General features: G+C 34.3%; 54 protein-coding genes and 1 riboswitch (2 of these 55 only partly in view). Of the genes, 43 read left to right on the top strand and 11 right to left on the bottom strand.

Features of this window, described 5'->3' with window-relative positions:
- The 16 genes from AA088_RS18705 to metF all read left to right on the top strand — a co-directional run.
- Positions 1-501, top strand: partial view of an alpha/beta fold hydrolase gene (locus AA088_RS18705; protein ID WP_046743783.1) — the 3' portion only. The gene continues 489 nt to the left of window position 1, outside the view; only the last 501 of its 990 coding nucleotides appear in the window; its start codon lies off the left edge, out of view; the stop codon is at positions 499-501.
- Positions 502-525: 24 nt separating this feature from the next.
- Positions 526-2,925 (top strand): bifunctional aspartate kinase/homoserine dehydrogenase I, encoded by a 2,400-nt coding sequence (gene thrA, locus AA088_RS04620; protein ID WP_046743782.1) that lies wholly within the window; start codon positions 526-528, stop codon positions 2,923-2,925.
- Between the two features lie 75 nt (positions 2,926-3,000).
- Positions 3,001-4,188, top strand: a complete 1,188-nt coding sequence (locus AA088_RS04615) for a trans-sulfuration enzyme family protein (protein ID WP_046743781.1) — start codon at positions 3,001-3,003, stop codon at positions 4,186-4,188.
- Positions 4,189-4,276: 88 nt separating this feature from the next.
- A complete protein-coding gene (locus tag AA088_RS04610) occupies positions 4,277-4,528 on the top strand; it encodes a DUF2061 domain-containing protein (RefSeq protein WP_046743780.1) in 252 nt (83 codons plus the stop codon).
- A gap of 1 nt (position 4,529) precedes the next feature.
- The gene (locus tag AA088_RS04605; RefSeq protein WP_046743779.1) at positions 4,530-5,144 is read left to right on the top strand and encodes a phosphoadenosine phosphosulfate reductase domain-containing protein; all 615 of its coding nucleotides are present in this window, start codon (positions 4,530-4,532) and stop codon (positions 5,142-5,144) included.
- 9 nt (positions 5,145-5,153) lie between these two features.
- The gene (gene cysD, locus AA088_RS04600; RefSeq protein WP_046743778.1) at positions 5,154-6,059 is read left to right on the top strand and encodes a sulfate adenylyltransferase subunit CysD; all 906 of its coding nucleotides are present in this window, start codon (positions 5,154-5,156) and stop codon (positions 6,057-6,059) included.
- A gap of 9 nt (positions 6,060-6,068) precedes the next feature.
- Entirely contained in the window at positions 6,069-7,316 is a 1,248-nt protein-coding gene (locus AA088_RS04595; RefSeq protein WP_046743777.1) for a sulfate adenylyltransferase subunit 1, read from the top strand.
- A 179-nt stretch (positions 7,317-7,495) separates the two neighbouring features.
- The gene (locus AA088_RS04590; RefSeq protein WP_046743776.1) at positions 7,496-9,589 is read left to right on the top strand and encodes a HEPN domain-containing protein; all 2,094 of its coding nucleotides are present in this window, start codon (positions 7,496-7,498) and stop codon (positions 9,587-9,589) included.
- Positions 9,582-10,358, top strand: coding sequence for a uroporphyrinogen-III C-methyltransferase (gene cobA / locus AA088_RS04585; RefSeq protein ID WP_046743775.1), 777 nt, complete (start codon positions 9,582-9,584; stop codon positions 10,356-10,358). The genes AA088_RS04590 and cobA overlap by 8 nt, the downstream gene beginning before the upstream one ends.
- Positions 10,359-10,363: 5 nt before the next feature.
- A complete protein-coding gene (locus AA088_RS04580; RefSeq protein ID WP_046743774.1) occupies positions 10,364-10,957 on the top strand; it encodes a precorrin-2 dehydrogenase/sirohydrochlorin ferrochelatase family protein in 594 nt (197 codons plus the stop codon).
- A 6-nt stretch (positions 10,958-10,963) separates the two neighbouring features.
- A complete protein-coding gene (locus AA088_RS04575; RefSeq protein ID WP_046743773.1) occupies positions 10,964-12,019 on the top strand; it encodes an NAD(P)/FAD-dependent oxidoreductase in 1,056 nt (351 codons plus the stop codon).
- Between the two features lie 353 nt (positions 12,020-12,372).
- On the top strand, positions 12,373-16,656 hold the full coding sequence (locus AA088_RS04570) for a GEVED domain-containing protein (RefSeq protein WP_156168406.1): 4,284 nt from the start codon (positions 12,373-12,375) through the stop codon (positions 16,654-16,656).
- Between the two features lie 171 nt (positions 16,657-16,827).
- Complete coding sequence (locus AA088_RS04565; protein ID WP_046743771.1) at positions 16,828-17,805, top strand: SAM-dependent methyltransferase; 978 nt, start codon at positions 16,828-16,830, stop codon at positions 17,803-17,805.
- 152 nt (positions 17,806-17,957) lie between these two features.
- Positions 17,958-18,060, top strand: a riboswitch (SAM riboswitch).
- Positions 18,061-18,329: 269 nt separating this feature from the next.
- Positions 18,330-19,331: a homocysteine S-methyltransferase family protein gene (locus AA088_RS04560; protein WP_046743770.1), complete on the top strand. Its 1,002-nt coding sequence runs from the start codon at positions 18,330-18,332 to the stop codon at positions 19,329-19,331.
- A gap of 148 nt (positions 19,332-19,479) precedes the next feature.
- Entirely contained in the window at positions 19,480-22,155 is a 2,676-nt protein-coding gene (gene metH / locus AA088_RS04555) for a methionine synthase (protein WP_082106562.1), read from the top strand.
- Between the two features lie 183 nt (positions 22,156-22,338).
- Entirely contained in the window at positions 22,339-23,295 is a 957-nt protein-coding gene (gene metF, locus AA088_RS04550; protein WP_046743768.1) for a methylenetetrahydrofolate reductase [NAD(P)H], read from the top strand.
- Between the two features lie 54 nt (positions 23,296-23,349).
- Here metF and AA088_RS04545 read toward each other — a convergent pair whose 3' ends face one another.
- From AA088_RS04545 to AA088_RS04535, 4 genes are all read right to left on the bottom strand, one after another.
- Positions 23,350-23,541, bottom strand: coding sequence for a hypothetical protein (locus tag AA088_RS04545; RefSeq protein ID WP_046743767.1), 192 nt, complete (start codon positions 23,539-23,541; stop codon positions 23,350-23,352).
- A gap of 19 nt (positions 23,542-23,560) precedes the next feature.
- Positions 23,561-23,758 (bottom strand): hypothetical protein, encoded by a 198-nt coding sequence (locus AA088_RS04540; RefSeq protein ID WP_046743766.1) that lies wholly within the window; start codon positions 23,756-23,758, stop codon positions 23,561-23,563.
- Positions 23,759-23,795: 37 nt separating this feature from the next.
- Positions 23,796-23,996: a hypothetical protein gene (locus tag AA088_RS17930; RefSeq protein WP_082106560.1), complete on the bottom strand. Its 201-nt coding sequence runs from the start codon at positions 23,994-23,996 to the stop codon at positions 23,796-23,798.
- Positions 23,997-24,713: 717 nt separating this feature from the next.
- Positions 24,714-24,914, bottom strand: a complete 201-nt coding sequence (locus AA088_RS04535) for a hypothetical protein (RefSeq protein ID WP_046743765.1) — start codon at positions 24,912-24,914, stop codon at positions 24,714-24,716.
- 310 nt (positions 24,915-25,224) lie between these two features.
- On the opposite strand from AA088_RS04535, the gene AA088_RS04530 reads away from it, so the two are divergent.
- The 3 genes from AA088_RS04530 to AA088_RS04520 all read left to right on the top strand — a co-directional run bounded on the left by AA088_RS04530 (position 25,225) and on the right by AA088_RS04520 (position 27,371).
- A complete protein-coding gene (locus AA088_RS04530; RefSeq protein ID WP_046743764.1) occupies positions 25,225-26,337 on the top strand; it encodes an acyloxyacyl hydrolase in 1,113 nt (370 codons plus the stop codon).
- 5 nt (positions 26,338-26,342) lie between these two features.
- Positions 26,343-27,086: a head GIN domain-containing protein gene (locus tag AA088_RS04525; RefSeq protein WP_046743763.1), complete on the top strand. Its 744-nt coding sequence runs from the start codon at positions 26,343-26,345 to the stop codon at positions 27,084-27,086.
- 105 nt (positions 27,087-27,191) lie between these two features.
- A complete protein-coding gene (locus tag AA088_RS04520) occupies positions 27,192-27,371 on the top strand; it encodes a hypothetical protein (RefSeq protein ID WP_046743762.1) in 180 nt (59 codons plus the stop codon).
- Between the two features lie 19 nt (positions 27,372-27,390).
- On the opposite strand, the gene gldA is transcribed toward AA088_RS04520, so the two are convergent.
- Entirely contained in the window at positions 27,391-28,284 is an 894-nt protein-coding gene (gene gldA / locus AA088_RS04515; protein ID WP_046743761.1) for a gliding motility-associated ABC transporter ATP-binding subunit GldA, read from the bottom strand.
- 293 nt (positions 28,285-28,577) lie between these two features.
- On the opposite strand from gldA, the gene AA088_RS04510 reads away from it, so the two are divergent.
- From AA088_RS04510 to AA088_RS04495, 4 genes are all read left to right on the top strand, one after another.
- Entirely contained in the window at positions 28,578-29,408 is an 831-nt protein-coding gene (locus AA088_RS04510) for a prephenate dehydratase (RefSeq protein WP_046743760.1), read from the top strand.
- Positions 29,405-30,556, top strand: coding sequence for a pyridoxal phosphate-dependent aminotransferase (locus tag AA088_RS04505; RefSeq protein WP_046743759.1), 1,152 nt, complete (start codon positions 29,405-29,407; stop codon positions 30,554-30,556). Before AA088_RS04510 ends, AA088_RS04505 begins: the two co-directional genes overlap by 4 nt.
- 2 nt (positions 30,557-30,558) lie before the next feature.
- The gene (locus tag AA088_RS04500; protein ID WP_046743758.1) at positions 30,559-31,407 is read left to right on the top strand and encodes a prephenate dehydrogenase; all 849 of its coding nucleotides are present in this window, start codon (positions 30,559-30,561) and stop codon (positions 31,405-31,407) included.
- 133 nt (positions 31,408-31,540) lie between these two features.
- On the top strand, positions 31,541-32,623 hold the full coding sequence (locus AA088_RS04495) for a bifunctional 3-deoxy-7-phosphoheptulonate synthase/chorismate mutase type II (protein WP_046744144.1): 1,083 nt from the start codon (positions 31,541-31,543) through the stop codon (positions 32,621-32,623).
- A 36-nt stretch (positions 32,624-32,659) separates the two neighbouring features.
- Here AA088_RS04495 and AA088_RS18180 read toward each other — a convergent pair whose 3' ends face one another.
- Positions 32,660-32,830, bottom strand: coding sequence for a hypothetical protein (locus AA088_RS18180; RefSeq protein WP_156168404.1), 171 nt, complete (start codon positions 32,828-32,830; stop codon positions 32,660-32,662).
- Between the two features lie 185 nt (positions 32,831-33,015).
- Between AA088_RS18180 and rsgA the strand changes: the two genes are divergently transcribed.
- The 13 genes from rsgA to dnaG all read left to right on the top strand — a co-directional run bounded on the left by rsgA (position 33,016) and on the right by dnaG (position 48,183).
- Entirely contained in the window at positions 33,016-33,969 is a 954-nt protein-coding gene (gene rsgA / locus AA088_RS04490) for a ribosome small subunit-dependent GTPase A (protein WP_046743757.1), read from the top strand.
- 5 nt (positions 33,970-33,974) lie between these two features.
- A complete protein-coding gene (dtd, locus tag AA088_RS04485) occupies positions 33,975-34,427 on the top strand; it encodes a D-aminoacyl-tRNA deacylase (RefSeq protein ID WP_046743756.1) in 453 nt (150 codons plus the stop codon).
- Between the two features lie 111 nt (positions 34,428-34,538).
- Positions 34,539-36,446 carry a DUF3857 domain-containing protein gene (locus AA088_RS04480; protein WP_046743755.1) on the top strand — a complete coding sequence of 636 codons (1,908 nt, stop codon included), beginning with the start codon at positions 34,539-34,541 and terminating at the stop codon, positions 36,444-36,446.
- A gap of 34 nt (positions 36,447-36,480) precedes the next feature.
- Positions 36,481-38,484 (top strand): DUF3857 domain-containing protein, encoded by a 2,004-nt coding sequence (locus AA088_RS04475; RefSeq protein ID WP_046743754.1) that lies wholly within the window; start codon positions 36,481-36,483, stop codon positions 38,482-38,484.
- A 121-nt stretch (positions 38,485-38,605) separates the two neighbouring features.
- Positions 38,606-38,935, top strand: a complete 330-nt coding sequence (locus AA088_RS04470; RefSeq protein WP_046743753.1) for a nucleotide pyrophosphohydrolase — start codon at positions 38,606-38,608, stop codon at positions 38,933-38,935.
- Positions 38,936-39,034: 99 nt separating this feature from the next.
- On the top strand, positions 39,035-40,264 hold the full coding sequence (locus AA088_RS04465) for a 3-phosphoshikimate 1-carboxyvinyltransferase (protein ID WP_046743752.1): 1,230 nt from the start codon (positions 39,035-39,037) through the stop codon (positions 40,262-40,264).
- Positions 40,265-40,340: 76 nt separating this feature from the next.
- Positions 40,341-41,396, top strand: a complete 1,056-nt coding sequence (gene queA / locus AA088_RS04460) for a tRNA preQ1(34) S-adenosylmethionine ribosyltransferase-isomerase QueA (RefSeq protein WP_046743751.1) — start codon at positions 40,341-40,343, stop codon at positions 41,394-41,396.
- 114 nt (positions 41,397-41,510) lie between these two features.
- The gene (gene rlmN / locus AA088_RS04455) at positions 41,511-42,554 is read left to right on the top strand and encodes a 23S rRNA (adenine(2503)-C(2))-methyltransferase RlmN (protein WP_046743750.1); all 1,044 of its coding nucleotides are present in this window, start codon (positions 41,511-41,513) and stop codon (positions 42,552-42,554) included.
- 101 nt (positions 42,555-42,655) lie between these two features.
- A complete protein-coding gene (locus AA088_RS04450; protein WP_046743749.1) occupies positions 42,656-43,633 on the top strand; it encodes a polyprenyl synthetase family protein in 978 nt (325 codons plus the stop codon).
- Between the two features lie 68 nt (positions 43,634-43,701).
- The gene (locus AA088_RS04445; RefSeq protein WP_046743748.1) at positions 43,702-44,265 is read left to right on the top strand and encodes an RNA polymerase sigma factor; all 564 of its coding nucleotides are present in this window, start codon (positions 43,702-43,704) and stop codon (positions 44,263-44,265) included.
- Positions 44,252-45,013, top strand: a complete 762-nt coding sequence (locus AA088_RS04440) for a hypothetical protein (protein ID WP_046743747.1) — start codon at positions 44,252-44,254, stop codon at positions 45,011-45,013. Before AA088_RS04445 ends, AA088_RS04440 begins: the two co-directional genes overlap by 14 nt.
- A 54-nt stretch (positions 45,014-45,067) precedes the next feature.
- On the top strand, positions 45,068-46,102 hold the full coding sequence (locus tag AA088_RS04435) for a porin family protein (RefSeq protein WP_046743746.1): 1,035 nt from the start codon (positions 45,068-45,070) through the stop codon (positions 46,100-46,102).
- A gap of 119 nt (positions 46,103-46,221) precedes the next feature.
- Positions 46,222-48,183, top strand: coding sequence for a DNA primase (gene dnaG / locus AA088_RS04430; RefSeq protein WP_046743745.1), 1,962 nt, complete (start codon positions 46,222-46,224; stop codon positions 48,181-48,183).
- 90 nt (positions 48,184-48,273) lie between these two features.
- On the opposite strand, the gene AA088_RS04425 is transcribed toward dnaG, so the two are convergent.
- Positions 48,274-48,903, bottom strand: a complete 630-nt coding sequence (locus tag AA088_RS04425) for a response regulator (protein WP_046743744.1) — start codon at positions 48,901-48,903, stop codon at positions 48,274-48,276.
- Positions 48,904-49,066: 163 nt separating this feature from the next.
- Positions 49,067-49,855 carry an NAD(+) synthase gene (nadE, locus tag AA088_RS04420; protein WP_046743743.1) on the bottom strand — a complete coding sequence of 263 codons (789 nt, stop codon included), beginning with the start codon at positions 49,853-49,855 and terminating at the stop codon, positions 49,067-49,069.
- Positions 49,856-50,049: 194 nt separating this feature from the next.
- Here nadE and gldB point away from each other — a divergent pair, with 194 nt between their 5' ends.
- On the top strand, positions 50,050-51,000 hold the full coding sequence (gene gldB / locus AA088_RS04415) for a gliding motility lipoprotein GldB (protein ID WP_046743742.1): 951 nt from the start codon (positions 50,050-50,052) through the stop codon (positions 50,998-51,000).
- The gene (gene gldC / locus AA088_RS04410; protein ID WP_046743741.1) at positions 51,000-51,338 is read left to right on the top strand and encodes a gliding motility protein GldC; all 339 of its coding nucleotides are present in this window, start codon (positions 51,000-51,002) and stop codon (positions 51,336-51,338) included. The genes gldB and gldC overlap by 1 nt, the downstream gene beginning before the upstream one ends.
- A gap of 22 nt (positions 51,339-51,360) precedes the next feature.
- Here the strand turns inward: gldC and AA088_RS04405 are convergent, their stop codons facing one another.
- Positions 51,361-52,113 carry a DUF5995 family protein gene (locus AA088_RS04405; RefSeq protein ID WP_046743740.1) on the bottom strand — a complete coding sequence of 251 codons (753 nt, stop codon included), beginning with the start codon at positions 52,111-52,113 and terminating at the stop codon, positions 51,361-51,363.
- Positions 52,114-52,241: 128 nt separating this feature from the next.
- Here AA088_RS04405 and AA088_RS04400 point away from each other — a divergent pair, with 128 nt between their 5' ends.
- Entirely contained in the window at positions 52,242-52,616 is a 375-nt protein-coding gene (locus tag AA088_RS04400) for a hypothetical protein (protein WP_046744143.1), read from the top strand.
- On the opposite strand, the gene yihA is transcribed toward AA088_RS04400, so the two are convergent.
- Both yihA and AA088_RS04390 read right to left on the bottom strand, forming a co-directional pair.
- Positions 52,613-53,221: a ribosome biogenesis GTP-binding protein YihA/YsxC gene (yihA, locus tag AA088_RS04395; protein WP_046743739.1), complete on the bottom strand. Its 609-nt coding sequence runs from the start codon at positions 53,219-53,221 to the stop codon at positions 52,613-52,615. The genes AA088_RS04400 and yihA overlap by 4 nt on opposite strands.
- 5 nt (positions 53,222-53,226) lie before the next feature.
- Complete coding sequence (locus AA088_RS04390) at positions 53,227-53,991, bottom strand: alpha/beta fold hydrolase (protein WP_046743738.1); 765 nt, start codon at positions 53,989-53,991, stop codon at positions 53,227-53,229.
- 286 nt (positions 53,992-54,277) lie between these two features.
- On the opposite strand from AA088_RS04390, the gene mraZ reads away from it, so the two are divergent.
- The 4 genes in view from mraZ to AA088_RS04370 are tightly spaced (at most 8 nt apart) and all read left to right on the top strand, a layout consistent with a single transcriptional unit that may run on beyond the window.
- Positions 54,278-54,745 (top strand): division/cell wall cluster transcriptional repressor MraZ, encoded by a 468-nt coding sequence (gene mraZ, locus AA088_RS04385; protein WP_046743737.1) that lies wholly within the window; start codon positions 54,278-54,280, stop codon positions 54,743-54,745.
- Positions 54,732-55,628, top strand: coding sequence for a 16S rRNA (cytosine(1402)-N(4))-methyltransferase RsmH (gene rsmH, locus AA088_RS04380; RefSeq protein ID WP_174442400.1), 897 nt, complete (start codon positions 54,732-54,734; stop codon positions 55,626-55,628). The genes mraZ and rsmH overlap by 14 nt, the downstream gene beginning before the upstream one ends.
- A gap of 2 nt (positions 55,629-55,630) precedes the next feature.
- Positions 55,631-55,948, top strand: coding sequence for an FtsL-like putative cell division protein (locus AA088_RS04375; RefSeq protein WP_046743735.1), 318 nt, complete (start codon positions 55,631-55,633; stop codon positions 55,946-55,948).
- An 8-nt stretch (positions 55,949-55,956) separates the two neighbouring features.
- A protein-coding gene (locus AA088_RS04370) for a penicillin-binding protein (RefSeq protein ID WP_046743734.1) crosses the window boundary here: on the top strand, positions 55,957-57,671 show its 5' portion. The gene runs 280 nt beyond the window's last position; only the first 1,715 of its 1,995 coding nucleotides appear in the window; it begins with the start codon at positions 55,957-55,959; its stop codon lies beyond the right edge, outside the window.

The raw sequence follows: 57,671 nt of genomic DNA, 5'->3' as shown, positions 1-57,671 counted from the left end.
AATTGCTTTTTGCAAGAGCGAATTTTGGCAAATTCAAACAATCCAATTGAAGACGCTCGTATTCACGCAATGTTATGCTATCGAACGCCATTTTCACTGAAAGTAAAATTTCAACGAACCAAGCATAGAGAAAAAAAGATATTTAACACAGAGAGCTGGTTAATTCATCACGGGAAAAAATTACAACAGCGTTATCAATTAGGAGCGTATAAACTCATGAATCAATTGTTAAAAACAATTGATATTACAAGAGGGCGGGAATCGTTTGAAAGTGTAGCTTCCAAAATTACAGGAGCAATTCATATGATAAGTATCAATAGTGATTTGTTTTTTTCTCCTGAAGAGGATAAAGAGTCTTATGAAAGACTTAAAAAAATCAAGCACAATGTTTATCACGATGAAATTCAGTCAATTCATGGACACGACGCTTTTCTGATTGAGTATGAGCAATTAAATCTCATTCTTAGGAATATATTTCAAGTACAAAAATCATCCATCTAAACAAAGACAATAGACCAAATTATCATGAAAATATTAAAATTTGGAGGCAAATCACTTGCCAATGGAAAAGGAATTAAAAATACGATTCAAATCATAACTGAAAAAGCAAAAAAGCAAGAGCATATTGCGGTAGTTTTGTCTGCAAGGGGAAATGCTACTGATGAATTGCTGGAAATGCTAGAGAAAGCAGCACAGAAAGAATCGTATCATGAACAATTTACAGCGTTCAAAGCGTATCAAAGCCAAATAGATCGTTCTCAAGATTTTTCAGAAGAGTTTTCTACTCTTGAGAATATATTTCAAGGAGTTTCCCTTTTAGGAGATTATAGTGAAAAAATTAGAGATCAAGTTGCTTCGTATGGAGAAATTATTTCAGCAAAACTTGTTACACACTTACTTAAAAAAGAAGGTGTAAATGCACACTTTACGGATACTCGAAATCTAATTAAGACAGATAATACCTTTGGGAATGCGCGTCCATTAGAATTGATTTCTAAAAAAAATATCATAAACCACTTTAAGTCACATAACGGCACAACAGTTAACATCGTTACGGGGTTTATTGGTTCCAATGAAAATAATGAAACGACTACTTTGGGTAGAAACGGAAGTAATTATACAGCTGCTTTATTGGCTAATTTTTTAGATGCGGAAGAAATGCAGAATTATACACACGTAGATGGAATTTTTACTGCGAATCCAGAATGGGTGCCAGATGCTAAAAAAATTACAGAACTGTCATTTACAGAAGCAAATGAATTGGCAACTTTTGGAGCTAACATTTTACACGCAAAAACAATTGTTCCTTTACTTGAAAAAAATATTCCGTTACGCATTTTAAATACTTTTAATAGTGCTGATAAAGGAACTGTCGTGACACACAAAACTAAAAAAGGAATCAAATCAATCTCAGTATCCGATCATGTTGCGTTAATCAATATAGAAGGAAGAGGTTTGCTTGGGCAAGTAGGGATTGATGCACGAATATTCAAAACACTTGGCGAAAACAATATCAACGTAAGTATCATTTCTCAAGGATCTTCAGAGCGAGGAATTGGATTGGTAATTGCTGCCGAAAAAGCATCAAAAGCAGTAAGCGCTTTAGAAAAAGAGTTTGAGAATGAATTTTATACCAAAGATGTTAATAAGATTTCTGTTACTAGTGATGTGGCGGTCATTTCTATTATTGGACAAGATTTGAGTAAGTTTCATAAACCGTACAATGCATTGATTAAAAATCAAATCATACCAATACTATTCAACAATACTATTTCAGGAAAAAATGTAAGCTTAGTTGTAAAAAAATCTCAGTTATACAAAGCGATTAATGTAATTCATGGACAAATTTTTGGAATCTCTAAAAAAATAAATATTGCTGTTTTTGGAAAAGGACTCGTTGGAGGAACTTTATTAAATCAAATTATACAAAGTAAAAATGACATTTTAGAAAAAAACAATATCAAGCTTACAGTGTTTGCAGTAGCAGATTCACAATATGTATATTTAGATAAAAACGGTATTGATAATCAATGGGAAGAAGCATTTCTAAAAGAAAAAACAGCGTATACCTTACAACAAATCATTGATTATGCAAATACACATCACTTAGAAAACTTAATTGCGGTAGATGCAACTGCTAGTAAAGATTTTATTCATAATTATATTAGTTTAGTTACCAACGGCTTCGATTTGGTTTCGGCAAATAAAATTGCGAACACTGTTGAGTACTCATTTTATAAAATGTTGCGAAAAGAACTCAAGAAGCATCAAAAAAATTATTTGTACGAAACCAATGTAGGAGCTGGATTGCCTCTCATTGATACAATCAAACTATTGCACAAGTCAGGAGAAAAAATTAAAAAAATTAGAGGTGTTTTTTCAGGTTCTTTAAGCTATATTTTCAACACATTTTCTGTAGAAGATGTATCGTTTAGCTCGGTAATACAACAAGCTGAAAACAAAGGGTATACAGAGCCTGATCCGCGAGAAGATTTATCGGGGAATGATGTTGCAAGAAAACTGTTAATCCTCGCCAGAGAATTAGACTTACAACACGAATTTTCAGATATTATCATTCAAAATCTATTGCCTGCACATTTACAAAGCATTTCAGTAGAGCAATTCAAAACCAATATCAAGGATTTAGATCAAACATATCAACTCATCAAGCAAAATCAACAAGAAAATCATGTGTTACGTTATGTGGGCGACTTGTCAACAGAAACAGGTGTTTTAGAAGTAAAACTCATTTCAACACCAAGTAATAGTGCGCTGGGACAAATAAAAGGCTCTGACTCTATTTTTGAAATTTATACAGAAGCGTATACAGATCAACCATTAGTCATACAAGGAGCTGGAGCTGGAGCAGCAGTAACTGCCAGAGGAGTTTTTGGTGATATTTTACGATTAACAGAAAAACTATAAATACATTTTTAAACAAGTAAAAAAGTATGTCACAATACTGTACATGCTACTCAAACAAGCAACAAACAATCAAAAATGAATTCAAAACATATAGAAACAGAAGCTATTCGAACACAAATTGAACGCACAGAATTCTTAGAGCATTCCAATCCATTATATCTAACCTCAAGTTTTATATTTGAAGATGCTGAAGATATGCGCGCTTCCTTTGCAGAAGAAAAAAAGCGAAATATATATAGTAGGTTTACCAATCCCAATACTTCAGAATTTGTATCAAAGATTTGTAAAATGGAAGGAGCCGAAGACGGACATGCTTTTGCTACTGGAATGTCGGCTGTATTCTCAACTTTTGCGGCACTACTGAATAGTGGCGATCACATAGTATCATCTCGTTCGATTTTTGGATCCACACATAGCTTATTTACCAAATACTTGCCAAAATGGAATATTGAAACAAGCTATTTTAAAGTAGATGAAATAGATCAAATAGAATCACTAATTCAACCCAATACAAAAGTGATTTATGCAGAATCGCCAACCAATCCTGCAGTAGATATCTTAGACTTGGAAATTTTGGGAAACATTGCTAAAAAGCATGGCTTAATTTTCATTGTAGACAATTGCTTTGCAACACCTTATTTGCAACAACCAATTCGATTTGGCGCTGATTTAGTAATACATTCAGCAACCAAGCTAATTGATGGGCAAGGTCGTGTTCTAGGAGGAGTTACGGTAGGTCGCTCAGATCTTATTCGGGAAATTTATTTATTTTCTCGAAATACAGGCCCTGCTTTGTCTCCTTTCAATGCTTGGATTTTATCAAAAAGTCTAGAAACTTTGATTGTTAGAGTAGAGCGTCACTGTGAAAATGCATTAAAAGTAGCTCAATTCTTAGAAGAGCAACCAGAAGTAAATTGGGTCAAATATCCCTTTTTACCATCACATCCTCAATATGAAACAGCAAAAAAGCAAATGAAACTAGGAGGCAACATTGTGTCATTTGAAATCAAAGGAGGTGTAGAGGCAGGTAGGGAATTTTTAAACAATATTCGACTGTGTTCATTGTCAGCAAATCTAGGAGACACACGTAGTATTGTAACACATCCAGCTTCTACTACTCATAGTAAACTTTCAATTGAAGACCGGTTGGAAACAAGCATAACAGACGGATTGATTCGTGTATCTGTTGGGCTAGAAAATGTTAATGATATTATACAAGACATTAAACAAGCGCTATACGCTAAAATCGAAATAAAAATTTAATATAAAATTCATGTTTATCCTTAAAAAAACAAATATATTTGAATACTCTATTAAATCGATAGGGTAATAGTATTAATAAAAATCTGCTATGATTTTACAACAAATAACAAAACATAAAAGTGATTACAAATCAGATATTAATTCTGAAAGACCGTTGAGAAGCCTGTGTAAATCCATTAGCTGGCGAATAATAGGTACGTTAGATACAATCGTGATTTCTTGGCTAGTAACAGGAACATTACAAATGGCTTTTGCAATTGGTTCTATTGAAATGGTTACTAAAATGATACTGTATTTTTTTCACGAACGATTATGGAACATTATAAAATGGGGAAAATAATATGAGCATAGATTTACAACATATCAATAAAAAATTACGAGACAAATCTCCTAAGGAAATTATTTTGTGGGCTATTCAACAAAAAGGAAAAGCGGTCGTTACAACAAACTTCAGGCCGTATGAAGGAGCTATTTTACATGCGTGTACACACGTTTTTCCTAATATAGATGTGATTTGGTGCGACACAGGATATAATACACCAAACACATACAGGCATGCAGAGACATTGATACAGCAACTCAATTTGAACATTGATCTTTATGTGCCTAAACAAACCACTGCCCATCGCGATGTCGTATTAGGAATTCCTAATGTCGATGATGGAAAACATCAACTCTTTACGGAACAAGTAAAGCTGGAACCTTTTGCACGTGCCATGCAAGCACATAAACCATCAATTTGGTTTACCAATTTACGGAAAGGGCAAACGGCTTTTCGAGATTCGATTGATATCGTTTCTCAAGGGAAAGATGGAATCTTAAAGGTAAGCCCTTTCTATCATTGGTCTGATGCAGAATTAGATGCATACCTTGAAGAGTATAAGATACCAAATGAGTTCAATTATTTTGATCCAACAAAAGTTTTAGAAAACCGAGAATGTGGACTACATTCCTAATGAATAAACATGAGTACAAACGTATTACAAGCAAATATATTAGAAAGTGAGGCAATATACATTCTTAGAGAAGTAGTTGCACAATTTGAAAAACCTGTTTTATTATTCTCAGGCGGAAAAGATTCTATTACATTGGTAAGATTAGCTCAAAAAGCTTTTTTTCCAGCAAAAATTCCATTCCCTCTATTACATATTGATACAGGACACAATTTCCCCGAAACCATCGAATTTAGAGATCAATTGGTCAAAAAACTAGGATTGCAGCTTATCGTAAGAAAAGTGCAAGACACAATTGATGCAGGTAAAGTAACTGAAGAAACAGGGAAATATGCAAGTCGTAATATACTGCAAACAGAAACTTTGCTAGATGCAATAGAGGAATTTGGTTTTGATGCATGTATAGGTGGTGCGCGTCGCGATGAAGAAAAAGCAAGAGCAAAAGAACGTATATTTTCCGTTCGTGATGATTTTGGACAGTGGGATGAAAAAAATCAACGTCCAGAAGTTTTTGATATGCTTAATGGAAAAATTGATCATGGACAAAATGTACGAGTATTTCCAATCTCCAACTGGACAGAGCTCGATGTTTGGAGTTACATTGAAAAGGAACAAATAGACATACCTTCTATCTACTTTGCGCATACCCGAGAAACATTCTTACGTGATGGACTTATTTGGTCTGCCAATGATGAGGTAGTATACCGAGAAGATGATGAAAAAACAGAAGAACGTGTCATACGATTTCGCACGGTTGGGGATATGAGTTGTACAGCAGCAGTACTTTCTAATGCATACGATATTGCTTCAGTTGTGCAAGAAATACGACGATCTACCATTTCTGAGCGAGGTGCACGAATTGATGATAAACGTTCGGAAGCAGCAATGGAAAAAAGAAAACAACAAGGATATTTTTAATAGAAAAAAATGGAAGTACTTAAAATAGCTACGGCAGGAAGTGTAGACGACGGGAAAAGTACGTTGATCGGCAGAATATTATACGATACGCATTCGCTTACAGATGATAAGTTGGAAGCAATTGAACGTAACAGCAGGCAAAAAGGATTTGATTATTTAGATTTTTCTCTTGCAACTGATGGACTTGTGGCTGAACGTGAACAAGGAATCACAATTGATGTTGCTCATATTTATTTTTCAACACAAAACAGAAGCTACATTATAGCCGATACACCTGGACATGTAGAATATACACGAAACATGGTAACTGGTGCATCAACTTCGCAGGTAGCAATCATACTTATAGATGCAAGAAAAGGTGTTATAGAGCAAACCAAAAGGCACTTTTACATCAACAATTTGCTACAAGTAAAAGATATAATAGTAGCAGTTAATAAAATGGACCTTGTTGCATTTGATGAAGAAAAATTCAATAAAGTAAAAGAGGAAATCCAAACGCTAATTGACGGATCTAGTTACAAAGGACAAAATAGCACTTGTATTCCTGTGAGTGCTTTACATGGCGATAATGTTGTAAAAAAGTCAAACAAAATGCCTTGGTATACAGGAAAAACGTTAGTAGAACATCTAGAGCATATTCAGGCGCAAGATGTGTATGAAGAAGCTGCAACACGTTTTCCTGTTCAAACAGTAATAAGACCTAAAACAGACAACTTTCATGATTTTAGAGGATATGCGGGGAAACTGTATGGTGGAAGATTAACAATAGGAGATAAAGTAACCGTTTTGCCTTCAGGAACTCAATCTACAGTAAAAGAAATTTTCTTTTACGAAGAAACTTTTGAAAGCGCTGAAAAAGGAAGCTCATTTGTGCTTACCCTTACGGATGATGTCAATGTAAGTAGAGGAGACATGATTGTAAAAACCAATGAACAACCTACGGTTGGTAAAGAATTGGAAGCAACAATTTGCTGGATGGATAAAAAACCACTTACAACCGCTACAAAATACGGTTTGCAGCATGGAGTACACAATGTATTAGCAAAAGTGATAACAGTAGAAACTCATGAAGAAGCAAACTTCTCAGAAACAATAACTAACCAACATGCATTACAACTTAATGAAATAGGAAACATTCGACTAAAACTAAATAAACCTATTTTTTATGACAGCTACCATCAAAACAAGCACAACGGAGGTTTTATTTTAATAGACTTACAAACCAATACAACCGCAGGTGTTGGATTCATTAAATAAACAAGAAAATACGTGAACCAGAACAAAAAACATACAAATTCATGTTGCATCATGTGTTGCTCATGTACAATTCATACCATCAAAAGGCATATGAAGTAAAATGGTCATATCTATATTTTACAAAAGTCCTTTTGATACTCCATTTCAAAAGGACTTTTTTAATACTTGAAAATCAAATCATGCAAAGCTTTAGAACAGAAATAGAAAATCCAATCGTAGAAAAAGACATTATCGAATTGGAACAAAAAATCCGCTTATTTAAAGAAGGAAAAGTAGACGAAGAAAAATTTAGGAGTCTTCGATTAGCAAGAGGCGTATATGGTCAACGACAACCTGGCGTTCAAATGATTCGTATCAAACTGCCTTTTGGAAAAGTAACCAGTGCGCAATTACATCGAATAGCCGATGTAGCCGACGAATATTCTACAGGGAGGTTGCATATTACCACACGACAAGATATTCAAATTCACTATGTGGGTTTAGACAGAACACCAGAATTGTGGGCGCAACTAGAAAAAGATGATATCACACTTAGAGAAGCATGTGGAAACACTGTACGCAATGTAACAGCGAGTGCTACGGCTGGGATTGATATTGACGAACCGTTTGACGTTTCTCCGTATGCAGATGCGGTTTTCAAATACTTTTTGCGTAATCCAATCTCTCAAGAAATGGGTAGAAAATTTAAAATCTCTTTTTCGGCTACAGATGCTGATTCTGCTTTGAGCTATATCCATGACCTTGGATTTATAGCAAAACTAGAAAAAGAAATTCGGGGGTTTAAAGTAATGCTTGGAGGAGGATTAGGTTCACAACCTCGACACGCAGATGTACTCTATGAGTTTTTACCTACGGATGAAATAATTCCGTTGATAGAAGGCGTATTGCGAATTTTTGATAGGCACGGGGAAAGAAGTAAAAGAGGAAAAGCGCGAATGAAGTTTTTAATAAAAGAATTGGGTTTGGAAGCTTTTACCAAATTAATTGATGATGAACGAAAAGCATTATCAACTCATAAAATAGCGATTGAAACAACTACTTTTGATAAAGCACCTACATTTCAGCAGGATATACCTACAGAAGTTGTTATAAAAGACGTTGAAGCTTATGAAGAATGGAAAAAAAGCAATGTCATTCCACAAAAACAACCCGGGTTATTTGCAATTGGGATTCGTATATCATTAGGAGATTTTTATACAGATAAAGCACGATTATTGGCAGATTTAATTCAAAAATATGCTGCTGATGAACTACGATTCACATTACGACAAAATATTTTAATACGCCATGTGCGAGAAGCTTGGCTGCCTTACTTTTATCAAGAGTTACAAAAACTAGGATATACTAAAATAGGCTACAATAAATTGGTAGATATTACGGCTTGTCCTGGTACAGACACATGTAATCTTGGAATAGCTAGCAGTACTGGAATAGCCAAAAAACTTGAAAGTGTCATTTCTGAAGAATATCAAGAATTGGTCACCGCTAAGAATATAACTATAAAAATAAGTGGTTGCATGAATGGATGTGGTCAACATAACATGGCCGAAATAGGATTTCAGGGAATGACTATCAAGTCTGGGAAATTAGTAGCGCCAGCATTGCAAATATTATTAGGAGGAGGTGTTTTAGGTAATGGAAAAGGACTCTTTGCAGATAAGGTACTAAAAATTCCTAGCAAACGCGGACCAGAAGCATTACGAGTCATACTAAATGACTATCAGGCAAATGCAACTCAAACAGAAACATATACGGCTTATTATCAGCGAAAAGAAAAACTATACTTTTATGATTTGCTAAAATCTCTTTCAGACAGTACGAATTTAGCAGAAAATGATTTTATAGATTGGGGACATGAAACTCCATATGTTAAAGCAGTTGGCATAGGAGAGTGTGCTGGAGTTGTCATTGATCTTGTAGAAACTTTACTTCTAGAAAGTGAAGAAAAAATTGTAAATTCAAAAGAAGCATTTACAGTTCAATGTTATAGTGACAGTATTTACCATGCATATGCGTCTATGGTTAATGCCGCAAAAGCATTATTACTTTCCATACATGAAAAAACAAACTCACACGCTAGCATCATTGAACAATTTGACAAAGTATTTGTTGAAACTCAAAAAATAGCATTGTCTGAGTCTTTTGCAAAATTCATTTATCAAATTCGAGAAAATGAACCATCCGAAGCATTCGCTAAACAATACATTTTAGATGCGACATGGTTTGTAACTCAGTTAAAAGCATACAGAAGGGAGGAGTTGACTCATGTATAAACCCAAACTTACAGTATTAGGTGCTGGTCCTGGAGACCCAGAACTTATGACCTTAAAAGGAATCAACACATTGCAAAATGCTAATGTAGTATTATACGATGCACTAATCAATCGTGAGCTTCTTGAATATGCACCGAATGCAGTTCATATTTTTGTGGGAAAACGCAAAGGATTTCATCGATATACACAAAATGAAATCAATGAGCTAATTGTTGAAAAAGCACAAAAGTTTGGACATGTTGTTCGTTTAAAAGGAGGAGATCCGTTTATTTTTGGTCGTGGAGCAGAAGAAATTGCGTATGCCAAACAATATGGACTTGAAACGGAAGTAGTTTCTGGTATCACATCTGCCATTGCAGTACCAGCATCGGTAGGAATACCATTGACAAAACGTGGTATATCAGAAAGTTTTTGGGTAATTACTGGTACAACATCGCAAAGAAAACTATCAAAAGATGTGGCGCTAGCGGCACAATCTTCAGCGACAGTTGTCATTTTAATGGGAATGAGTAAACTTCAAGAAATAACCTCGCTTTTTACCATTGCAGGTAAACGTACTACACCAGTAAGTATAATTCAAAATGGCACGACCGACATAGAAAAGTCCGTTTTTGGAACTGTTGAATCTATCGTAGATAAAGTGGCAGAGAAAAATATAGGAGCGCCTGCCATTATTGTAATTGGAGAAGTTGTTCAGGAAGCTTTTACTTCAAGTCACTCCCAATCTGTTCCTACTAAAAATCTTTTCTCACTCAAAGAAGTTATTTAAAAACTATGGAAACAAACGAACTCTATCCAATATTTCTAAAAGCAGCACAACTTAACATTTTAATAGTAGGAGGCGGAAACGTAGGATTGGAAAAACTAAATTTTCTTCTCAAATCTAGTCCGCACGCAAAAGTATATGTATTAGCACCAGCAATTAAAGAAGAAATCTATGAGCTAGCAAAAAAACATATGTCAGTAGTACTAATTGAAGAAAGCTATGAGCATGATTATCTCGATGAAAAACATATTGTAATAGCAGCTACGAATGATCAAATGGTCAATTTGCATGTTTTTTTAGAAGCCAAACGGAGACACATATTGGTAAATCTTGCCGATCAGCCACAATACTGTGACTTTTATATGGGAGGAATTGTTACCAAAGGAAATGTAAAAATCGCTATTTCTACCAATGGAAAATCTCCAACAACCGCCAAACGTTTGCGCCAATTTTTTGAAGACATTTTACCAGAAAGCATCGACGAATTGGTGCAAAACTTACATAGTTACCGGAAAAGACTGAAAGGTAACTTTGAACAAAAAATACATTCATTAAACGAATTGACCGAAACACTTTTACATAAAAACAACATCAATAACTAAATACAAATGATACAAACAGATATTCTGATAATAGGAGCAGGACCAACAGGTTTATTTACCGTATTTGAAGCGGGTTTGCTAAAATTAAAAACGCACTTAATAGATGCATTGCCGCAACCTGGAGGGCAGTGTGCCGAAATATATCCCAAAAAACCAATTTACGATATACCTGGTTTTCCAGAAATATTGGCAGGCGATCTTATCAAAAATTTACTAGCACAAATCGAATCATTTAAACCAGGTTTTACGCTTGGGGAACGTGCAGAAACACTAGAAAGATTAGAAGACGATACATTTATAGTAACAACAAATAAGGGTACTCAACACCATGCGCCTGTTGTAGTTATTGCTGGCGGATTAGGTTCTTTTGAACCGAGAAAACCACCCATAAAAGGATTGGAAAAATATGAAGACAATGGAGTAGCATATATAATTCGTGATCCTGAAAAATACCGCAATCAAAAAGTAGTCATTGCTGGAGGAGGTGATTCTGCTCTTGATTGGACGATAGAGTTAGCAAAAATTGCTAGTGAAGTCACTTTAGTACATCGTAGAAATGAATTTAGAGGCGCTTTAGATTCTGTCGAAAAAGTTCAAGCACTTAAAAATCAAGGGAAAGTAAATTTAATAACACCAGCAGAAATTACAGATTTGCATGGGGAACAACAACTTACAGGAGTAAGTATTGTAAAAAATGGGGAAGCACTTACTTACTTAGAAACGGATCACTTTATACCATTATTTGGATTATCTCCTAAACTTGGACCTTTGGGAAATTGGGGATTGGAAATTGAAAAAAATGCCATAAAAGTGAATAACTCGTATGATTACCAAACCAATATTCCGGGAGTATATGCTATTGGTGATGTAAATACTTATAAGGGCAAACTAAAACTCATTCTGTCAGGATTTCATGAAGCTGCGGTTATGTGTCAGAGTGCCTATCAACGGATTCATCCTGATAAAAAATATCTTATGAAATATACTACAGTTTCAGGGGTTGAAGGTTTTGATGGTTCAAAAAAAGAAGCCAAAAAGGAAATTGTACAAGCCATTCACTAGATTGAGTTCAACTCGATAAGAAGTATTCAAACAGTAAAAAGTATCCTACAAGTCGTTTCTTTTATTTGAAACGGCTTGTTGTTATTGTATAAAAATACCAAGGTTAGTTATGTGTTTTTCAACATTTAAAAGTAATCTTTTTCTGAGAAAAATTAACATCAGAAGTATTTTACGTGTTAAAAAATGCAAGTTGCTTATTTTTAAGTGAATATAATGCGCTTTTATAAGGTGATAGGCGCTTTCTGTTTCGGTAAAAGGTTTAAAATCAAAGATGAAATGCAGTATTGCAAGGATGAACGAAAAGATAATTTTTCTACTTTTAACTGATTTTAAAGCCCTAACCCTAAATAGCCATGAGATTTTCCCATTGGTCGATATTATTCGTCATTTTTTTTACATACACAAATGCAACTGCACAATGCGCAGGAATTAATACAAATGCATGCTCAAGTGCAGCGCCAACAGTAATTGGAAATTCAGTTACTTGTACACCACCAGCCAATCAAGGAGGTAGACGAAATTTTCTAGTCACTAATATGATTGCAGGTGCCACATACAGAATTTCAAACTGTGGTTCAGGCTTCGATACACAAATGACCATTCGAAATGCAGCAGGTACTACTGTAGCTTTTAATGATGATAACGGACCTGCATGTGCGGGTACTGCTGCTTCTATAGATTTTACGCCTGCAACTACAGGAAACTATCGAATTCATCTAAACAGATATAATTGTGCGACAACAAATAATCTTAATGGAGATATTGTTGTAACATTAATGTCAAATCCAGCACCAGCAAATGATACCTGTGCTACAGCCACAACACTAACTGTCAATTCAGGAATTACATGTACAACGAGTACTTCAGGAACAACAGTAAATGCTTCACAAAGTATATCTGCAATTAGCTGTGGAGGTTTTACAGGAAATGCTGATGACGATGTTTGGTATAGTTTTACAGCAACTTCTACATCTCACACCATTACGGTTACTCCAGGAACTCTGAATGATGCAGTTGTTGATTTACGATCTGGAACGTGTAATGGTACCAATATTGCATGTGCCGATCTTACAACAGGAAGTTCCGCAGAAGTAATCAATGCAACTGGCTTGTCTATAGGTACTACTTATTACGTTCGCGTATACAGTTATGGAAATGCAACAAATCAAGGAACTTTTGACATTTGTGTTACAACACCAATTCCGGTAGTAGGACCTTGTCAGCCAACCACAGATACTCCTAGTACACTTTATATTGATGAGGTAGCTTTTCTTGGAACTTTAGAAGATGTTGTCAATTCAGGAACTAGTTACAGTACAGGGTTTCAAGATCATACTGGCTTGGCTACTTTATCACGTCAAGTAGAAGGAGAAGGAGTAAATGTATATGTGGAAGCAAACTTTAGATGTAGATGGAAAGCTTGGGTAGATTGGAATGGAGATGATGTATTTGATGAATCTACTGAAAAAGTTTATGACACTAATGGAATCGGAACTACGACAACAACATTTGGGTTTGTTATTCCTTTAGGAACTGCTGCAGGCGATTACAGGTTGAGAATTCGCAATTATTCAGGATATAATTATTCTATTGGAGATTACACTACTACATACGATTATACACCATGTGAAAACTTTACCAATACAGGAAGTACAATTAATCGTTACGGCGAAGCAGAAGATTATTTATTTACTGTTGAGCCTTACTGTGATGCGTTGATTGATACAATTACTGAAGGAGAAACGTGCGGAGCTGGAACAGTAGCATTATCAGCAACATCAACGGTTACGGGTTTTCAGCGATTTAGATGGTACGATGCTGAAACAGGTGGAACTATGCTGGCGGAAACTATTACTGGTAATTGGACAACTCCATCAATATCAACAACAACTACCTACTACGTGACAGTTTGGAACGGTGTATGCGAATCTTGGGTGCGAGAACCTATAACTGCAAAATTTAATCCAACACCAATACTAACAGTAACACCAGATGCATCCGATAGAGTTGTTTGTGGAGAAAATGATATGCTTGAAATATCAGCAACGGGTGATGTAGAAGATGTCTATTTAATTGATGAAGATTTTGAATCAGGAGGATTAGGCGCTTTCTCAAATGTATTCATTATAGACAATGGAGCAACGACAAATGCTCGAACAGCTTGGCAAAATCAAGTAAGTACTTTTGTTCCGTCAGAAGAAGTATGGTTTCCTGCAATTTCCTCAGGATTTGGAACGGATCACTTTGTTATTAGCAACTCAGATGTTGGTGCAGATGGCTCAGGAAACTCCTATATAACACACAACGCATTGCAATCAACAAGTTCCTACGATACGACTGATTATGTAAACCTCACATTAAGTTTTGATTGTTACTATTCTCACTATTTACAAGATGGTGTTGGTGGAGCAGATGATTATTTTACAGTAGAAGTTTCAACAGATGGTAGCACGTGGACAGCTGTTACTTCTGATATTATAGCAGATGTGGGTATAGGAACAAAATTTCAAAATCTTTCATATGATTTATCTGCTTATATAAATGAGCCAACAGTAAGTGTGCGTATTCGATTCTATGCGCTTTGGTCAGATGGTATTGCAGTAGATAATGTAAAATTATTTGGAGACAAAGATGTTACTGCTGTAGATTGGACAACGACACCTTCAGGAGTTGTAGATTTGTTCATTGACACCACAGGTGATGGAATTGGCGATACAGCATATGTTTCTGGAAGTTATGCAAAGGTATTTGCTATGCCAACATTAGCTCAACTTAATGTGCCATTTTACTCCTTTACAATTAATGCCAACTTTGCGAATGGCTGTGGAGCAGTAAGTTATGATTTTGAAATCACAAACAAAACACGAATATTCGAAAACACCTTAGATGCTTGGGGAGTCGCCTCTAACTGGGCTCAAAATCTAGTGCCAACCTCAGAAGATTGTGTAATTATAAAAGATACTGGAATGCCAGTAGACACAAGAGCTTCCGCAAATGGAGTAGCCAAAAATATTACCATAAAAAATGGAGGGTATCTTGAAATAGAGCCAGGTTGGTCAATTACAGTTACCGATTGGATTACTGTAGAAGCTGGCGGAACACTTCATGTAAGAGAAGGTGCTAACTTGATACAAATAACAGATGTCGCAACAAATAACAACACAGGAGAAATCATTATGGATAGAACCCCTTCAGGAGTCAATCCATCCGATTATATCTACTGGTCTTCACCTGTAGAAGGGTTTAATGTAGGAAGTATTTCTCCAGGAACTTCCCCAGGGTTAATATTTCGATGGAATCCATCAGTTGCTGGAAACGGTATCGGTAATTATGGACAATGGGAAAATGCTTCTGGTAATATGGGTATTGGAAATGGGTACATTGTACGAGGAATATCGGGAACAAGTGTAGCCAATACGGCTGAATTTACTGGGCGTCCAAGCAATGGTATCATTCATACAACTGTAAGCAGAGGAACTTACACAGGAGTAGACTATCCTGGGGCAGGAGGAACCAATGCGACTGCAGAAGATGATAATTGGAACTTAATAGGAAATCCTTATCCTTCCGCTATTTCGGCAGATGCTTTTATAACAGCAAACACAGGAACGATTTCCGGAACAGTATATTTGTGGCGCCATTTAAGTACTCCAAGCGATGCTTACAGTGATCCATTTTACAGTAATTATGCGTATAACTACAACGAAAACGATTACATTCAATACAATAGCACAGGATCTAATCCGATAGGATTTAACGGTAATATTGCTGCCGGACAAGGATTTTTTGTCTTTGTAGATGATGCAGCACCTGCGTCTACAACAGTTCAATTCAATAATTCCATGCGTGGAGTTGCTTATACAAACAATCAATTTTATAGACAAGGTCACTCAAATATAGGACAATTTGAAAATGGGGCAGAAACGGAAACAGAAAGTACAAATACGATTGAAAAACATCGAATATGGTTAGATATAATTACTTCAAATAATAAAGCTGCTTCTACTTTAATAGGATATGTAACTGGGGCTACCAATGCAAAAGATGCTTTGTATGATGGAAATAACCTCAGTAATTCACCTACGCATATTTATTCATTAATAGCAGATGAAAGTGTAATTATTCAAGGAAAAGCATTACCATTTCAAGATACAGATCAAGTTCCTTTAGGAGTAAAAATTGCACACAATGGAAATTATACAATTGCAATCAATGCTTTAGATGGTGTATTTCTAAATACATCTCAAGGAATATATTTAGAAGATTTATATACAAGTACAACTCATGATCTTCGTCTTTCACCATATAGTTTTTTCTCTGAAAGCGGAAACTATGACGATCGTTTTGTATTAAAGTATATCGCAGATAATAATAATGGTACGCTCGATCTTGATGAATTTAATGAAAATGTAGGTGTTGTCATTACTACAAATAAAGATAAAATAAGAGTACATTCTTACAATAGCAAAATTGATGAAATTACGATATACGATATAGTAGGAAAACGTCTACTTGATCGTAAAAATATCAATGAGGAAATCTACAATATAACAAGTTTGAAACATACAACGAGTACCCTCATTGTCAAAGTAATTTTGAAAAATGGCAAACAAAAAATTCAAAAAATTATTTATTAAAAATAAAGGATATATTTCCCAAAAAAAGCACGTTAGTGAACCTGTTTCATTAACGTGCTTTTTTAACTCATCAAATTCTTTTCAGAAAATTCTACAATATAAAAAACACAGGGAAATACGGGTTGCGAATTCAAAAAGGTTCACTTACTTTTATACAAAACAATCATATCAATGTTACGCAATACCATCAAGGAACTTTCAACCACCTTACTTAATAACACAGAACATTATAACCAAATAAAAGATACGGTCGATACAATTCACAAACACTTTTTGGAACATACAAATATTGAAAGTTTAGATGGAATTCAACATGTAGCTGCTGTTCCAACAGCAAGCGGTATGGCTTTATCTCTCAATCATGCAGCAGCATGTTTAATTGATTATCATCGTACTGCCAAATTGCTAAAAGGAATGGTAACGCTCATTCAAGAAAAACAACAACAGTATCCAAATGAAACTATTCACATATTCTATGCAGGTTGCGGACCATATGCTCCTTTTTTAACTTTGGTAGCTCCTCTATTTGACGCTTCAGAAGTTCAATTTTCATTACTTGAAATTAACGCTGCTTCCATAAACATGGCAAAGACGTTAATTGAAAAAATGGAACTTACTGCCTATGTAAAAAATTATTACACAGCAGATGCTGTTACCTTTCAAATTCCTGAAGCAAAAAAATATCATATCCTATTTAGTGAAACGCTAGATGCATTATTGTACCGAGAATCTTACGTGCCAATACTATGGAATATGCTTCCCCAACTCTCAAAGGATTGTTCTATAATTCCTAACAATGTTATTGTGCAAGCGAGCCTTACATTCCCTCAAAAAGAAACAGAAAAAACACGTCAGGAAAAAGAAGTAGCAACAATATTGAATGTTCGTGAAGCTGTACAACAAAGTGATGGAAACAAGCCTTTACCAGAATCATTTGAACCCATCACAATCAATCTAGAAGGAAACCAACGATATCATACAATGATTGTTGATACAAAAGTTCATATCAATAATGATATTTGGTTAACTCGTAATGAATCCTCACTAAGTATTCCACTTGAAATGGAAATAGCTTATCCTCTTGATGCGCCAAACGTTACGTTCTTTTATCAACTCAAGCCTTCGGTAGAGCTCAAACTTAAAAACTAATCGTTTACTATTTACAACACTCACTATTATTTTCAAAAACTTAATAAAGAATTTTTGTGATGCAACTTTAAAATAATAAAAAATCATTTCAAAAATTTGCATCTTCATCGGCTATACCGTTAATTTGCAACAAATAGTTCATGAATTTATTGTCGTTATCAAGAAAGGCAGAGGGAATAGACCCGGTGAAGCCTTAGCAACCCTTTATACTTAAAGAAGGTGCTACATTCTACTGCAAAAGCAGATAGATAACAAAAAGAAATCTACCACATTTCCTTATACTTTTTTGATAACTTAACTTGGGCGTTACCCTAACGGGTCAGGCTTTCGGCAGTCGCTTTTGTATGATTTGGTTTTTGTAACTACTGCGTAACTAAACTCAGTACAAATAAAGTTTCATCATACAAAAAGCTTCAACAATACTTGCGCTGAGCGCAGTTGCCTCTATCCTTAACGCAAATTTCTAAGTAAATATCTCATGAAAATGAAAATCTCACAGAAGAGATATAAACAAAAAATAAAAAATGAAAAATATCTGGAACGAAATAGAAAAGCGAATTCTGGTTTTAGACGGCGCTATGGGAACCATGCTACAAGCATACAAATTTACAGAAGCTGACTTTCGCGGAGAACGATTCAAAGATTTTCCTGTGCCTTTACAAGGGAATAATGACTTGCTATCAATTACACAGCCACAAGCAATCAAAGAAGTTCATGCCAAGTATTTTGAAGCAGGTGCAGACATAGTTGAAACGAATACTTTTTCGGGTACAACCATTGCGATGGCAGATTACCAAATGGAAAATTTAGTATATGAATTAAACTTTGAATCTGCTAAAATTGCCAAAGAAGTAGCCGATGAGTTTACCAAAAAAGAACCTCACAAACCACGATTTGTTGCAGGTTCTATTGGACCAACCAATAAAACGGCTAGCATGTCTCCAGACGTGAATGATCCTGGATATCGCGCTATTACTTTTGATGAACTACGCATTGCGTATAAGCAACAAGTAGAGGCGTTACTTGATGGCGGTGTAGATATTTTGTTGGTAGAAACGGTTTTTGATACACTTAATGCAAAAGCAGCGTTGTTTGCAATTGAAGAAGTAAAGGCAGCGCGTAATATTAATATTCCAGTGATGCTCAGCGGAACCATTACTGATGCTAGTGGACGTACACTTTCAGGACAAACTGCAGAAGCATTTCTAATTTCTGTATCTCATATTCCATTACTTTCCGTTGGATTCAATTGTGCACTTGGAGCTAATTTATTACAACCGCACTTAGAAGCAATTGCCAACAAAACAGACTTTGCAATCTCTGCACATCCAAATGCGGGACTGCCTAATGCTTTTGGAGAATATGACGAATCACCAACTGAAATGGCGGCTCAAATTGAAGAATATCTCAAAAAGAACTTAATCAATATCATTGGAGGTTGTTGTGGTACCACACCAGCGCACATCAAAGCTATTGCAGAAGTAGCTGCAAAATACAAACCGAGAAAATTAATGATTAGTTGCTAGTTGTTTTTTGACTACTAATTAACTAAAAACATGAAAACAACTTTAGTACACAGAATAAGCGAAAAAAATCTTGTAAAAGCATCCTTTCTTTTAGTGTGTTTTCTTTAAACAAACAAAGAAAATGAACATAAAAAAGAAGAATTAAATTATGAAAAATAGACAAACAAAATTCATGCGACTTTCAGGATTAGAACCCTTGGTTCTCAACGAAAATAGCAACTTCATCAATGTAGGAGAACGTACCAATGTAGCAGGGTCTAGAAAGTTTTTACGACTCATCAAAGAAGAAAAATATGATGAAGCACTTGCAATTGCTCGACACCAGGTAGATGGCGGTGCACAGATTATAGATATCAATATGGACGACGGATTGATTGATGGAAAAGAAGCCATGGTCAAATTCCTTAATCTTATTGCAGCTGAACCTGATATTTGTCGTGTGCCAATTATGATTGATAGCTCTAAATGGGAGATTATTGAAGCAGGATTGCAAGTTGTACAAGGAAAATGTGTGGTCAATTCGATTTCATTGAAAGAAGGAGAAGAAAAATTTATTTGGGAAGCAACACAAATCAAACGATATGGAGCCGCAGTAATCGTAATGGCATTCGATGAAGTTGGACAAGCTGATAATTACGAACGTCGTTTGGAAATTGTTGCACGTTCCTACGATGTATTAGTAAACAAGGTTGGTTTTCCTGAAGAAGATATCATTTTCGACTTAAATATATTCCCCGTTGCTACAGGAATGGAAGAGCATCGTAAAAATGCAATCGATTTTATTGAAGCAACCCGTTGGACACGCCAAAAATACCCAAACGTAAGTGTGAGTGGTGGTGTGAGTAATGTGTCATTTTCATTCCGTGGAAACAATGTGGTGCGTGAAGCCATGCATTCGGTATTTCTGTATCACGCCATTCAAGCAGGAATGAACATGGGAATCGTAAACCCTACAATGTTAGAAGTGTATGACGACATTCCTAAAGACCTACTAGATCACGTAGAAGATGTTATTCTTGACCGTCGTGATGATGCAACGGAACGATTGTTGGACTTGGCAGAATCGTACAAAGACACTAAAAAAACAGATGTAGAAACGGTACAAGAATGGCGCAGTTATGAATTGCAAGAACGAATCACACATTCGCTTGTCAAAGGAATTGACGCATATATCATTGAAGATGTGGAAGAAGCCCGTCAACTAGCCAAAAAACCAATAGAAGTCATAGAAGGACAACTCATGACAGGAATGAATGTTGTAGGTGATTTGTTTGGTTCTGGTAAAATGTTCTTGCCACAAGTAGTAAAATCTGCTCGTGTGATGAAAAAAGCAGTAGCGTATTTGCAACCATTCATTGAAGCAGAAAAAGGTGAACAACAACAAGCAATAGGAAAAGTACTGATGGCTACTGTGAAAGGTGACGTTCATGATATTGGAAAAAATATTGTAAGTGTTGTATTAGGCTGTAATAACTACGAAATTGTTGATTTAGGTGTCATGGTGCCACCTGAAAAGATAATCGAAACGGCAAAAGCAGAAAATGTTGATATAATTGGATTGTCAGGACTTATCACGCCTTCTCTAGATGAAATGGTGTATTTGGCAAAAGAAATGGAACGTCAAAATCTTGAGATTCCTTTATTGATTGGAGGAGCAACAACATCAAAGGCACATACCGCAGTAAAAATTGATCCAGAATACAAAAATGCGGTTGTACATGTAAATGACGCTTCAAGAGCAGTTACAGTTGTGGGCGATCTATTAAATAAAAAGAAATCTAAAACATATCGGGAGCAGCTCAAAAAGGATTATGACGAATTCCGAGAAAAATTCTTAAAACGTAAAAAGCACAAATCGTACATATCTCTTACGGAAGCACGAAAAAAGAAATATAAAATTGATTGGGAAGCTGCAACTATTGTAAAACCTAAAGAGTTAGGAATTCAAAAACTTACGCAATTGAGTTTGAAAGAATTGGTGCCATATATTGATTGGAGTCCTTTTTTTCGTTCGTGGGATTTGCATGGTCGTTTCCCTGCGATTCTCGAAGATGAGCTAGTAGGAGAGCAAGCTTCCCAATTATATAAAGATGCTACCAAAATGATTGATGAAGTTATTGCAAAACAATCCTTAAAAGCAAAAGCCATTTTCGGATTGTTTGAAGCCAATACTATCAATGATGATGATATTTCTATTCAGAAAAATGGTAAAGAAATTGCCGTATTCAGAACGCTTCGTCAACAATTAGAAAAACGGGAAGAAGTTCCAAACATAGCATTGGCAGATTTTATTGCACCTAAAAAGAGTAAAAGAAAAGATTATATGGGTGCTTTTTGTGTTGCCATTTTTGGGGCAGATATTTTGGCTAATATGTACAAAGAACAACAAGATGACTACAACGCCATTATGGTACAAGCCATTGCCGATCGTTTTGCGGAAGCTTTTGCCGAATACTTACATGAACAAGTACGTACTAAGCATTGGGGCTATATTGCAGATGAAGCATTAAACAATGAACAACTAATCAAAGAACAGTACAAAGGAATTCGCCCTGCGCCAGGGTATCCTGCATGTCCAGATCATTTAGAAAAAGAAACTATTTGGGAATTATTGGACGTTGAAAAAGTTATTGGTGTTTCGTTAACAGAAAGCTTAGCAATGTGGCCAGCAGCAGCAGTTTCAGGGTATTATTTTGCCAATGAGGAAGCAAAGTACTTCGGATTAGGAAAAATTACAAAAGATCAAGTAGAAGATTTTGCGAAACGAAAAGGAATTAGTGTCGAAAAGGCACAAAAATGGCTGCATCCTGTATTGGCAGATTAATGCGCAGGAGTATTATCATAAAATGTTGAATCAAGTTTTAGTATAAAATACAAAAAAGAATTAGGATACAACTACTAGAGGAAACGCCTAATAAGTAAACAAAAAACAAACGAGTTAAAAAATAAATAGAACCGAGTACACAAGTCTCGCAACTCATACTCAGTACTAACATCTAAGAAAAACATGAAAGTAACAGATCATATTTCACAGGCGAATGGAAAAACACTTTTTTCGTTTGAAATTTTACCTCCGTTAAAAGGACAAGATATCAAATCGATTTTTGATAATATCGATCCACTAATGGAACATAAACCACCGTTCATAGATGTAACTTATCACCGAGAAGAATATACATTTAAGGAATTAGATAATGGATTGTTAAAAAAACAAGTTGTAAAAAAACGACCAGGAACAGTCGGTATTTGTGCAGCAATTCAAAATAAATATCAAGTAGATGCTATTCCGCACATTTTATGCGGTGGATTCACGAAAGAAGATACCGAAAACTTTTTAATTGATCTTGACTTTTTAGGAATTGATAATGTTGTAGCATTGCGTGGTGATGCTGTGAAAAGTGAAATTTATTTTAAACCTGAAAAAGAAGGGCATCGATATGCATCTGAATTGGTAAGTCAAATACAGGACTTGAATGAAGGAAAATATTTGGACGAAGAATTACAAAACTCTTCCAAAACCAATTTTTGTATTGGAGTGGCTGGCTATCCTGAAAAACACATGGAAGCTCCGAGTTTGGACTCAGATATTTACTTTTTAAAGAAAAAAATCAAAGCAGGAGCTTCATACATAGTAACACAAATGTTTTTTGACAATAAGAAGTTTTTTGCTTTTGTTGACAAGTGTAGGAAAGAAGGAATTACGGTACCAATCATTCCAGGACTGAAACCTATTGCAACTCGAAAACAATTGAATTTGATTCCGCATCGTTTTAAAGTAGATCTTCCAGATGATTTAATTATGGAAGTCGTAGGATGTAAGGATAACAAGGCGGTTCGTCAAGTTGGAATTGAATGGTGTATCAACCAAAGTAAAGAATTGGTAGAAGCAGGCGTGCCAATTTTACATTATTATTCAATGGGACGCTCTAGTAATATTGAAGCAATCGCAAAAGAAGTTTTTTAACAAAAAAGAGAGGATTTTTTCCTCTCTTTTTTATGAATATTAATATTTTCTTTTCTATAAATCATTAGGGTTGAAAATACCACAGACTCTATTTCCATAGCATCGAGTATAATCTCTGGTTTCACACCAATTCACAGATTCACAAATATATACTGAATCTCCAAATCCACCTTTAACAGCATTAGCATTCAAGTTAGAAACTGAAGCTCTGTTTAATTTTAATTTTGCAATTGACTTTTTTTTCATGGTTGTATTTAATTTAATATTAGCATTCTATGGTATTTGCATCGAATAATCCACAATTGTAATTTCCATAACATCTGGTTACATGGATTGTTTCACATAATTGTACAGAATCACAGATGTATACTGAGTCTCCAAATCCGCCTTTAACATTTGTAGCATCTAGTGCAGAAATAGAGGCTTTGTTAATCTTCAATTTTTTAAGGGACTTTTTTTTCATGAGTATATTTAGGTATTTAATTGATTACTAAACTGTTTTAAAAAGTACCATCTGTTGGATAAGGATATATTTGACAATTCAATTCGCCCCTGCATCGGGTATAATCAATAGTTTCACAAAAGTTGTTAGACTGGCAAAAAAGAGTATTCGTAATTGCGCCTCCTGTCAGTGATTTTTCGTTCAAAGTAGAAATAGAAGCCTTTTTCAGTTTTAACTTTTTAAAAGATCTTTTTTTCATGGTATTAGATTGTTTTAGTTGATTTTAAATATAAAAAGAATAGTATGCGAAAAGAGTGGGTTTTCCAATACCGATAGTATGCTTTGTCTGTATTTAACATAAAAAAAGAGGAAACCCTAAATTCCTCTTTTTCTAACTAAACATAAAATCGAATTATTTTAGAAATCAGTTCACTATAATTTTGCACATCTGAAGTAGTTTTTAGTGATTCCAATTTGAAAAATTGGGTATGGTAGTAATTTAAGATCACTCTTTTTATAGATGTACTAAAATATAAGCCCTATAGCAAACTATTTAGTTTCTTAAAATTATTTTGATACTGTAAATCTACATATTAAATAGCGTAGACTGTAAAGGTTTTACAATACTTCTCCTACGTTATTGCTGTAAGTTGTTGTTTGTCAGTGAGGTAATGTTTGGTTTTGTGTCGTGTAAATTTAAGGAAGAGCAAAATTATACATTCATGTATTTTATTCAGCAGTATGGAGTCTAAGAAATTTTAAATCTACTCGTAGAGGTAATATGAAATAATAAATGCGGAAACCAACTATAAATAGGATTCTTAATTTAAAGGAGTCTAAAAATTATTAACCTAATAATCAATTAAACTAGAAAATTAAATAATTATAGGAGGATTCCGCATTTCCATAGGCAAAAGGATGCTGTAACTAGCTAGAAGCATATAGTTTTCACATCCTAAAAAAGTAATCTCTCTATTTATCTCTCGGTATGTGGTTGATAAATTTGGCATTCTGCTTCCCCAAAACATCTTGAAAAATCTTTGGTTTCACAAAAATTCACTGAAATACAATACACATCAAAGTCACTTTGTCCATTACCTCCCGTAAGTGCTTTGGTCGAAAATTTTGCAATTGCTGATTTCTTTAATCTTAACTTTTTTAATGTTCTCTTTTTCATTGTTTTATAATTTTTTGATTATACTTAAAATTAAGTATTTAGCTTATCTAATAAGTAGGGTTTTACCGCACTTAACTTACTTTTAATAAAAAAAGATAAAACTGTTAAAATTGTCTAAAAACTATAAAAAGTGGTGAAAACTGCCTTATTTGTCATTAAAAAGGGCATTTTTAAAGCAAATTTTAATAATAGCTATTTTTGCTAAAGTCTATCCGAAAAGAATAAAAAAAATGTAATACATAGTGTGAAATAGGTCATTCCTCAAAAAAAAGTAGTTGAGAAAGCAAAAAAAACTACATTTGCCGCTAGAATGAAAAAAGTAACTTTCTTTATTATCCTGTGTTCTTGTATAGGTCTTGCACAAGAATCTACTTTTAAAAAGTCGTTGCAGCATCAGGCAGCTACGATTGATATCAATTATTTTACAGGGACAATACTTGAGCATAATAGTGATATTTTACATCTTATCACAGGACATCCCGAAGGTTTTATTATAAGCTATAATCAAAAAACATTTGGAAATGACAATTGGTCTCAGTTCTATAATTATCCTGACTATGGTATATCAATGAGTTACCAAAACTTACAAAATCAATATTTAGGCGAAAATATAGCACTATACGGACATTATAATTTTTACTTTTTAAAACGCAATCTCATGTTCCGTATAGGACAAGGAATTGCCCACACTAGCAATCCTTATCATAAGGAAAGAAACTTTAGAAACATTGCTTTTGGTTCTCGATTCATGAGTAGTACATACGTAATGCTTAATTACAAAAAAGAAAATCTCTTTAAGCGAATAGGTATACAAGCAGGTTTTTCTTTTATTCATTATTCGAATGCCAATATCAAAGCCCCAAACACAAGTATCAATACTTGGGCAGTAAATGTCGGTGTCAACTATAATTTAAATGATACTTCTTTGCTGGATTATCAACAACAAGAAGTGACAACCAACTTTGCCGAGCCTATCAAATTGAATCTCGTTGTTCGTGCAGGAATTAATGAAAGTGATGCTATAGGAAGCGGTCAATATGGGTTTTATATACTCTCTGCTTATGCAGATAAACGTTTGGGACGAAAAAGTGCAATTCAGTTAGGGACAGAAGTTTTTTTCTCCAATTTCTTAAAAGAATGGATTCGTTACCGATCTATTGCGTTTCCTAATGAAAGCGTGAAAGGAGATGAAGATTATAAACGAATTGGAATTTTTGTGGGGCATGAGCTCTTTATCAATAAACTATCTGTTATTACACAAGTAGGGTACTACGCATATTATCCTGTTGATTTTGAGGGAAGAACCTATATTCGTGTGGGAATGAAACATTACTTTAATAAAAAATGGTTTGCAGCACTTACATTAAAATCACATGCAGCAAAAGCGGAAGCAGTAGAATTAGGAGTTGGAATTAGATTGTGACAACAATGAAAAAAATATATTTTATAGTACTCATACTTTGTATTTCGTGTAGTTCTGAAGATGCTGCCGATTGTTTCCAAACGACAGGAAGTCTCATCAGGGAAGAATTTCGTGTAAATGAGTTCTCAAAAATAGAAGTAAATGAAGGAATTCATCTTATTGTAAAAGAAGGGACAAATCAAGAAATTTTAGTTGAAACGGGCGCAAATTTAATGAATGATATAGAAGTAAAAGTAGTTGGTGATACAGTATTCTTATCAGATAATAATAATTGTAATTATGTTCGTGACTACGGAAATACAACTATTTATGTGACTTCTCCCAACATTACAGAAATTATTAGTAAAACACAGTTTGATGTACGTTCAGATGGTATTTTGACGTTTCCAAGCTTAAAACTGGTGTCTGAAAATTTTACCAATGACAATGCCGCTTCTGGAAATTTTAATCTTCAAGTACAAAATCAAGAAGTAAATATCCTATTCAATAACTTATCTAATCTATTCATCTCTGGAAGTTCAAATGAATTCATTATCAGTTTTCCTGGAGGAAATGCGCGAGTAGAAGCCGAAAATTTTATTGTAGAAACAGTGGTCATATCCTCAAGAAGTAGCAATGATATCATTATTCACCCTCAACTTGAACTAAGAGGTGATATATATGGTACAGGAAATGTAATTTCATACAATCGTCCGTCTGTAGTCGATTTTACGGCTCACTATACAGGGATGTTGGTTTTTTTAGATTAATTCCTTAAAAATAAGTGTTTTACTCCTTATGTAAAGGGTGGTTAAGCCCTATAAAATGATTAGTAGGTTTAATTTATTTGTAGAGTAACATATAAATTAAACATTATGGAAATCGAAAAGGAATTAAGAGCTGAATTAAAAATCAACAAAGAAAAAATTGCAGCTTTAAATGTGGAAAATCAATTGATAAAAGGGTTCTTGTCAATAGGGCGAAAATGTAGTATAGAAAACAATTGCAAAAGACTCAGAAGAAGAATTACAAAATGTCCAAAATGGAAACACTAAAAAGTAATTACAACCAAACTTAAGAAGTTAGTTCTCTAAACATGCTTTCTAAATTCTTATTTTTTTGGTTGATTTGTAATGCTTTCAAATTAGTATCGTGTGCAAAATCAAAAACGGTAGGACGCATATCTTTGGTTGTATCAAAAGTAATTTCATATACCAATTCATGAGTGTTTACAACTTGTACAACATGAGGTAATTGCTTTAACAAAACATCTTCTATACGATAATCAAATTCTACTTCAATAACTTGTAATTGGTTCTCTTGAAGTTTTGCCAAAGTAGTATCAGCAACAATTTCACCTTTATTGATAATGATGACACGATCACAAATAGCTTCTACTTCTTGCATAATATGAGTGGAAAGAAAAATAGTTTTTTCCTGACCAATAGAAGTAATTAAGTTTCGAATATCAACCAATTGATTTGGATCGAGACCAGTAGTAGGCTCGTCCAAAATTAAAACCTCTGGATCATGTAGCAATGCATTGGCCAATCCAACACGTTGGCGATATCCTTTGGACAATGCGCCAATCTTTTTATGTGATTCAGGAGTTAATCCCGTCATTTCAATCACGTCGTTTATTCTTGATTTTGCTACGCGATACACACTGGCATTGAACGCCAAATATTCACGAACATGCATATCTAGATACAACGGATTATGTTCAGCCAGATAACCGACACTTTTTTGTACAGATCGAGGAGATGTTATAGTGTCAAATTCATTTACGATGGCTGTTCCGGAATTTGCTTTTAAATAGGTGGTTAAAATCTTCATCATTGTTGACTTTCCAGCGCCGTTAGGACCTAAAAAACCAACAATTTCTCCTTTTTTAACCTGGAAAGAAACATTGTTCAGTGCTTTCTGTGTTCCGTAAACTTTGGTGATATTTTCAACGACAATAGACATACATACAATTTTTGGATTCCAAAACTACATAAAAATTTAGCAGCTTACTCTAAGCTAAAACGGATAAATCAAAAAAATATTGAAAAACATTTTGATTCTAAAAATTAATCTATACTTTAGCTATAACAAACGAAAACAACATGTTGCACACAAATTATTTTTGGCAAGGATATTTTTACTTCTTTTTTGGAAAGAAGTTGGAACTCCTTGTTGTATAGTTTAGTGTAATAACATCTAACATATAATAAAAGTTCCGAAGATATTTCGGAACTTTTTTTTTGAACAAAAATGATATGAAACAAACCATCGCAATACAAGGAGTTCAAGGTTCAAATCATCACAAAGTAGCTCAGTCATACTTCGGAGAAGATGTGCTCTTAGACGAGTGCTTGTCATTTGATGCTTTAGTAAACAGCCTAATGGAGGAAAAAAGTAACTATGCAATCATGGCTTTAGAAAATACGATTGCAGGTTCTATAATTCCAAACTATGCATTAATTGATGCATATAATATTCACATTAACGGAGAATTTTACTTAAGTATTCACCATAATTTAATGGCATTGCCCAATCAAACGATGGAAGATATTAAAGAAGTATGTTCGCATCCAATGGCATTATTGCAATGCAAAGAGTTTTTTAAAAAATATCCACATATTAAGTTGGTAGAAGATGTAGATACGGCTGCCGTAGCTCAAAGAATTCAGGAAGAACAACGTTTGGGAGTTGCTGCAATAGCTACAAAGATGGCTGCAGAACTTTTTGAATTGGAAATTCTATCAAGTGAAATTCAAACCATTAAAACGAATGAAACCCGTTTTGTGATTCTTCAAAAACAAAAACCAAGTAATGGGATAGATCAAATTGATAAAGCATCTTTACGATTTGAATTAGAACATAAAAAAGGAAGCTTGGCAACCATATTGAATGTAATGAGTGATTGCAAACTGAACTTAACCAAAATACAGTCGTTACCAATCATTGAAACTCCTTGGAAATACGCTTTTTTTGTCGATGTAACTTTTGATGCTTATGAAGATTATGAAAAAGCAGTTTCTGTATTAGAAATTATGACAACCAAACTAAAAGTATTAGGAACTTATAAAAACCGACAAGGCTTATGATTCCAGCAAAACGCATACATACAGTAGAAGAATACTACTTTTCTATAAAATTGAGAGAAGTACGAAAGCTAGTTGCTTTGGGAAAACCAATCATTAATTTAGGAATTGGAAGCCCTGATTTACAACCGCCAAGAGTTGTAGTTGATGCGTTGGAAAACAGTTTGCATGATGAAATGGCACACAAGTACCAAAGCTATCAAGGGATTCCTGAATTAAGGAATGCAATTGCAGATTTCTACCAACAAAACTATCAAGTTTCCCTCAATGCAGACGAAGAAGTATTACCATTAATGGGAAGTAAAGAAGGGATTATGCACATTTCGATGGCATACTTAGATGAAGGAGATGAGGTTTTAATTGCCAATCCGAGCTATCCAACATATACATCTGTAACAAAATTATTAGGAGCCATTCCTCGATTTTACGATTTAAACGAAGAAAATGATTGGTTGCCAAATTTAGAAGCACTATCAAAAGAAGATTTAAGTAAGGTCAAAATTATGTGGGTTAATTATCCACATATGCCTACGGGAGTAAAAGCAACAGCACATTTCTTTGAACAATTAATAACCTTTGCACAAAAACATCAAATATTAATTGTTAATGACAATCCGTACAGCTTCATTCTTAATGATGAACCAATAAGTATACTATCAATAAAAGGAGCAAAGGAAGTAGCTTTAGAGCTAAACTCACTTAGCAAATCGTTTAATATGGCCGGATGGCGCACAGGAATGGTAATGGGAAAGGCAACACATATTCAGCATGTGCTTAAAGTAAAAAGTAATATGGACTCTGGGATGTTTTACGGAATTCAAAAAGGAGCTATCAAAGCATTAGCAAGCTCTCAAAGTTGGTTTGTTGAGCTTAACAAAATCTACGAAAAACGACGTCAGCTTATATGGGAATTAGCGACCAAGTTGCAGTGTACATTCAGTAAGGAAACTTCAGGAATGTTTGTTTGGGCAAAATTACCGAAAAAGAACACATTGAGTTCTGAAGAATATGTAGATAAATTGCTATATGAAAAAGATGTTTTTATAACACCTGGAAGTATTTTTGGGACACAAGGAGAAGGATACGTGCGATTTTCATTATGTGTCACAGAGCAAAAAATTAAAGAAGTTATTCATAGAATTGAATCATAAAAATGAACGTTTATATTATAGGAGTCGGACTTATTGGTGGTAGTATATCGCTTGACATTCAGGAGCATTTTTCTGAAGCAACTATCTATGGGATTGATTCAGATACAGCACACTTGGAAGAAGCATTGCAGCGAAAACTCATTCATCAAAAAGCAACACTTCCTCAAGTAAAAAATGCTGACATTGTAATAATTTCAATTCCAGTACAAGCATCAATAAAAGTTATTGAACACGTATTAAATGAGGTCAAAGACGATACATTGGTGATTGATGCAGGTTCTACGAAAGAACAAATCTGTCAAAGTATTGAAAATCATCCTAAACGTAGAAATTTTCTAGCGACTCATCCAATTGCTGGAACCGAATTTTCGGGACCTAAAGCTGCTGTTAAAGGATTATTTCATGGCAAAACCAATATTATTTGTGAAGTTGAGAAAACGGCGTTCAGTTTGCAAGAAAAAGCATTGGAATTATTCAAAATATTAGGAATGCGAATTCGATATATGGACCCAAAATCACACGATAAACATATTGCCTATGTCTCACATCTATCACATATAAGTTCATTCATGTTAGGAAAAACAGTAATTGAAAAAGAAAAAAACGAACGTGATATCTTTGATTTGGCAGGAAGTGGATTTGCTTCTACTGTACGTTTGGCAAAAAGTTCTCCAGCAATGTGGACACCTATTTTTGAGCAAAACAAAACCAATGTCATCGAAACGTTAAATGAGTACATTCATAACTTACAAGAGTTTAAAAAACTCATGTTACAAGATAATTTTGAAAAAATTTATCAAGAAATGGAAAACACAAATCATATTAAAAAAATATTAAAAGGAATCAAGTAACAATAATAAGGGCGTTCCTCCAATTAAGTTGGAGGCGGGCTTTCGGCAGTCGCTCTCGTTCACAATGCTTACTTTTAGTGGTGAACTCGGAGCTCCAACAAAGCCTCAATCCCTAACGCAAAAACAAAGAACCATGGAAAACAAAAAAGAACTTAGAAATTGGATTGATGCTTTCGGGTTACCACATCCTTTGGTAATTGCAGGGCCATGCAGCGCAGAAACAGAAGATCAAGTGCTAAAAATTGCGCATCAACTTAAAGATACAGACGCTACCGTGCTTCGTGCTGGAATATGGAAGCCTAGAACACGACCAGGCAACTTTGAAGGAGTTGGTGCTCTAGGATTAAAATGGTTGCAAAGAGCTAAAGAAGAAACAGGAATGCTTACAGCAACCGAAGTTGCCAATGCAACCCATGTGCGATTGGCATTAGAGCATGATATTGATATATTGTGGATCGGTGCTCGATCTACAGTAAGTCCATTCATTGTTCAAGAAATTGCAGATTCTCTACAAGGAACAGATAAAATTGTATTGGTTAAAAACCCTGTGAATCCTGATTTGCCACTTTGGTTAGGTGCTGTTGAACGTTTATACTCAGCAAATATTGAAAAATTAGGAGTGATTCATAGAGGTTTTTCTACTTATGAAAAAACACGCTACCGCAATAATCCAGAATGGCAAATTCCAATTGAATTACAAAATCGTTTTCCTGATTTGCCATTAATATTAGATCCTTCTCACATAGCTGGACGACGAGATATTATTTTTGATTTGTGCCAAACCGCATTAGACTTAAGCTATGATGGACTTATGGTAGAAACACATTTTGATCCAGACAATGCGTGGAGTGATGCCAAACAACAAGTTACACCAGATCGATTAGTTCAGATTATGAGTGACTTAAAAATAAGAAAAGCTACTGATACAGAGGCAGAATACCGAAATGCGCTTGGAACTTTGCGTACACAAATTGACGTAATTGATCATCAATTAATTGAAATGCTAGGCAAACGAATGAAAGTGGCAGATAAAATAGGAGCGCTCAAAAAAGAGAAAAACGTAGCAATTCTGCAAACTAGACGTTGGAATGAGATTTTAGGAAAAATGATTTTAGAAGGAGAGCAAAATCAATTGAGTGAAGAATTTGTATTACGAATTTTTAAAGCGATTCACCAAGAATCAATTAATCACCAAGAAAAAATATTGCAAGGATAAATAGGTAAAAGCGCGCTAACTAGCGCGCTTTCTTTTTTATCGACAACCAGCCGAAATTGGGCAAGGAACTCCGATAGTTGTCCAATCAAGACACGTACCATCAGGACACCATTCGCAACAAATTTGCCCTCTTCGTCCAATAATATTTTTTTGTTGAGCCTTTTCAATGGCTTTCACACCATTTAACAATAGTATATTTTGTAACATAAAAGAAACGTTTTTGGTTAATAATTACAGAAACTTACTAAAAATCAAAAACTTTCTTTTACGGGAAAACCTTATTTAACAACTCTAAACTGCTTGTAAATAGATATTTAAAGGAGTAATTGGTTTTATCAAAGCGATTTAGAAACCTATTGTAAGTTTTAATAATAATCCTAATCTTTGTACTGATGATAGGAACTGTTTACAAATCTACGGGAAGTTGGTATTTGGTGAAAACCGAAGAAGGGAAAGAATATGAATGTAGAATCAAAGGAAAGTTTCGACTAAAAGGGATTAAAAGTACAAATCCTATTGCGGTAGGTGATCAAGTACATTTTACACTTGAAACAAGTAACAATACAGAAACAGGTGTTATTGATGAGATTAAAGAACGAAAAAACTATATCATTCGGAAGTCTGTTAATCTATCAAAACAAACTCATATCATTGCTTCCAATATTGATCAAGTATTCTTGTTGATTACAATTGACAATCCACCAACATTTCCAAGCTTTATAGATCGTTTTCTTGTAACTGCAGAAGCCTACTCAATTCCTTGTGTTCTGGTTTTCAATAAAATTGATTCGTATAAAGAAATTGAACGTAGAGCAGAGGTAATGTATCTCAAAGATATCTATGAAAATATTGGGTATGAGTGCATTGAAATTTCAGCAAAAAAACAACAAAATGTTGAGGTCATCAAACAACGAATGAAAGGAACGGTAAGTATGTTTGCAGGTCATTCAGGAGTTGGAAAATCAACTTTGGTCAATGCAATTGATCCAGAATTGAATCTAAAAACCAAAGAAATATCCGAACAACATAAGCAAGGACAGCACACCACAACATTTGCCGAAATGTTCGATTTAGAATTTGGGGCTAAAATTATTGATACACCTGGAATCAAAGGTTTTGGAATTGTAGATATGGAAAAAGAAGAAATAGGTGATTATTTTCCAGAATTTTTAGCCTTAAAAAGTAAGTGTAAATTCAATAATTGTATTCACATTGAAGAGCCTAAATGTGCTGTAAAAGATGCTGTAGAAGATGGGGAAATTGCTTGGTCACGCTACAAAAGTTACCTGCAAATCATTGAGGGAGACGATAGTAATTACCGTGTAGACGAATTTAAAGAACAATAAATTTTATGAGAGCAGTCATTCAAAGAGTAACGGAAGCTAGTGTCACAGTAAATCAAAAAAAAGTAGCAGATATTAAAGAAGGACTATTAATTCTTCTTGGAATTGAACACGAAGATACACACGAAGACATTAAATGGCTTTCTAATAAAATTGCTCGATTACGTATTTTCAATGACGAGAATAATGTAATGAATAACTCTTTAATTGATATTGATGGAGAGGCCATTGTTGTAAGTCAATTTACCCTACATGCAAATACAAAAAAAGGGAATCGCCCAAGTTATATCAAGGCAGCTAAGCCAGATGTTTCCATTCCTCTCTATGAAGATTTTGTGTCGCAGTTTGAAAAAGACATTCACAAAAAAGTACAAACAGGTATTTTTGGAGCAGATATGAAAGTTGCGTTACTAAATGACGGACCTGTTACAATTATAATTGACACCAAAAGCAAAGAATAACAACTACGTTTATTAACTTATTGTAACGCTTGTTAAGTTTCTCTTGCTGAATTTATTACTTTTCTTATATTCGCAATATATTCTCCCGAATACCAATAATATAAAATCCATATGCGAATAAAATTTTTAGCGATTATCGCTATCATACTCATTCAAACTACAGGAAGGGCTCAAGAAAATCTTACTAGTTTTTTAACACTTCCTACACAACTTACTGATAATGCAAATGCCGTTGTTCGTTTAGACGAAACTTTGGTAAATGTAAAAGCTATCGACGACATGGAAATTTCTCAAAAACGAATTGTTACGGTGCTTAATGAAAACGGAATCAATAAAATTGGAGCAGTTGTTTGGTATGATTCACACGTTCGTGTAAAAGACATTGAAGTAAAAATTTACGATAAAAACGGAAAGCAAATAAAAAAAATTAAAGAACGTGACTTTGAAGATGTAAGTGCAGTAGAAGGAGGTACAATGTACTCCGATTCTAGAGTGAAATATATGGATTATACTCCTACAGAATATCCGTTTACTGCAGAATTTACAAGTTTAGTTCAGACTCCTAATACTGCAAATTTGCCAAGTTTTCATCCGCTAAGTTATTTTGTTGGAGTAGAAAAAAGTACCTATAAAATTCAATACCCAACTTCTTTTACACTACATAAAAAAGAACGCAACCTAAAAGAGTTTGGAGTCGTAAAGGAAGAAAAAGAAGGCGTTCTTTCCTATACAATCCAAAATATGGCAGGAATTAAGCCTGAAGCATTAAGTCCTTCGGAAGCAGACATTAAGCCAAGAATAGTATTTGCACTCAATAAATTTAATTATGATGGAGTTACTGGAGAAGTCAACAATTGGAACGACTTTGGAAAATGGATGTATCATAACTTACTTGATGGCCGTGCGACAGTAGATGATGAAACCAAAGCAAAGATTGAAAATTTAGTTGCCGGTGTAACCTCCAATCGTGAAAAAGCAAAAATTGTCTACGAATTTATGCAAAACAAAACTCGTTACATTAGTGTGCAAGTAGGAATTGGAGGATTTCAACCCATACCTGCGGAAGAAGTAAATAAAGTTGGATATGGTGATTGTAAAGGATTGACTAATTACACGATGGCATTGCTAAAAATTGCAGGTGTTGAATCTTATTATACGCATGTACAAGCAGGAAGTGAAATAGTAGGTTTTTATGATGATTTTGCTTCGCTAGCTCAAGGAAATCATGTAATCTTGAATATACCAAACAAAGGAGATGATATTTGGTTAGAATGTACAAGTCAAAAAGTTCCTTTTGGACATATTGGTGACTTTACCGATAATAGAAATGTGTTGGTCATAACTCCCGAAGGAGGAAAAATAAAACGTACAAAAAAATATTCATTAGAAGAAAATTTACAAGAAACCACAGGTTCGTATGCACTTAACGTCAATGGAAATATTACAGCAAATACTGTAATAAAAACCAAAGGAATTCAATACGATAATCGTTATTATTTAGAAGATTGGTCTGAAACAGAAAAAGATAAGCGTTACAAGCGTTATTTCAAAACAGTAAATAATGTGAATATAGACGAAATCATACTAGAAAATGATAAAGAAACCATTACATTTTATGAAAAAATAAAATTCAATGCAGACTCGTATGGTGTTATTACAGGAAATCGTATGTTGTTTGCACCAAACGCTTTCAATCGTTATACAAACATTCCTGATAGATATCGTTCTAGAAGATTTCCCTTAGAAATTCAACGTAGCTTTTTTGATAAGGATCAATATGAAATCAAATTACCAATAGGTTACACAATTGAAGCAATTCCAGAAAATGTTACTTATGAAACAAAATATGGAAGTTATTCATACACAATTACAAAAAAAGATGAGCAAACACTTCAATATCAAAGAACACTAAAAATAAAAGAAGGTTTACATCCTAAAGAAGATTATAAAGAATATCGGAAATTTATCAAAAAAATTGTCAAATTCGATGCTGCCAAAATCGTATTAGTCAAAAAATAATTCCGAATACCAATTTACAATTAAACAAATCCCTATGAGAAAAAGTATACTGTATATATTAACATTTCTGTGCACTATCACAATCTATGCGCAGGATGTTGAATTTGGAGACATCTCTAAAGAAATGTTACAACAAGAAAAACATCTTAATGATCCTGAAGCTTCCGCAGCTGTATTGTATGAAAAAACATATATAACTACTCGTTATATTCAAGGACAAGGATTTCAATTAGAAACCAACATACACAGAAGAATCAAGATATATACTAAAGAAGGTTTTGAAAAAGCCAATCATTCAATTTTACTTTACAAAGATAGGGGAGAAAATGAACGTGTTTCTGGACTAAAAGCTTTTACCTACAACTTGGAAAATGGAAAAATAGAAAAAGCTAAACTTCGTAAAGAGGGAATCTTTACAGAAAATCGTTCGGAAAATTGGGAACTTGAAAAGTTAACCATGCCAAATGTGAAAGAAGGTTCTATCGTTGAGTATAAATACAAAGTAGTATCGCCTTATTGGCAAAATGTAAACGAAATTTACTTTCAATACGATATTCCTGTAGATCATATCGAAGTTGTATTTGAAGCGCATAATTATTTTACATATAAAAAACATTACAAAGGCTATTTTCGATTAGAACCGAAAGAAGAAATACGTTCTGGGAAAATACGATTAACGTCAAAGTCTAAAAGCTGGGCAGGAAATCGAACCAGTGTAAGTGAAGATGAAATCGATTTTGATTATAAAATTTCAAGATTTGAACTCAAAAATGTACCAGCACTCAAAGATGAAAACTTTGTAAGCAATATAGAAAACTACCGAAGTGCAGTCAAATTTGAACTTGCACAAGTACAAATGCCCAATGATATTCCGCAATATCTAACCAAAACTTGGGATGATGTAGTAAAAACGATATATAGAAGTGAATACTTCGGAGGACAACTTGCAAAAACTTCGTACTTTGAAAATGATGTTGATGAATTGACTGCTGGAGTTTCTGATGATATGAAAAAGGCAGCAATGATTTACAATTTCATTAGAGATAAAGTAAAGTGGAACGGAAACTATGGTAAATATACAGATGTAGGAGTTCGAAAAGCTTACAAAGAAAACACAGGGAATGTTGCCGAAATGAATTTAATACTTACCGCTATGTTACGACATGCAGGGCTTAATGCAAATCCTGTAATTTTAAGTTCTCGAAATCATGGAATCAAAATGTTCCCTACATTAGACGGATTTAACTATGTAATTGCTGCAATTGAGGTAGAAAATGCAGTAATTCTCCTAGATGCAACTAATTATTATGGTGAGCCTAATGTGTTGCCAATGCGCGCACTGAATTGGTCAGGGAAACTTATTCGAAAAGATGGAAGTTGGAGCGACATTAGCTTAATGCCTAGAACAGCAGCTATGCGAGTTACAAGTATAAATGTAACATTAAATGAAAATGGAGATATAGAAGGGAAACAACGTACGCAATTCACATCACACAATGCCTTAGGATTTAGAGAAGTATATGCCAAAGCAGACAAAGAAGATTATTTAGAAAAACTTGAAAATAATATTGGCGATATTGAAATAGATGAACACGATGTCAAAAATCTTAAAAAGATTGGAAAGCCAGTTTTAGAATCATATGCATTCACAAAAGAATCTCAAGCCGAAGTAATTGGCGATAAAATTTACTTTTCACCATTATTCTTCTTGGCAACTTCTGAAAATATATTCAAAGCTGAAGAAAGAGTATATCCTATAGATTTTGGATATCCGTGGAAGCGAAAAATTATGATGAATATAAAACTGCCTGAAGGATATGAAGTAGAATCATTGCCAGAAGCAACTGCAGTGAGATTACCTGAAAACTTAGGATTATATACTTTCAATATCTCTAAAACTCCTATGGGAATCAGTGTTGTTATGTCTAAAGAAATCAACTCATCAATCATTACACCAGATAAATACAGTGCTTTGCGCGAATTTTATAAAGTGTTAGTAGAAAAAGAGCAAGAAAAAGTTGTCTTAAAAAAGATTTAAAAAAGGATGCAGCAGGTTTCTGGTGAAAAGCAACCTGTAATTCCATGAAAAGCATTAATTTTACAAGTGACTTTATGCGTTTGGTATAAAGTCACTTTTTTATTTGAACAAAACTAAACTCATGAATATACAAGGAGCACAACTTGCAGTAGATACATGGATTAAAGAACATGGAGTTCGTTATTTTAACGAACTTACCAATATGGCACAACTTACAGAAGAAGTAGGTGAGGTAGCAAGAATTATTGCAAGACGTTATGGCGAACAAAGCGAAAAAGAAAGCGATAAAGATAAAGACCTTGGAGAAGAATTGGCAGATGTTGTATTTGTAGTGCTATGTCTTGCAAATCAAACAGGGATTAATCTGCAAACGGCTTTTGATAAAAAAATGGATAAAAAAACCAAGAGAGATCACGATCGTCATCACAATAATGACAAGTTAAAATCATAACACTTCTCTATTGCAAAAATTATATTGAATATAAATCGCTGTTATGATATCAATCACAATTGAGAGATAAAAATAACAGTAAACATTTCAAAATTTCTTATGAATATAAAGCTTCAAAAATCAAGACTTCAAAAAAAATCAAGGATTGATATAACAGGTTCTAAAAGTGAGTCTAACCGATTATTGTTATTACAAGCTTTATATCCTACAATCAGAATTCATAACATATCCAATTCAGATGATGCTACTCTCATGCAAAAAGCGTTGCATTCCGATAATGAAACGAAAGACATTCATCATGCGGGTACTGCCATGCGTTTTTTAACAGCTTACTACGCTACTCAAAAAGGCCAACAAGTGTTACTCACTGGCTCTTCGCGAATGCAGGAACGACCTATTCAAATATTGGTGGAAGCTTTACGTCAATTAGGCGCATCTATCCAGTACACTAAAAATGAAGGATATCCACCATTATTAATTAAAGGAACTCAACTTTCTAAAAAAGAGGTAACGCTTCAAGCCAATGTGAGTAGTCAGTATATTTCTGCATTATTACTTATTGCACCTTCTTTACAAAAAGGAATCACATTAACATTAGAAGGGAAAATCACCTCGATTCCCTACATAGAAATGACACTTTCTTTGCTAAATGAATTAGGTGTAAAAACTTCTTTTAAAAACAATGTTATTACTGTAGTGCCTTATAATGCTCCTGCGGAAGAAAAAGAATTTACGGTAGAATCTGATTGGAGTTCCGCATCTTACTTTTATAGCTTGGTGGCGTTAAGCGAAGTGGGAACAACAATAACTCTTTCATCCTATAAAAAAGAAAGTTTGCAAGGAGACTCGTGTTTGGCAGAAATTTATACAAAATTTGGTGTAGAAACTATTTTTGAAGAAAAATCAATTACACTTACCAAAACAAAAGAAACTACTCAAGAAAAAATAACACTGGATCTTAAAAATGCTCCAGATATTGCACAGACCATAGCGGTAACAGCCTTTGGATTACAACTTTCATGTGAAATGATTGGTTTGCATACGCTAAAAATAAAAGAAACGGATCGTCTTGTGGCACTAAAAACAGAACTTGAAAAATTAGGTGCTTCTGTAGAGATAACAGACGTGTCATTGTATCTAGAAAAAACGAATTCAATACGTAAAAACATATCAATTTCAACCTACAAAGATCATCGAATGGCCATGGCATTTGCCCCTTTAGCACTGCGAGTGCCAATTCAAATTGAAAAAGCGGAGGTTGTTTCAAAATCATATCCCGACTTTTGGAGTGATTTACAATCAATCGGAGTGCAAATGGAAGAAATCTAAAAAAACTCCCTAAATACTTGACAACCCCTATTTTGAGATTGTATATTTGCACTTCTTAAAAAAACTTGAAAAACTTATGGCAAAAAAGCTATCGCACTTTAATTTTAATCTTCCAGCAGATTTATTAGCAGAATATCCTTCAGAAAATAGAGACGAAGCACGTTTAATGGTATTAAATCGCGAAAAACAAACGATTGAGCACAGACAATTCAAAGATTTAGTTGAATATTTTAACGAAGGAGATGTGATGGTATTGAACAATACTAAAGTATTTCCTGCTAGACTCTTTGGAAATAAAGAAAAAACAGGAGCTAGAATCGAAGTGTTTTTGTTGAGAGAATTAAATGAAGAGCAGCGTTTATGGGATGTATTGGTTGATCCAGCTAGAAAAATTCGAATCGGAAACAAGCTATATTTTGGAGATGATGAAAGTTTAGTGGCGGAAGTTATCGACAATACAACCTCTCGCGGACGTACACTACGCTTTTTATATGATGGTTCGTATGAAGAATTTAGAGCAAAATTAAGTGAGTTAGGACAAACTCCGCTTCCTAAATATATCAAAAGAGATGTTGAGCCAGAAGATGAGGAACGTTACCAAACAATCTATGCAAAAGAAGAAGGAGCTGTAGCAGCACCAACTGCTGGATTACACTTCTCAAAACATTTATTGAAACGCTTAGAAATTAAAGGAATTGACTTTTCTGAAATTACATTACACGTAGGTTTAGGAACTTTTAATCCAGTAGAGGTTGAAGACCTTTCAAAACATAAAATGGACTCTGAAGAGTTAAAGATTGGTTCAAAAGCGGTAGAAGTAGTAAACAATGCAAAAAAGAATAAAAAACGCGTATGTGCAGTAGGAACTACGGTAATGCGTGCGTTGGAAAGCTCTGTTTCTTCTGAAAAAACATTGAACGAATATGAAGGTTGGACAAATAAGTTCATCTTTCCTCCATACGATTTTAGCATTGCCAACTGTATGATTACTAATTTTCATACGCCAAAATCAACATTGTTGATGATGGTTTCTGCATTTGCAGGGCATGATTTCATATTAAAAGCCTATGAAGAAGCAATCAAAGAAGGATATCAATTCTACTCATATGGTGATGCCATGTTAATTTTATAACAAGAGTAGATCAAATAGAATCAATATATTCTTAAATAGTATAAAAAACAAAATCCTGTCATTGACAGGATTTTGTTTTTCCTAAAACTCATAAATTCTCACTACTTTTACAGCATGAAGCAAGCAGGGAAGAAAGACATACGTGCGCTAAGCAAAGAGGAACTTCGCAGTTTTTTTGTAACACAGGGCGACAAGGCTTTTCGTGGAAATCAAGTGTATGAATGGTTATGGCAAAAAGGAGCACACAATTTTGATGATATGACTAATATCTCGAAAGAAACGCGCAAAATGCTCGAAGATAATTTCGTAATCAATCATATTCGTGTCGATAAAATGCAACGTAGCCAAGACGGAACAATTAAAAATGCGGTGCGTTTACATGATGGATTAGTTGTGGAGTCTGTTTTGATTCCTACAAGTTCGCGAACAACAGCATGCGTGTCGAGTCAAGTAGGGTGTAGTTTAGATTGTAAATTTTGTGCGACAGCACGGTTAAAACGAATGCGAAATCTAAATCCAGATGAAATCTATGACCAAGTAGTTGCTATTGATCGCGAGAGTAGGTTATATCATGGACGTCCTTTATCAAATATTGTTTTTATGGGCATGGGAGAACCATTAATGAACTATAACAATGTGTTGAAAGCAATTGAAAAAATCACTTCTGATGAAGGTTTAGGAATGTCACCCAAACGAATCACGGTTTCTACATCTGGAGTGCCTAAAATGATCAAGAAAATGGCAGACGATCAAGTAAAGTTCAAATTGGCGGTTTCTCTACACTCTGCAATAGATGAAGTGCGAACGTCTATTATGCCTTTTAATGAGCACTTTCCGTTAACAGATCTTAAAGAAGCGCTGGCTTATTGGTACGAAAAAACCAAAAATAAAATTACTTACGAATATGTTGTTTGGGATGGTATCAATGATCAACAAAAGGATATCAATGCGTTGGTAAAGTTTTGTAAAGATGTACCAAGCAAAGTCAATCTAATCGAGTACAATCCGATAGATGATGGTGAGTTTCAACAAGCAAGTACTAAAGCTATTGATCGTTATGTAGATTCTCTTGAGCAAAACGGAATTACAGTGACGGTAAGACGTTCTCGAGGAAAGGATATTGATGCGGCTTGTGGTCAATTAGCAAATAAAGAGTAGTTTGTGAAGATAAAAGTGAGACAAAATCCTCTTGAAAAGCTCAATCAAAATGCTGTTAAAAACTATAAAATCATCGAATTAGTTAATATCTTTGTGAGCGAATGAAAGTAGTTGCGCAGATAAAACAGCCGATTCTAAAAGAAATGGAACTTTTTGAAAAAAAGTTTTACAATTCGATGTCTTCCAAAGTTGCGCTACTTAACAGAATTACACACTACATTGTTAACCGTAAAGGAAAACAAATGCGACCAATGTTTGTTTTCTTAGTTTCGAAAATGGTGTCTGAGGGAAAAGTAAATGAACGCACCTATCGCGGAGCTTCAGTTATTGAATTAATTCATACAGCGACCTTAGTTCACGATGATGTTGTCGATGATTCCAATAGAAGAAGAGGTTTTTTTTCAATCAATGCACTATGGAAAAATAAAATCGCAGTCTTAGTTGGAGATTATTTATTGTCGAAAGGACTGTTACTATCTATTGATAATGGAGACTTTGACCTCTTGAAGATTATTTCTGTTGCTGTGCGTGAAATGAGCGAAGGCGAACTTTTACAAATTGAAAAAGCACGCCGTTTAGATATTACCGAAGAAATATATTATGAGATTATTCGTCAAAAAACAGCTACGTTGATTGCTGCTTGCTGTGCAATGGGAGCGCAATCTGTTAATGCTACAGATGAAGAAGTGGAAACCATGCGTCTTTTTGGAGAATATATTGGAATGGCATTTCAAATAAAAGATGATTTATTTGATTATGGTGATACTCAAATAGGAAAACCTACAGGGATTGACATCAAAGAACAAAAAATGACACTTCCATTGATTTATGCCTTGAATCATTGTTCCAAAGAAGAAAAAAAGTGGGTCATCAATTCCGTAAAAAATCATAATAAAGACAAAAAAAGAGTGAAAGAGGTTATTGACTTTGTTAAAATAACTGGTGGACTAGAATATGCGATTTCGCAAATGAAATCGTATCAAGAAAAGGCACTTACACTCTTAAAGGCTTATCCAGCATCTACCTATAAAGATTCTCTGGAATTGATGGTAAACTACGTGATTGATAGAAAAAAATAATTTTTTTGACCATCAGGCAACCATTCGCATGAAAATTGCGTCTATGTCAATAGAAAGCAATCTATATCGTGAAAGTTATTCGATTACATCAACAAGAAACACAACTTATAAAGCGTGCCAGGCAAAATGATCGTAAAGCGCAGCAAATGTTGTATGCGCAGCATTCGCCAAAAATGTTAAGTGTGTGTCGATACTATATCGCAAACATTCACGATGCAGAAGAAGTAATGCTTTCAGGTTTTTATAAAGTCTTTACACAATTGAAAACTTATAAAAATGAAGGTAGCTTTGAAGGTTGGATACGACGAATTATGATTCGAGAATCAATATCATTTTTACGAAAAAAAAATCCATTAGTTACTGTTGATGAAATAGAAAATTATATTGAAACTATTGATTGTGAAATGGATATTCATGCAGGTGTAGAGCAAATACAAAAAGCAATTGACGCTTTGCCACAAGGATATCGTATTGTTTTCAACTTATACGAAATAGAAGGATATAAACATCAAGAAATCGCAGAAATGCTGAGTATTTCCATAAATACTTCAAAATCACAATTATTTAAAGCAAAAAAACAACTACAATCACAACTTCGATCAAAAAAAAACAACGCTAATGAAATTGCATGATATAAAAAAAACTCTGGAAGATCGCAGAATCGAAGTTTCTTCTAATTCATGGGAAAAACTCGCAGGTCAATTGGATGCGAATGATCAAAAGAGAAAACGAATTTCCTTTATTCCTTATGCTGCCTGTTTGGCAATACTAGTAGGACTGATCTTTTTTTTACTGAATTCAAAAGCAAATGACACGCAAAATATTGTTAATTCGCCAAACGAATTTAAACCTAGTTATCTTCAGAAAGAAGAACAACTTAAAAAGGAGGTTTTTTCTGAAAGAGAGCATTCCCTTACAGAGCGTACTGTAGTAACAAAACAAACAACTCCTCTAAAAACTCCCGTAAAAGAAGAAACGAAGCAGCAAATAACTCATACGGAAATACAAAAACCTTCTGAAGAATTGCAAAAAGAAGTGTCTAAAACAATAGTAGTGCCTAAGGAAATTCAAACAGAAATAGTGGAAACAGTTACGGAATTACCCGAAGAAAAAAATATAAAAGCCTCTATCCTAGAGTTGTCTGTCAAAGAAAAAATAGTCATTACTGATGCTGAGATTGATCAATTGTTGAACGAAGCAAAAAAATCGTTATCAGAATTAGAAACGAAGAAGCAGGAAAATATCACAATGTTTGCAACTGCAGATGAACTCTTAGAAGAAGTAGAACTCGAATTAGATTACTCTTTCAAGCAAAAAGTATTTGAACTTATCAAAAACAACCTTCAAAAAAGCAGAACCGTGATTGCAAATCGCGACTAAAAGAACTCACGCCTTTCTTTCGATAGGTAACATAATCATCATAAAAAAACGAACATGAAAACAAGTAAAATGTATGCATGCCTGTTACTCCTATGTCTAAACTTTACAATGCAGGCTCAAGAAAAAGATTCCATTCAACTCAAAAAAGAACAAGAAAAAAAGTACTTAGAAGAACGCTTACGTGTAATTGAAGCTGAAGAAAAAAAAGTGTTGAAGTATGAAGTTGAAAAAATCAATGAAAAACTTGAAAAAGGAAAAATTTCCAAAGAAGAAGCTGAAAAGCAAAAAAAGAAAGCAGCCATGTTAGCAGCAGCAACTATTGAGTATCGAATGGCAAAAACGAAACGAGAAATGCTTACTGATTACTATATTCAAGAAGGAGGAAGTTTTATTCGCTTTGGAGAAGTATTTGATACACGAAAAATCAAAAAAAGACCTTTAAAATATGACAAACGAACCTATTCAGATATAGTCTTTGCAGTAGGTTTTAATAATGCTATACAAGAAGGAAAGTCGTTAAGTGACTCTGATTATAGATTTGTTGGTTCTCGATTCTTCGAATTTGGAATTTCATGGCGTACACGAGTATTTAAAAATCACAATTTTGTGCGATTCAAATATGGCTTATCATTACAATATAACAATTTGAAACCTACGGGAAATCGAATTTTTGTAGATCAAGGAACACAAACAAACCTAGTAGAATTTCCAAACGACCTAAGTCGATCAAAGATTAGAATGACAAATTTGGTAGTACCATTATACTTTGAATTTGGCCCTTCCAATAAAACAGAGACAGAACGATATATTCGTTACAATACACGTCAAAAATTTAAAATAGGGTTAGGTGGTTTTGCAGGAGTAAACATAGCTGTAAAGCAAAAATTCAAATATTCTGAAGATGGTGACCGTGTTGATCAAGAAATTCGAAGAAATTTTAATACAAATACTTTTGTATATGGTGTTGCAGGGTATATTGGTTGGGACGACTTGAGTTTGTATTGTAAATATGACATGTCGCCAATATTTAAAAGTCCAAATACAGCGCAGCGTAACATTTCCTTTGGACTTCGATTGGATGTATTCTAAAAAAACAGTTTATAAATTTCATTGGATGCGCTAAAAGAGATACGTCAAAGTATCTCTTTTTTTATTCTATATCAACGAAACTTAGTATTTTTGATGTTTACTCCTAAAACTCACAATCCTTGATATCAAAATCAACCATAGATGCCGTATTTAATACTTCTCGTGTAGAAGAAGTAATCGGAGATTTTGTGCAACTTAAAAAATCAGGGAGTAACTATAAAGGATTGAGTCCTTTTTCAGATGAACGAACACCTTCATTCATGGTGTCGCCTGTAAAACAAATATGGAAAGACTTTAGTTCAGGGAAAGGAGGAAATGTTGTGGCGTTTTTAATGGAACATGAGCATTTTACCTATCCAGAAGCCATTCGGTATTTGGCAAAAAAATATGGAATAGAGATTGAAGAAACCGAACGCACAGATGAAGAAAAAGCATTGGCAGATGAAAAAGAAAGTATGTATTTGGTTTCTGAATATGCTAAAAAATACCATCAAGAAGTTTTATGGGAATCTCCGCAAGGAAAAGCTATTGGACTCACCTATTTTAAGGAGAGAGGATTCACTACAGAAACTATCAAAAAATTTGGGTTAGGTTATGCGCTAGATGAATGGGAAGCTTTTACACAAAGTGCATTAAAAGAAGGATATAATCTTACGTATCTAGAAAAAACAGGACTTACTATTGTAAAAGGAGAAAAACGATTTGACCGTTTCAAGGGAAGAGTGATGTTTCCAATTCATAGTATGAGTGGACGCGTATTAGGTTTTGGTGGACGCATTTTAACAAACGATAAAAAAGCAGCTAAATACCTTAACTCTCCTGAAAGTGATATTTACCATAAGAGTAATGTATTGTATGGTCTATATTTTTCAAAACAAGCAATTGCAAAAGAAGATAATTGTTATTTGGTAGAAGGCTATACGGATGTTATTCAAATGCACCAAGCGGGAATTCAAAATGTTGTATCATCTTCGGGAACTGCGCTAACAGCAGAACAAATTCGTCTAATTAATCGTTTGACAAAAAATATCACTATTCTATACGATGGTGATGCTGCCGGAATTCGCGCATCACTTCGTGGAGTAGACTTGATTTTGGAGCAAGGAATGAATGTGCGTGTTTGTACTTTTCCCGATGGAGAAGATCCAGATAGTTTTACTAAAAATAACGCACTAGAAGATGTGCTTGCGTATTTTAAGAACAATGTAAGAGATTTTATTGGGTATAAAGCTTCGCTATTGATGGAAGTGGCTAAAAATGACCCGATAAAAAAAGCAGAAGTCATCAATGATATGATGGCTAGTATTTCAAAAGTTTCCGATAAGATTAAACAAGAATTGTATTTGCGTGAAACTTCGCGTATCATGGAAATTTCAGAAGAAGTGCTATTTGCTACATTGGCTCAACTGCAAAACAAAGATATCAAAGAAGCGAATAAACAAATTCGTCAAGAAAAAAAAGCATTTGAGGTCATTAAGACAGAAAAAAAAGCAGAAAAAGTTGATGAACAATACATTTTAGAACGTAAAATCATAGAGATTTTGTTGTTGTATGGAAATATGAAAGCAACTTTTGAAGATTTGATATTAAAAGAAGATGAAGAAGGAGAACTCAAAATGGAACGCGAACTTTTTGAAGCGAAAGTGTTTGAAAAACTATACTTAGATTTACAGCAAGATGAAATAGATCTTGCCAATGAAAAATTTAAACAAATATATTACAAAGCCATAGAAAAATTGAATAGTACAGGCGATTTGGTAATTGATACGTTTGTCAATGAAATTGCTCCTGAAATTGCAAGTGAAGTAACAGATATCTTAATGCAGGAAGAGCGTTATGAGCTTCATAATTGGGAAGCGCAAAATATATTTGTGAAACCAAAGGAGGAAACAATTGCACAGCTAACGAGTGAAACAATTCTTTCATTACGATGCTATTTAATCAATAAAAAAATTGATGAGCTTAAAATGAATTTGGAAGAAGATACACAAATAGAAGAGTTGCACAATGTTTTAGAAGAAATCAAAGACTATATCTTCTTAAAAAAATCACTTTCTGAACAGTTGAAGCGAGTATTATAAAAAATACACAAACAAAAAAATGATGATATGAAGTATTCTGTACAGAATTCAAACATATCATCATTAAATTTTTTCTACTGTGTATGCAAATTACAGTAATTCTAATGCTTTCGCTTGTTGTAGTAAATCAACTAAGTTGTCTACATTCAGCTTACGCATTAGGCGAGCTTTGTATGTGCTCACGGTTTTTTCGTTTAAATTTAATTCTTCGGCTACGTGCTTATTACGTTTACCAGAAGCCAACAGTTTTAATACTTCTACTTCTCTGGTAGATAAACGTCTGAAGAATCTACGAGGTTTGTTTGTGCTTTCATCAAATGCTAAACGTTGTGCTAATTCATTACTAATGTAAATTCCTCCATTAGCAACTTTAATGATTGCATCTTTAATAACATTTGTTGTCACTGATTTTGATAAGTAACCAGAAGCTCCAGCTCTTAATGTGCTTACTGCATAAACATCTTCAGAGTGTGAACTAAACATAATTACTTTAACATCGGGGAAGTCTTTTTTAAGTCTTCTTAAAGCAGTAATACCATTTACTTCAGGAATATCCATCTCAAGTAAAACAACATCTACACGCTCTTGACCAATAAAGTCAAACAACTCAGACGTCGTAGCAGCTTTACCTACTACATCAATCTCTGTAGAGTTCTTAAACAAGGCTTTAATTCCTTTTCGAACAATGGGATGATTGTCTGCAATTAATACTTTAACCATAATTTAGTTTTTAAAGTTATTATTAAATCAGACCATCACATAAAGAAAGGCTCGTTATGTCATGCTAACATAAAAACGAATCAATTTTTATTTCAGGTTTAGGGGGTCTGTAAAAAACAAATTTAAACAAATTTTTATAAAAACTATTAAAAAAGGCGATTTTTTATGTAAGATTTTGCGGTATTATACAGACTGGAATTGGAATCATTTTATGTCGGTTCGCTGTATTGAAACGTTTGTAAATTTTGAACACTTCTTGCTGTCTTCCAGTAAATTCCTCTGCGGTTTTTCCTGCGTTATCCATTTTCATAGCCCACTCTAATTCATCATAGTTAGCACCAATTTGATCTTCGTCACTTCTTGCATCTCCAAACAGTCCATCAGACGGTTTGGCTTCCATAATTGAAGCAGGAACTTTCAAAGCGCGTCCTAGCTCATATACCTCACTTTTCATCAAATCTGCAATAGGACTTAAATCAACACCTCCGTCGCCATATTTTGTATAAAAACCTACGCCAAAATCTTCTACTTTATTTCCAGTTCCAGCTACTAATCTGCCCAGTAAACCAGCGTGGTAGTATAATGTAGTCATTCGCAAACGAGCTCTAGTGTTGGCTAAAGCCATGTCTACTGTAGCTTGCTTGCCTTCCAGAGTTACTTCTGTCTTGAATTCTTCAAAAACAGGGGTCAAATCTACTCGGGTGTCACTTACATTTTCAAAACGTTCTTTTAATTGTTTAATGTGTTCTTGCGCTCGTGTTACGTGACTTTGTGCTTGATGAATCGGCATTTCAATACACAACGTAGGAAGTCCAGTTTTAGCACAAAGTGTAGAGGTTACTGCAGAGTCAATTCCGCCGGAAACACCTACTACAAAACCGTTTACTCGTGCGTTTGTAGCATACTCTTTTAACCAATTTACGATATGGTCGATTACCAATTCAGTTTTCATCTTTATATTTTTATAAATTTTAATAGAATTTGTCAATTACTTTTCTGTTGCTATCAGCAGAATCATAAGAGCTTAATTCATAAGGTTCAATTTTTTTACAAGATAAAAAAAGTACCTTTGCAGACAAAAATAGCACTTAAATAAAATTTACAGTCACTCGTTGCGTTTGTAAAAAGATTAATCTAAAAATTGAGATGAAAAAAATACTGTTTTTGTTAGTTTTAGTTGTAATAGGATGTGCAAAAGAAAATTCTCTTGAAAAAGAAATAGCTGCTATTCCGATAGAGGTAAATGTCGTAAGGTTTGATCAAGTGTTTTTAGGAGCTACACCGAAAGATCTTCCCAAATTAAAAGAAGCATATCCATTATTTTTTCCGAGTTCTGTGCCTGATTCTACTTGGATTTATACGATGAATGATCCTTTACAGAAAGAATTAAAAATAGAAATAGACTCAGTCTTTTCAGATTTTGCTCCTGTGCAGCGCGACATTAAATCTGTCCTGCAACATATAGAATTTTATTTTCCAGAATATGACCCGCCAAAGGTTTTTACGGTTACTTCTGAAGATTATCGCAAAAAAGTAATACTTTATAAAGATATGTTTTTGATAGCGCTTAATACTTATTTGGGCGCTGATCACAAATTTTATGAAGGTATTCAGCGCTATATCGCTCAAAATTTTGAAAAAAAGATGATTCCAGTAGATATGGCAAACGAATTTGCATACACGCAAGTAACGCCTTCCCGTGATCGTACTTTTTTAAATAAGATGATTTATCATGGAAAAGTACAGTACTTAAAGTCTTTGTTAGTGCCAAAAGCGAGTACAGCAATGTTGTTTGGGTATACTGAGCAAAAAGCTGCTTGGGCTGCTGAGAATGAAGCGCAAATTTGGACATATTTTGTTGAGAAAGAATTGTTATACAGTACAGATTATAAGTTAGATAATCGCTTTCTAAATTTAGCGCCTTTTTCAAAATTTCAATTAGAGTTAGACAATGAATCACCTGGAGGAATTGGGCGATATATTGGTTGTGAAATCGTGAAAGCATATATGAAAAATAATGATGTATCTTTGCGCGATATGTTGCAAAAACCAGCAAAAGAAATTTTTACAAATTCAAAGTATAAACCGAAGAAATAATGGCGAAGAAACTCAAGTCTGAAATCAAAATAGCAGTAACCGTTGATGAAAATAATGTGCCAGAAGCTATTAATTGGACAGCTAAAGATGGTGGAGTAGAAAATGAATCTTCAAAAGCGGTAATGTTGTCTGTTTGGGATCATAAAGCACAGGAAAGTTTGCGAATCGATTTGTGGACCAAAGATATGCCGGTTGATGAAATGAAAGTTTTTTATCATCAAACATTGGTGTCGATGGCACGAACATTTCAACGAGCTACGAATGATGAAAAAATGGCTGCTACAATGCTGGATTTCTGTGATTATTTTGCAGAAAAGCTAGATATATTAAAGAAATAAAAAAAAGTGTAAAATTGAGATGCTAATCTTTTTCTAGAATCTCAATTTTTCGCTTTATAGATCCGCGTTCTTCCAATCGAATGACTTTTAGTATAAGTTTGATGAAAAATCCGGGCTCAAGAATAATTTTGGTAATATCGGCTACTTTTTTATCGCGTTCAGCAATGGCTTTTGGCCACTGAGACTCATCTGTATTTGCCATAATAGTTGCAAATTTCCATGCGCCATTTCGAGCCAATTTCATGCTAAAATCAATCAAAATAGTGTCAAATTCCTCAGTTTCCTTCAAAATTTTAGCTAAAAAAGTCCAAATCAACGAAAGTTCTTTCTCCACATCATGAACTAATTCGCCTAAAATTATATTGATTTTATCAAAATCACCCTTTAAATCATTTATGTTTTTCCCTTTCATTACTTCGGCGGAAGCAATTCCAAGGTCTAAATTAATATGAGCATTCATGCCAAGTAATAAATGCTGGAGAACAATTAGCCAATAATTATCAGCTTCGTCAAAGGCAATTTTCCATGAAGTTGTAGGTGTAACGCCACTTTTATAATCGGTATATGCTTGAAGGTAACGATTGGCAAAAATCACATCCAAGCGTTCCATTCGTTCATTATCATCAAAAAAATGATTCTCTATTCCTTCCTTTACTTTGCAAGTTACTTTTTGATATAAAGCGGCAAAATATCCCATAGTGCTGGGAATTTCCTTGTTTTTTTGGATAATTTCATCCAAAAAAGAGATTACTTCGTCAATAGTGGTAGCTTGCATAATTTTCTTTTTGATGAATTAAAAGTATGAAAATATGTTAAAGTGAAAAAGGAAGTCTGCTATTTTGCGACAATAATAAGGGAAAGATTAGATGAATTAAGGTGTTTGTGATTACAATGGATTTAATAATGAAAACAGAACGGGCAGATAAAAAACTTATTTTTGTATACAATGCTCAGGCAGGAAAAATCAATGCTGTTATAGATATTGCGCATAAAATGTTGCGCCCTAAAACGTATCAATGTAAACTTTGTAGTTTGACGCATGATGTATTTGTTGAAAAGGAGCAGTGGAGAAGATTTAGGGAGCAAGTTCAGTTTCCAATGGAATTTTTACACAAGGATGAATTCCGAAAAAAATATTCAGTGCACCAAGAGGTATACCCTATGGTTTTATTACTAGAAAATCAGCAATTAAAAAAGTTTATTTCACAAGAAGAAATGAAAAATTTGAAAACAACTCAAGAGTTGATTAGTCTTATTAGAGAAAGAATGAATAGTTAAGAATTTTTTAACTCTTCATTAATCTGGTTGATATATTCCAATACCTCGTCACGTCCCATAGCTTTGGAAGAAGAAGTAATAAAATACTGCGGCATTTCTTCCCAAACATCTTCAAGTAGCTTCTCTCGGTACTTTGCTATATGTTTATCAATTTGAGAAGGGCGTAATTTATCAGCTTTGGTAAAAATGATACAAAACGGAATTTGATTTTCGCCTAACCATTGCATGAATTCCATATCAATTTTTTGCGGCTCATGGCGAATATCTACCAAAACAAATCCGCAAACTAATTGTCTGCGTTTGCTAAAATATTCAGTGATGAATTTTTGAAAAACTTTTTTGGTGCTTTTAGAAACGCGGGCATATCCATAACCTGGTAAATCCACTAAAAACCATTCATCATTAATCTTAAAATGATTGATTAGTTGAGTTTTCCCTGGTCGTCCTGACGTTTTAGCTAAGCTTTTGCGTTGAGTTAACATATTGATTAAGGAAGATTTACCTACGTTGGATCTCCCAATAAACGCATATTCAGGAATCGGATCCTTAGGGCATTTTGCCACATCCGAATTACTCATTACAAATTCAGCAGATTTAATTTTCATCCTGATTAAAAATTACGTTTGGTAAGCCAATCTTGCAAATGATCATTAAATTCCTGAGGATGTTCCATCATTGGAGCATGTCCGCATTTGTCAATCCAATATAAGTCAGAATCAGGAAGTAATTGATGAAATTCTTCCGCAACATTTGGAGGAGTTACAGTATCATTCTTTCCCCAAATAATGCCTACAGGAACGTTCATATTAGGAAGATCTTTTCCCATGTTGTGACGAATAGCACTCTTGGCAATTGCTAAAGTTTTTATTAGTTTGCTACGGTCATTTACTGTAGCAAACACTTCGTCAACAATTTCTTTGGTAGCAACTGCAGGATCGTAAAAAACGTCTTCACTTTTCTTTTTGATAAATTCATAATCACCGCGCTTAGGGTATCCATCACCCATAGCGCTTTCGTACAAACCTGAACTTCCTGTAATTACTAGTCCTTTTACTAATTCTGGATATAGTTTTGTAGTTAACAATCCAATATGTCCGCCTAATGAATTTCCTAGTAGTATAGCTTTGCCAATGTTTTTATGGATGATAAATTCTTGTACGTACTTAGCAAAATTCTTTACAGTAGTTTTTAAAAGTGGCATTGTATAAATAGGCAACTCAGGGATTAAAATTTTGTATCCTTTCGCTGAAAAATTCTGGGTAACGGCTTCAAAATTACTCAAGCCACCCATTAAGCCATGCAAAATAACGATAGGTGTTCCTTCTCCTAATTCGAGATAATTGAATTTCCCTTCCTTTTTAAAGCTTTCTTTCATTAATGGCTATCAGTTTTTTAACAAGAGACAAATATAGGCATTTCGATTTTATAAAGGTGTTTTTTTTAAAATGTCTAACAAAATAGCGAAACAACTGAAAAATAAAGGAGAATAGATGCTTTTTTTTAAAGCATATTTGAGGAGATATAAAGACTGATTTAGAGGTTGTATATCAGATTTTTAAGGGGTAAAAGCAAAAACTTATCAACAAAGTGGTAAAATGTGGTAAAATGTGGTAAAATTTTCAATATATTTGAATCTTATAATAGGTGAGCTGCATTTTTACGTGATAAATTTAATTGGAACATACGAGTGTAAAGTTGATGCCAAAGGGCGGATGCTTGTTCCTGCCGATCTCAAAAGGCAGTTGTCTCCTGTGTTGCAAGATGGATTTGTTATAAAAGAAGGGCTGTTTGGCTCTTGTTTGGAGTTGCATCCTATGAGTGAATGGAATGAAGTCACTCAAAAACTGAACAAACTTAATCGATTTAAAAGAGAAAATGTAGATTTTATTCGAAGATTTAATAAAGGTGTTCGGATGGTGGAAATTGATGCGGCAGGAAGGTTGTTGATTCCGAAAGATTTAGTGCTTTCTGCTGGAATAAAAAAAGAGATAGTATTGTCTTCCTCAATCAATATTGTTGAAATCTGGGATAAAGAAAAATATAATGCAGCTACAGATGATTCGGGAATTGATATTGGGGATTTGGCTGAAAAAGTAATGGGAAATGACGAAGGAGATGGAATATCATAATCCAGTATTGTTGAAAGAAACCGTTGATGGGCTAAATATTAAAGAAGACGGAGTGTATGTAGATGTGACCTTTGGTGGAGGTGGACATTCTAAAGAAATATTAAGCCGATTAGGAGAAAATGGAAAATTATATGCCTTTGATCAAGATCAAGATGCGCTTGATAATGCATTAGAAGACGAGCGATTTACATTAATAAATCAAAACTTTAGACATCTTAAAAAGTTCTTGCGATTTCATGGAGTGCGAAAAGTAGATGGAATTCTAGGTGATTTTGGGGTGTCATCACATCAATTTGACAAGGCAGAAAGAGGCTTTTCATTACGGTTTGAAGCAGATTTGGATATGCGAATGAATCAAGAAGGGGAGATTTCTGCTTATCATGTAGTAAATGAATATAGTGAAGAGGATTTGCGTTCTATTTTAAGCGTATACGGAGAATTGCGTAATGCAAAGGCTATCGCGGCGCAGATTGTTTTAGCAAGAACGGAAGAGGTAATTAAAACAACAGAGCAGTTAAAACAAGTGTTACAACGTTTTTTACCAATGCATAGAGAGCATAAAATCTTAGCGCAAATTTATCAAGCAATTCGTATTGAAGTGAATCAAGAAATTGAAGTGTTAAAAGAGTTTTTGCTTCAAACGCAAGAAGTGCTTGAAACAGGTGGAAGATTGAGTTTAATTAGCTATCACTCGCTAGAAGATCGATTGGTAAAGCGTTTTATTCGAAATGGAATGTTTGAAGGTGAGCCTGAAAAAGATTTTTTTGGAAGAGTAGAAGTGCCTTTTAAAAAAGTAGGGAAGTTAATAGTTCCTTCTAACGAAGAAATAAAGAAAAATAACAGAGCGCGTAGTGCTAAACTAAGAATAGCAGAGCGAATTTAGTGATGAAGCAAAGTATATATGACATATTAAAAGGGAAGTTTCTCATTAAAGATGATGCAGTCAAAAATTGGCGGTTTATAGTCTTTGCATCTTTTTTAGCGCTTATAATGATTGCAAGTTCGCATTGGGCAGATGAAAAAGTACATAAAATAGCCAAGTTAAATGATGAGGTAAAAGAATTGAAAAGTCAATTTGTCGATGCACGGACAACTCTTCAACAATTAAAGTTAGAATCACATATAACCGAAAAAGTGTCTGCAAGAGGTTTAGCTCCTTCAGAAAATCCGCCAAAAAAAATTAGAGTAACAACACAAGAGTAATCAACAAAATGCCAGTAACCGAAAAAAACATATTAAATCGCTTATATTTTATCGCAGGAGGTATGTTTCTCTTTGCGATTGCGGTTATGGTGCAGTTGATTAATATTCAATTTGTAGAAGGAGAGAAGTATAAAGAAATGGCGGAAGAGCGTACGCTAAGAAATGCAACAATTGCTCCAAGTAGAGGTAATGTATACGCAGACGATGGTAGTTTGTTAGCTACTTCTGTTGCTAAGTACGATATTTTCTTTGATACCAAAACAGTAAAGAAAAAAACATTTACAGAAAATGTAAAAGCATTGTCAGATTCATTGTCTCGTATGTTTGGAAAATCATCTGCTTATTATGAGAAGATGTTGAAAACGGCTCGTAAAAATGAAAATCAATATTTGAGAATTGCCCGTAATTTAAGTTATTCAGAATATATTCGGATTAAGCAATTTCCAATATTTAAGCATGGAGCTTACAAAGGTGGCTTTATAGACAAAGTAAAAACAGTGCGAGAACTTCCTATTGGTAAAATCGCAGAGCGTACTGTTGGGCATCAACGTGAAGGACAAAAAGGGGTAGGGCTCGAAGGTGCTTATGGTGAATATTTGCGTGGGAAAGAAGGACGAAGATTAGAGCAAAAAATAGCAAAAGGGCAATGGAAACCTGTTTCTGGTGAAAATGAATTGGAGCCACAGGATGGGTACGATATCATTTCTACAATAAACGTAAATATACAGGACATTGCACATCATGCTTTGTTGGAACAGCTAGAGAAATATAAAGCAGATCACGGTTGTGTAGTTGTGATGGAAGTGGCAACTGGAGAAATAAAAGCCATATCAAATCTAGGAAGAAATAAACAAGGAAAGTATTATGAGCGACTCAATTATGCGGTTGGTGAACAGCATGAGCCAGGGTCTACATTTAAGCTAATGGCGATGGTAGCTGCGCTTGAAGATCGTGTAATTGATAGTAATTATGTAGTAGATACTGGTGATGGTAAACTTACTTTTTATGGTAAAACAGTAAAAGATTCTAATAACAAGGGATACGGTAAAATAACCGCTTCTAAAGCTTTTGAGGTGTCTTCAAATGTAGGAATCGTGAAGATTATCAATGATTTTTATGGAAAGAACCCTAAAAAATTTGTGGATCGCCTGTATAATATGGGACTCAATGATACACTAGGAGTGTCTATCAAAGGAGAAGGAAAACCAATCATTCCACATCCAAAAGATAAAAGTTGGAGTGGTATATCATTGCAATGGATGGCATATGGGTATGGTGTTGAACTAACGCCTTTGCAAATACTAACATTTTACAATGCTATTGCAAATAGTGGGGAAATGGTGCGTCCTCGATTTATAAAAGCAGTTCGTGAAAATTGGTATGCGAGTGAAAAAATATTTGAAAAAGAAGTGTTAAATCCTTCAATCTGCTCCAAAGAAACTGTTGAAAAGGTAAAGAAAATGATGCAGAACGTTGTGGAAAAAAAACATGGAACAGGAAATGGATTGTACTCTCCTGATTTTTCGATGGCGGGAAAAACAGGGACATGTCAAAAAAATTATGGAGGAAAAAGAAGTGAGGTTAAATACATATCAAGCTTTGCAGGGTTCTTCCCGGTTGAAAATCCTAAATATTCTTGTATCGTAGTAATTCATGAACCTGTTCAGGCAATAGGGTATTACGGAGCAGACGTTTCCGGACCGGTTTTTAAAAAAATTGCTCA

Origin of the sequence: Kordia zhangzhouensis, from assembly GCF_001005305.1 — a bacterium.
Classification (GTDB): Bacteria; Bacteroidota; Bacteroidia; order Flavobacteriales; family Flavobacteriaceae; genus Kordia; species Kordia zhangzhouensis.
This window is presented reverse-complemented; position numbering and strand designations above follow the sequence as displayed.

What these genes read in the sequence shown, in the direction of transcription:
- AA088_RS04405 (WP_046743740.1), bottom strand. Translation starts at nt 52,113, where the DNA reads ATGCAAGCTACCACTATTGACGAAGTAATCTCTTTTTTGGATGAAATT.
- AA088_RS04450 (WP_046743749.1), top strand. Translation starts at nt 42,656, where the DNA reads ATGAAAGTAGTTGCGCAGATAAAACAGCCGATTCTAAAAGAAATGGAA.
- AA088_RS04435 (WP_046743746.1), top strand. Translation starts at nt 45,068, where the DNA reads ATGAAAACAAGTAAAATGTATGCATGCCTGTTACTCCTATGTCTAAAC.
- AA088_RS04465 (WP_046743752.1), top strand. Translation starts at nt 39,035, where the DNA reads ATGAATATAAAGCTTCAAAAATCAAGACTTCAAAAAAAATCAAGGATT.
- AA088_RS04475 (WP_046743754.1), top strand. Translation starts at nt 36,481, where the DNA reads ATGAGAAAAAGTATACTGTATATATTAACATTTCTGTGCACTATCACA.
- AA088_RS18180 (WP_156168404.1), bottom strand. Translation starts at nt 32,830, where the DNA reads ATGTTACAAAATATACTATTGTTAAATGGTGTGAAAGCCATTGAAAAG.
- gldA (WP_046743761.1), bottom strand. Translation starts at nt 28,284, where the DNA reads ATGTCTATTGTCGTTGAAAATATCACCAAAGTTTACGGAACACAGAAA.
- AA088_RS04595 (WP_046743777.1), top strand. Translation starts at nt 6,069, where the DNA reads ATGGAAGTACTTAAAATAGCTACGGCAGGAAGTGTAGACGACGGGAAA.
- metH (WP_082106562.1), top strand. Translation starts at nt 19,480, where the DNA reads ATGAAAAATAGACAAACAAAATTCATGCGACTTTCAGGATTAGAACCC.
- AA088_RS17930 (WP_082106560.1), bottom strand. Translation starts at nt 23,996, where the DNA reads ATGAAAAAAAGATCTTTTAAAAAGTTAAAACTGAAAAAGGCTTCTATT.
- rlmN (WP_046743750.1), top strand. Translation starts at nt 41,511, where the DNA reads ATGAAGCAAGCAGGGAAGAAAGACATACGTGCGCTAAGCAAAGAGGAA.
- dtd (WP_046743756.1), top strand. Translation starts at nt 33,975, where the DNA reads ATGAGAGCAGTCATTCAAAGAGTAACGGAAGCTAGTGTCACAGTAAAT.
- AA088_RS04610 (WP_046743780.1), top strand. Translation starts at nt 4,277, where the DNA reads ATGATTTTACAACAAATAACAAAACATAAAAGTGATTACAAATCAGAT.
- cysD (WP_046743778.1), top strand. Translation starts at nt 5,154, where the DNA reads ATGAGTACAAACGTATTACAAGCAAATATATTAGAAAGTGAGGCAATA.
- AA088_RS04540 (WP_046743766.1), bottom strand. Translation starts at nt 23,758, where the DNA reads ATGAAAAAAAAGTCCCTTAAAAAATTGAAGATTAACAAAGCCTCTATT.
- AA088_RS04575 (WP_046743773.1), top strand. Translation starts at nt 10,964, where the DNA reads ATGATACAAACAGATATTCTGATAATAGGAGCAGGACCAACAGGTTTA.
- AA088_RS04390 (WP_046743738.1), bottom strand. Translation starts at nt 53,991, where the DNA reads ATGAAAGAAAGCTTTAAAAAGGAAGGGAAATTCAATTATCTCGAATTA.
- AA088_RS04530 (WP_046743764.1), top strand. Translation starts at nt 25,225, where the DNA reads ATGAAAAAAGTAACTTTCTTTATTATCCTGTGTTCTTGTATAGGTCTT.
- gldC (WP_046743741.1), top strand. Translation starts at nt 51,000, where the DNA reads ATGGCGAAGAAACTCAAGTCTGAAATCAAAATAGCAGTAACCGTTGAT.
- AA088_RS04580 (WP_046743774.1), top strand. Translation starts at nt 10,364, where the DNA reads ATGGAAACAAACGAACTCTATCCAATATTTCTAAAAGCAGCACAACTT.
- cobA (WP_046743775.1), top strand. Translation starts at nt 9,582, where the DNA reads ATGTATAAACCCAAACTTACAGTATTAGGTGCTGGTCCTGGAGACCCA.
- AA088_RS04565 (WP_046743771.1), top strand. Translation starts at nt 16,828, where the DNA reads ATGTTACGCAATACCATCAAGGAACTTTCAACCACCTTACTTAATAAC.
- AA088_RS04500 (WP_046743758.1), top strand. Translation starts at nt 30,559, where the DNA reads ATGAACGTTTATATTATAGGAGTCGGACTTATTGGTGGTAGTATATCG.
- AA088_RS04535 (WP_046743765.1), bottom strand. Translation starts at nt 24,914, where the DNA reads ATGAAAAAGAGAACATTAAAAAAGTTAAGATTAAAGAAATCAGCAATT.
- yihA (WP_046743739.1), bottom strand. Translation starts at nt 53,221, where the DNA reads ATGAAAATTAAATCTGCTGAATTTGTAATGAGTAATTCGGATGTGGCA.
- AA088_RS04440 (WP_046743747.1), top strand. Translation starts at nt 44,252, where the DNA reads ATGAAATTGCATGATATAAAAAAAACTCTGGAAGATCGCAGAATCGAA.
- AA088_RS04480 (WP_046743755.1), top strand. Translation starts at nt 34,539, where the DNA reads ATGCGAATAAAATTTTTAGCGATTATCGCTATCATACTCATTCAAACT.
- AA088_RS04590 (WP_046743776.1), top strand. Translation starts at nt 7,496, where the DNA reads ATGCAAAGCTTTAGAACAGAAATAGAAAATCCAATCGTAGAAAAAGAC.
- AA088_RS04470 (WP_046743753.1), top strand. Translation starts at nt 38,606, where the DNA reads ATGAATATACAAGGAGCACAACTTGCAGTAGATACATGGATTAAAGAA.
- AA088_RS04505 (WP_046743759.1), top strand. Translation starts at nt 29,405, where the DNA reads ATGATTCCAGCAAAACGCATACATACAGTAGAAGAATACTACTTTTCT.
- nadE (WP_046743743.1), bottom strand. Translation starts at nt 49,855, where the DNA reads ATGAAAACTGAATTGGTAATCGACCATATCGTAAATTGGTTAAAAGAG.
- AA088_RS04560 (WP_046743770.1), top strand. Translation starts at nt 18,330, where the DNA reads ATGAAAAATATCTGGAACGAAATAGAAAAGCGAATTCTGGTTTTAGAC.
- AA088_RS04605 (WP_046743779.1), top strand. Translation starts at nt 4,530, where the DNA reads ATGAGCATAGATTTACAACATATCAATAAAAAATTACGAGACAAATCT.
- AA088_RS04495 (WP_046744144.1), top strand. Translation starts at nt 31,541, where the DNA reads ATGGAAAACAAAAAAGAACTTAGAAATTGGATTGATGCTTTCGGGTTA.
- AA088_RS04520 (WP_046743762.1), top strand. Translation starts at nt 27,192, where the DNA reads ATGGAAATCGAAAAGGAATTAAGAGCTGAATTAAAAATCAACAAAGAA.
- AA088_RS04400 (WP_046744143.1), top strand. Translation starts at nt 52,242, where the DNA reads ATGAAAACAGAACGGGCAGATAAAAAACTTATTTTTGTATACAATGCT.
- rsgA (WP_046743757.1), top strand. Translation starts at nt 33,016, where the DNA reads ATGATAGGAACTGTTTACAAATCTACGGGAAGTTGGTATTTGGTGAAA.
- AA088_RS04375 (WP_046743735.1), top strand. Translation starts at nt 55,631, where the DNA reads ATGAAGCAAAGTATATATGACATATTAAAAGGGAAGTTTCTCATTAAA.
- AA088_RS04425 (WP_046743744.1), bottom strand. Translation starts at nt 48,903, where the DNA reads ATGGTTAAAGTATTAATTGCAGACAATCATCCCATTGTTCGAAAAGGA.
- gldB (WP_046743742.1), top strand. Translation starts at nt 50,050, where the DNA reads ATGAAAAAAATACTGTTTTTGTTAGTTTTAGTTGTAATAGGATGTGCA.
- AA088_RS04545 (WP_046743767.1), bottom strand. Translation starts at nt 23,541, where the DNA reads ATGAAAAAAAAGTCAATTGCAAAATTAAAATTAAACAGAGCTTCAGTT.
- AA088_RS04615 (WP_046743781.1), top strand. Translation starts at nt 3,001, where the DNA reads ATGAATTCAAAACATATAGAAACAGAAGCTATTCGAACACAAATTGAA.
- AA088_RS04510 (WP_046743760.1), top strand. Translation starts at nt 28,578, where the DNA reads ATGAAACAAACCATCGCAATACAAGGAGTTCAAGGTTCAAATCATCAC.
- AA088_RS04525 (WP_046743763.1), top strand. Translation starts at nt 26,343, where the DNA reads ATGAAAAAAATATATTTTATAGTACTCATACTTTGTATTTCGTGTAGT.
- metF (WP_046743768.1), top strand. Translation starts at nt 22,339, where the DNA reads ATGAAAGTAACAGATCATATTTCACAGGCGAATGGAAAAACACTTTTT.
- rsmH (WP_174442400.1), top strand. Translation starts at nt 54,732, where the DNA reads ATGGAATATCATAATCCAGTATTGTTGAAAGAAACCGTTGATGGGCTA.
- AA088_RS04570 (WP_156168406.1), top strand. Translation starts at nt 12,373, where the DNA reads ATGAGATTTTCCCATTGGTCGATATTATTCGTCATTTTTTTTACATAC.
- thrA (WP_046743782.1), top strand. Translation starts at nt 526, where the DNA reads ATGAAAATATTAAAATTTGGAGGCAAATCACTTGCCAATGGAAAAGGA.
- queA (WP_046743751.1), top strand. Translation starts at nt 40,341, where the DNA reads ATGGCAAAAAAGCTATCGCACTTTAATTTTAATCTTCCAGCAGATTTA.